Origin of the sequence: Streptomyces sp. MRC013 (genome assembly GCF_023614235.1) — a bacterium.
GTDB lineage: Bacteria > Actinomycetota > Actinomycetes > Streptomycetales > Streptomycetaceae > Streptomyces.
Map to the genome: position 1 here is coordinate 1 of NZ_CP094264.1, position 57,671 is coordinate 57,671.

A 57,671-nucleotide genomic window follows, 5' to 3' on the forward strand; every position below is an offset into this window, starting at 1 on the left:
CCGGTGTTTTTCCTCGCTGTTGTCCGTCAGGTACATGCCTTCGTGCCGCGGGGTGGGTCGCCGTCTCCACGGGTGATGTGAAAGGTCACCGGGAGATTTTGTAGGCTGGGGCCGGGTGGATCGATGGCGGTGACAATCAGCCGGATCCAGCCGCCGTTTTCTCCTGTGATGACGGTGGATTCTCCGGATCGCCACTCCTGTAGCCGTGCAGCTGCGCGCCGGGGTGATGACGAAGTAGCTCACGCCTTTTTCATTCAGGGCGGTGACGTTGATGCCGATGTCTTTCTCCGGCGTCCACTCGGTCGGTGAGGAGGCGATCGGGTGCATTTTGGCGGTCAGCTGTCTATGGGCTGGCAGGGCGGTGCTGGGAGTTTGGACCGCTCCTCGTGGGGGTCGCTTTCGTCGACCGGGTGGTGGGTGCGCTGTCGGAGGGTTCTGGACCAGGGGTGCCCGAGGTGACTGGGGGCGGGCATCGGTGGTGTCGGTGAGGATCGCGTTGCCGGCCCAGCCCAGCAGGGGCAGGGCGACAGTCGCAGTGGTTAGCGTCCAGGGCCAGGTGCGTTTTGGGTTGGTCGGGGCGGGTGGGGCAGGGTTGTGTGATCCGTCTGTTGTTTGAGGCGGGGGCGGTTGGTTGTTTCGCTCCGTGGGCGGGGTGGGTGTGGTGGAGCGGGCGGCGTCGGCGTGTTTCCAGCGTTCCAGGCAGGCGGCCACCGCGGGCTCGCCGCCCAGCGCCCAGGCGATGGGCTCCGCAGTCTCCCAGCGGGGGAGTCGTTTGCCGCTGAGGATGTCGGAGATGGTGCTCTCCCGCACGGTGGCATCCGGGTACCGCGTTCGGCTCCGTCGCACGATGGCGGTGTAGCTGGGTTTTGCCGCTTCCCGGTGGAGTTCGCGCATCCAGGCGGCGAACTCCGCGACTGGTTCTGTGGCCCTTCCGGTTTCTTCGGAGTCGTTCGCTGTCATTCGGTTTCCCCTAAGTCCAGGTCATGGGTGGCTCACTGGTGTCTGTCCGCACTGGTTGCTATCCCATCGAGGTCCATCGTGTACGTGCTCGCCGTTCTCGCCCTGCTCGCTCTTGCCGGTATCGCGATCGGGCGGATCGCCTACCAGAACCCCGCCCTGGGCACCGCCATGGCCACCGCTACCACCGTCCTCGCCCTCATCTACACCGTCTTGCAGAGCTGACGCGGCGATGCCCGCGTCCCCGGTCGGGGGCGCGGGACCGGTTGGCCGGGGCGCGATGAGCACGCCCCGGCCAAGTAGGCCTGGACACCGGGCATGAGCACTGCGAGGGCCGCGCCCATGCCCGAGTCGGTCTGAGCAGCACCTTGGCCGGGTCTCGTATCCCTCAACCCCACCACCGTCGGCAAGGGCACGCCGAGGAGAGGGGTGGGGCCGGCCCGTGGGCCGAGCCGGGGGCCGGGATTTCGAGACACGACCGGGGAGGGCCGGGCAGCTGGCCGCACACCGGCCGACGGTTGGTTGCGGGCAGACGGTGGGGCGTCGGCAGGATGTCGGGAGGGGGTGTCTGTAACTAGTGGCGTATCAGGCAATGTTCGCCTTGTTAACGACTTCGTGTAGCTGTTCGTCGGCGGGGGTGCTTGTTCCGCCAGATGATGTAGCGGCGGATCGTGCTGCCCTGTTCCTTGTGGCTGGCGTGGTCGGTTCCGTCGAGCGCGAAGTAGCGCAGGGCGGTGGGAGGATGGTGTCCGATGGTTTTCTTCCAGGTCGCGGTGGCGTCTTGTTTCCCGGGGGTGGGCTAGCACGAGCGCCCCGTCCAGGTTCACTATCACCTGCCCCCGCGGTATCCGGCGCCGCAGTGCCGGTCAGCTTCCAGACGCGCTTCGGCCTGAGCGGTCCTGATCGCGGACAGGGTTTTCGGCCCGGCTGTGGCGAGGGCGTCGACGGGCCGGGGAGACCGTGGGGTCGCAGGCCACCGGTCCGAACATGCCGGGCTCGGCCCGCGGCGTTCCGACATCCGCGAGGCAGTCCCCGCCCAGCACGACCGCGAGGGCCGCGTCCAGAAAGGGTCGTCCCTGGATCGTGCACCGTCCGCGGCTGCCGCCACGGTGCAAGCGCCGCTGATATCGCCTGATCCAGTTCGACCTTACGGGCTGTCTCGATCAGCAGCGCGGCCCCGCTCGACCAGCAGCATGGTCCCGGTCTGGGGCACCATCCCACGGCCACCTCCCTCGACGTGGAGGCGTGGATAGGATCCGATACGCTTTTTCGCCTGGGAAGTGCCTCTGGCGATGGTAGGAACAAGGACTTCGAGAATCCTCGTTGTTGCTGGTAAGAGGCGCTTTTTGCTTATCTGACCGCTCATCGGGCAGCCCGCTTCGTGAAAGCGCGAGGTTAGTTGGTCGTCAATGCCACGAGTTGTTCGCCGACTGGACGGGTCGTTGCCTGTGGGGCGGTTTATTCCGGTATGTACGGCGCACTGTATGTGGGCGTGAGCACCCGGTGGGCACTTTGTGCGCCCTTTCGGTTTCCGAGGGTGATGGAAATGATGAGCGCAGCGCACAGGAGCCAGGTGATCCGTGGTCCCCTGTCCCTCGGTCGGGCGGACTGGCGGCGAAGGAGGTCAGGGTGTTGCTTCTCATTTCCCCGGACGGTGTCGAGGAGGCTCTGGATTGTGTGAAGGCGGCGGAGCATCTTGACATCGTCGATGTCAAGAAGCCTGATGAGGGTTCTTTGGGCGCGAACTTTCCCTGGGTCATCAGGGAGATCCGCGACGCGGTCCCGGCGGACAAGCCGGTGTCCGCGACTGTGGGGGATGTTCCGTACAAGCCGGGTACGGTGGCGCAGGCTGCGCTCGGCGCGGTCGTTTCGGGGGCTACGTACATCAAGGTCGGTCTTTATGGATGTACGACGCCTGATCAGGGCATCGAGGTCATGCGCGCGGTCGTCCGGGCGGTGAAGGATCACTGTCCGGACGCGCTCGTCGTCGCTTCGGGCTATGCCGACGCCCACCGGATCGGTTGCGTCAATCCGCTCGCCGTACCCGACATCGCCGCCCGCTCCGGCGCCGACGCGGCCATGCTCGACACCGCCGTCAAAGACGGGACGCGGTTGTTCGACCACGTTCCGCCGGATGTGTGTGCCGAGTTCGTCCGGCTGGCTCACGCGTCCGGTCGGCTCGCGGCCCTTGCGGGCAGTGTCACGCAGGCCGACCTCGGTCCGCTGACCCGCATCGGTACGGACATCGTGGGCGTACGGGGAGCGGTCTGTGAGGGTGGTGACCGCAATGCCGGAAGGATCCGGCCGCATCTGGTGGCCGCTTTCCGGGCGGAGATGGACCGGCACGCCCGAGAGCGCGCCGTCGACGTCCCCTCCCTTCACTGACCGTGGTCATGCCGACCTCTGGGGCCGATCGCGTCTCCGGATATCGGGCCGCACGTTTCGCCGTGGTCGACCCGGCCACCGGGGAGGCTTTCGACGAGGTTCCCGATCAGCAGCCGGAGGAGTTAGACGCCGTGGTCGACCGGGCCCACCGGGCCTGGCGCGGTTGGCGGGCCGACCCCGTCGCACGCTCCACTGCGTTGCGCGTGGCGGCCGACGCAGTGGAGGTGGCCGGCGGTGACCTCGCCCGGTTGCTCACCCAGGAACAGGGCAAACCCCTGGCCGAGTCGTACGCGGAGGTCGCCCGTACGGTGGCCCGCCTACGCTACTTCGCGGATCTCGCGCCCAGAACCCGGCGGATCGTCGACGGCCGGCCGGTGCGCAGCGAGATCCGCTGGCGGTCGCTCGGGCCCGTCGCCGCGATCGTGCCGTGGAACTTTCCCCTCCAGCTCGCGGCGGCGAAGTTCGCGCCCGCGCTTGCGGCGGGTAACACCGTGGTCCTCAAACCCTCTCCGTTCACTCCTTTGGCCACCCGGCTGCTCGGTTCGGTTCTTGCCGCCGTCTTGCCCGAGGACGTCCTGACCGTGGTCACCGGCCGCGAGCCCCTCGGTGCCCGTCTCGCGTCCCATCCGGGCATCCGCCACGTCACCTTCACCGGTTCGGTGTCCACCGGGCGGGCCGTCGCCGAAGCGGCGGCCGCCTCGCTCGCCCGAGTCACTTTGGAGTTGGGTGGCAATGACGCTGCCGTCTTGCTGGACGACGTCGACGTGGACCGGATCGCGGAGCGGCTGTTCTGGGCGGCGTTTCGCAACTGCGGGCAGGTCTGCATGGCGGTCAAGCGCCTCTACGCCCCCGCCCGGTTGCATGCCGAGGTCGTCGAGGCCCTGGCCCAGCGCGCGAAGGCCGTCGCCGTGGGTCCCGGCTTGAACCCTGAGACCCGGCTGGGCCCGGTCAACAACGCCCCGCAGCTGGCCCGGATCGAGCGAGTCACACAGCAGGCTCTGGCGGACGGTGCCAGGGCGGCGGCCGGCGGCCGGCGGCGGGAGGGACCGGGTTACTTCTTCGCTCCCACGATTCTCACCGACGTGCCGCCCGGCAGTGCGGTGGTGACCGGGGAACAGTTCGGACCGGTTCTGCCGGTGCTGCCGTACCGGAGCCTCGACGAAGCCGTCGACGCGGCCAACAGCACCGGTTTTGGACTGGGTGGCTCCGTGTGGGGTAGCGATCTCGACCGGGCCGAGGCGGTGGCCGAGCGGCTTGAATGCGGCACGGCCTGGGTCAATCATCATGCTGAACTGTCTCTCGCCCAGCCCTTCGCGGGTGTCAAGGACAGCGGGGTCGGCGTCGCGGGCGGGCCGTGGGGGCTGTACGGCAACCTCCGGCCATTTGTCGTCCACCGCCCGCAGGAGGCGTGACGATGAGGTTCCGGGCAGCAGTATTGCGCTCGTACGAGAAGCCATTCACGGTCGAGGAGGTGGTTTTGCGGACCGGGCCCGCCGTCGGCGAGATCCTGGTCGAGATCGCGGGCACCGGGATGTGCCGGACCGATCTCGCGGTCCGGCGATCCGCCGGCCGGAGCCCTGTGCCGGCCGTCCTCGGCCATGAGGGCGCTGGGGTCGTGGTACAGACGGGGGGTGGTCCGGACGCCGCGATCGGTGTCGGTGACCACGTCGTGCTGAGCTTCGATTCCTGCGGGTACTGCAGGACCTGCCGCGGCGCGGCTCCCGCCTACTGCGACTCCTTCGCTTCCCTTAACCTCTTCGGGGGCGCAAGGAACCGCCGCGGCTCATCGACGCAGCCGGTAAAGCGCTGGCGCCCCGGTGGTTTGGGCAGTCCTCGTTCGCCGAGTACGCCCTCGTGTCGGCTCGCAACGCTGTACGGGTCGACCCGGCACTGCCTCTCGAATTGCTCGGGCCTCTGGGTTGCGGTGCCCTCACGGGTGCCGGAGCCGTGCTGAACACCTTCAGTGCAGGTCCCGGTGACACCCTCGTGGTCTTCGGTGCGGGAGCGGTGGGTTTGACCGCGGTGATGGCGGCCACCGCCGCAGGCGTACTGACCGTGGCCGTCGACCGGCATCCTGAGAGGCTCGTTTCGGCCGAGCGGTTCGGCGCCATCCCCTTGTCTGCCGCCTCGCCCGACCTGTCCGAACGGATCCGGCGACTGACCGACGGCGGCGCCCAGTACGCGCTGGACACCACGGCCTCACCACCGCTCATCAACAAGGCGCTCCAAGCCCTGCGTCCCACCGGCAGTCTCGGCCTGGTGGCCCGCCTCCACACCCCACTGGCGCTCGAACCGGGCACGCTCGACCGCGGCCGCAGCGTTCGCCACCTCTGCGAGGGGGCGCCATACCTGGAGTGCTGATACCCCGGCTGATCGGACTGTGGCGGGCCGGACGTTTCCCTTTCGACCAGTTGATCCGCACCTATCCGTTGGCCGGCATCAACGAGGCCGAACGTGACTGCGACGCGGGCCGTGTGGTCAAACCCGTCCTGCTCCCGGAGAGAGCAAGCCGATGAGCGGGGCAGGCGGCACCGAGGACTCGCCCCATCCGGCAAGTGAGCATCTCGCATTCCCACTTCCGCCAACGGAGGAAGCATGGCAGGTACGGCGCCCCAGTACACGGACGTGGAAGGCGTGGACGGAGGTGTGGGCCTGACCGCCCTCCTGGTCGCCGCGGCACGGGCCGTCGAGACCCACCGCCACGACAGCCTGGCCCAGGACGCCTACGCGGAACACTTCGTGCGCGCGGCCCCTGCCTGCGCGGATTGGCCGGTGCGCATCGAGCAGGTTCCGGACGGGGACGACAACCCGCTGTGGGGGCGGTTCGCCCGCTACTTCGGCTTGCGGACGAGGGTGCTTGACGACTTCCTCCTCCGGTCGGTCGGTGCGGGTGCCCGCCAAGTGGTGCTGGTGGGAGCGGGGTTGGACACCCGCGCCTTCCGGTTGGATTTGCCGTCCGACTGCGTCGTCTTCGAGATCGACAGGGCGGGCGTGCTGGCCTTCAAGCAACGGGTGCTCACGGACCTGTCGGCTGCCGCGAAGGTGAAGCGCGTCCCGGTACCGGTCGACCTGCGCGGGGGCTGGGCCAGCGCGCTGACCACCGTCGGCTTCGACCCGGCCGCACCGAGTGTCTGGCTGGCCGAGGGACTCCTCTTCTATCTGCCGGGTCCCGCCGAGACGTACCTCGTCGACACGGTGGACAGGCTGACCGCCGGAGGTAGCGCTCTGGCCTTCGAGGCCAAGCTGGAAAAAGGACCTGCAGGCGTACCGTGATAGCCCGATCTACACGGCGACGCGAGAACAGATCGGTATCGACCTGCTCCACCTCTTCGACAAGGGGCCACGACCCGACTCCGTGGGCGACCTGACGGCCAAGGGCTGGTCCACCTCAATGCACACGCCTTTCGATTTCACCCGCCGGCACCGGCGTGGCCCCTCCCCGAGCCCAACGATGCGTTGGAGGGAAACCGGTGGGTGTTCGCGCACAAGCCCTCGCCATGACGCCCGCAACGCTCACGGCGATGTCCGCGCGGGGGCTGAGGGTGGGGTCCCGGCCGCAGGCCCCGCTCGGTGGGACGCGTCTTGATGGAAGCGGCACTTCGGTTACGTCGTGGCGGTGCCGTCCACGTTCGGCAAGGCCGCTGGCGGACCGTGTCAGGCGGCCCGGGCAGCCACCGGCTGGTCGCCCGGTATCCCGGCCGTGTCCGGCGCGTAGTGGTCCTTGATGGGGTGCCGGTAAGAACCGGTGTCACCAGCCGCAAACGGCGGTGATCAGTTCTCTGGCCTGGACGGCCGGGGCAGTTCTGCCGCGTTGGTCGTCTCGGCGAGCGCGCGGCGACCGCCCTTCAGTTCGGGCACGTGGTTGTAGATGGTGTCGCGGGAGACGCCGAGGAGCTTCGTGGAGGGGCTTCGCGATCGAGGTGAGGGTGTTCTCCGGACGGGCGAGCAGGTCGCGGGCGGGGCGTACCTGTTCTTCGGTCATGGCTGGCGGGCGGCCGAGTCGGGCGCCGCGGGCGCGGGCGGCGTCCAGGCCCTCGTTGGTGCTCTGGACGACGGGTTCGCAGGTGAGCTCGGCGAGGGCTGGGGAACACGTGGAAGACCAGGCGTCTGTCGGGTGTGGTCGTGTCGAGCGCCTCGTGCGGCGAGGTGAATCCGGTGCCGCGCTTGCGCAGGCCGGAGACGATCGCGATGAGGTCTTGGATGGAGTGGCCGAGTCGGTCCAGCGACGGGACGACGAGTGTGTCGCCCCCCGCGGAGGGGGTCGAGGGTCTTCCATAGCTCCTTGCGCTCGGCGTTCTTGCCGGACTTCTTATCGGCGAAGATCCGGATATGGCCCGCTGCGTCGAGTGCGTGGGTCTGCCGGTCGAGCAGCTGCCCCTTTGGTGGACAGGCGTGCGTATCTAACGGGGCTGCCGATCCGTACGGCCGGGACGGGGGTGAGGAGATCGGCGGCGTCGTCATCCTGGGGTGGCTGCACCTGCCAGATCGCACAGAAAAGGGTGCTCCTCAAATTCTTGAACCGATCAGTTTTCCGACACCGTTTTATGGGCGTGATCCGGGGTCGATCCGGTCGCGCGCCGTCACTTGCCGATCTTGCTCGTCAATCGGTCGATTCGTTAACCTCGAAGTTTCGTGACGGTCCGCCGACGGAGTCGGTGGACCGTCTTCGTTTGGAGGGTGAAGTTGGGCAGGCTGAGGGCCCGAGCCCCGTCTCGGGTAAACGCCGGGTTCCACTGCTCCGGCTGAGGGTTCTCTCGTAGGGACGGGTGCATCTGCTGGTCAGCCGGGGTTCGGCAGGAGCGCGAGTCGTTCGAGGCCGGCGGTGATGTGGCGGGTGAAGGGCCAGTGTGCCGGGCCAGGCGGAGGATCCGCCGGCGGCCGGTGGTCACGAGCTGTCCGGCCGCGGAGAACAGGCGAAGCCGCAGACGGCGGGGCTCGAAGAGCCTGGCGGTGCCGGTCAGGACGAGCATCGGCATCCAGGCCAGCAGGTCAAGAGCGATCTGCACGATCTCCAGCCAGATCCGGTTCTGGGCGGTGCGTTTCAAGGGGAGGTTGCGCAGGCCGGTGGCCCGGGCGGCCCGGATCCGGTCTTCCGCGCGGGCCCGCAGCCGGTGACGGAGCTCGAGTTCGGCGATCGGCGGTGTTCGTGGCGAAGCAGGTGATCCGCATGCCGTCGGCGTCCGTGATTCTCAACTGGGCACCAGGGTGGGGCCGTTCCTTGCGGACGATCAGCCGCATCCCCTTCGGCCAGCCCTCCAGGACATCGCCGGTCAGTTCGGCGACCCAGGCCCCGTCCCGGACCTCGCCGTCCGCCTCGACGGCCGGCGTCCAGGCCGACGCCGGAACCTTCAGGACATGCTGGTGAACCTGCTCAGTGATCACCATGCCGACCGAGTAGGACAGCCACCGCCCGCGCCGGGCCAGCCAGGCGACGAACTCGTGGGTGCCGCCCGCGGAATCCGTGCGGATCAGGGTTCGTCGCCCGCGCCGGTACTTCTTCGGCAGCTGGGCCAGGGCCAGTTGGGCGGCACTGATGTGGTCGGCGGCGGTGTTCGAGCCCGCGTTGCCCGGCCTGAGCAGGGCCGCGACCAGCTCACCGGTACCGCCCTGCCCGTGGTCGACGAACCCCATCAACGGATGATGTCCGTGGGTCCGCTTCCAGGTCGGCGCGGCATCCTCCTTGCCGGAGTGCGCGATCACCAGCACCCCGTCAAGGTCCACGGTCACCGTCCCGTCGGCATCGGGCGCACTTTCGTCGGCCAGCTTCCAGACCCGCTCGCGTGCTTCGGCCCGGGCGGAACGGATCGCCGCCAGTGCCTTCTCACCGGAGCCGGCGAGGGTGTCGATCAGGCGGGAGACCGTCGGGTCGGAGACGACCGGCCCGAACACGGCCGGCTCGGCACGCAGCATGCCGACATCGGCCAGGCAGTCCCCTCCCAGCGCGACCGACAGCGCGATGTCCAGCAGGACCTTGCCCGGATCGTGCACCGCCCGAGCCTTCCGCCACGGCGTCAGCGCCGCTGATATCGCGGTGTCCAAACCGGACTTGCGGGCGGTCTCGACCAGCAGCACGCCCCCGGCCTGCGAGACCACCGCCCGGCCGCCGCCCTCGATGCGGACACGCGGGTAGGACCCGATACGCTTCTTCACCTGGAGAGTGCTTCTTTCCGTGCAGCCAACAGGACCCTAGACAAATCCCATCGTTGCAGGTCAGGAGCACTCTCCGCTTATTTGATCAAGTCTCGGACGCTCCACCACGTGAAAGCGCGAGGCTAGTGACAATACCAGTGACTTAAGGATTCCGGACGCGTCTGGCCTTGGAGGATGAGGTAATAGGGGCGGTGCGCCAGTGGGGGGCGATGGTTACGGCGTCGTCCGGGTCGCGGGTGGGCTGGGGCCACGTGCGGTGCTCGTCGCGTTTGACGCCGAAGTTGGACATCTTGCGTTTGACGACGCGGGGGGTTGGTGCGTCGGCGTCGCGGCGGTAAGAGCCGGGCCGCTATTTCGTCGAGTCCGTGGGCCAGCGCCGCCGCGAGGTGGTCAGGGGAAAAGGCCGCCTGCGCGGTGACCTGGCGGCGCGCGAGGCGGATGGTGCGGGTGAAGGACAGCCTGTCGGGGTCGAGGCCGGCCGCTTCGGCGGCGTCGTGCATGAGCGCGCGAATGGCGTGATGAACAAGCAGGTGACCCCAGACTTCCTGCTCGACCCCGCCGGGTGACCGTGAACGCAGGACCTCGGCGGGCCCGCGCTGGTGCGTCTTCAGCTCGTCCAGCGCGTTTTCGAACTCCCACCGTTCCTGGTAGAGGGCGGCCAGCTCCGTCGCCGGGGCGGCCTTGGAGTCGAGGACCGTGGTGATCAGGCGGTAGGGGGCTTCCGGACCGGGCCTGCCGGGATCCTCCAGCGTGTACTCGATGACCCGCACCACTTCCGGATCAGCTCGCTTGCGATGGTCCTTGGCTGCGACGATCTCGGACAGGTAAGAGCCGTCGGGCAGCTCCTCGCGCACGGGCAGCACCTGGTGGGCGCGGACGCGCCACAGCAGGTCCGCTCCGCCGGCCGCCGCGGCCCGCCACAGCTCCAGGCCGGTGAAACCGCGGTCGGCCAGCAGCAGGTCACCCGCCCCCAGGCTGCCGAGCACCTGCCGGGCCAGTACGGGTTCGGACACCGTGCGAGGTCCCAGCGCGGCGGCGGTGATGGCGTGAGTGCCGCACTCGGCCAGCGCCACCACCCGTACCTGCGGGAACGCACACCGCTCGGTGCGATGTGTTGTGGGGCGCCCGAAGTAAGCGGCGTTCTCCTCGCTGTCCGGCACGTCGAACACCGTGCCGTCGACGGCCATCACCCGCCAACTGCGGTAGAAGGCCCCCGGCGACGACTCCGCCGCCAGAGGCCGGGCCACCTCGGCGAACAGGGCCTTCAAGGGCTCGGGGCCAAGTCTCGCGCGGGCCCGTGAGATCGCCGCCGTGGTCGGCACGTTCCAGGACCCTGACCAGCGCTTCACCCATGCCAGCCCATGCGTCAGCAACCGGGCGACCTCTTCATAGCCCTGGCCGGAGAACAAGCACATCGCCAGCACGAAGTAGACCACCACGCGGGGCGGCAGCAACCGGTTGCGCTGACCGGACCGGCCGCACTCGGCCACAACCCTGTCCACCAACTCCGGCGGAAATGACCTCGTCAGCAGCCCGACCGCAATGCGATCCGACAGCCGCTCATCCGTCTCCGGCTTAACCTGTCCCGGCCGCGGCATCTCAGCACCTCCCGACCAGACATCCTACCGACTTGAAGTCTTAAGTCACTGGTATTGAGGCTAGTGACGTTTTCTCAGCGGTTGTCACTTCCATGAGTTGTTGAGGACGAGTGCGGCTTGGGCGATGCGTCCGATCCGGCTGGGGCTGAGCGTGACGTGCTGCAGCGCGCGCCAGCGCTGCTTGAGTTCAGCGGCGGCCCGTTCGCCCAGGGCCCGGATGCCGCGCAGGAGCCGGTTGTGGGCGCGGTTGTCCGGCGCGAGCGGGGAAGCGATGTCGGGGTGCGGACGGAACGGGGTGTGGATGCCCTTGCCGGCGCCGGTGTAGCCGACGTCGGCCAGCGTCGGCAGACCGGCGCGGGCCGCCGCGTACAAGGCGGGCAGGGCATGGATGCGGGCGGCACGCAGGTCGTGGACGGATCCGGGTTCGACGTCGGAGACCCACAGCGGGGTGCCGTCGGGTGCGGCCACGAACTGGATGTTCCCGGCGAAGTGCCGAGCCTTGCCGGAGTACCACAGGTCGTTGCCCTTCTCGGTAGTCCCGGCGACACGGTCGCAGGAGACCAGGGTGCCGTCCAGCACCACGTGGCTCATCTGCCGCGCGCGGCAGCGGTCCAGCACCTCATGCAGCTCGGGGGCCTGGTCGGCCAGGACGTCGATTGCCTCGTGGAGGTAGCGGTAGCCGGTGGCCTGCGAGATTCCCGCATCGCGGGCCAGGCAGTGCACGCAGCCGGCCTCGCGGAACCAGCGCAGCACGAAGACGGCCTGCCGGAACGGGCTCAACGCCCGGGAGCCCTTCGGGGTGCCGATCCGGCGGCGGTGGCCGGCCAGCAGCCGGGCCACGTATTCCACCACGTGGCGCGGGACGTCGAGCATGGCAACATAGGTGACCAACGTGAAGCCTCTGGTGCAACGGACGATCTTGTGGTGAGAACCGTCCTACCAGAGGCTTCACGTCTGTCCGCACCCGGGCCACCGCTGTCCGACCCAACCCTTAACGCCCTGATCAACCCACTTCCCGAAGATTATTTCGCTGAGAAAACGTCAGTGTCCTGAGCCGCCAGTTCGTGTGCAGTACGCGGCGAGGGTGCCGCGGACGTCGTCGGCGGTCTTGGTCCACACGAACGGTTTGCGGTTCTTGTTCCACTCGTTGATCCATCGGCGGATGTCGTGTCCGAGTTCGGTGACGCTGCGGTGGGCCGAGCGGCGGAGTTTGCGGCAGGTCAGCTCGGCGGACCAGTGCTCGACGAGGTTGAGCCGGGAGGCGGGGGTGGGGGTGAAGTGCAGGTGGAAGCGGGGGTGTCGCAGCAGCCACTTCTTGACCGCTTCGGTCTTGTGGGTGGCGTGGTTGTCCAGGACCAGATGCAGGTGAAGGTCCTTGGGCACGGCGGCGTCGATGGTCTTCAGGAAACGGAGGAACTCCTGGTGGCGGTGGCGTCGGTGGTGCTGGGCTACGACCGAGCCGGAGGCGACATCCAGGGCGGCGGACAGGCTGGCGGTGCCGTGCCGGACGTAGTCGTGCGTCATCCGCGCCGGCGTCGTCGGCGACAGGGGCAGCACCGGCTGGGTGCGGTCCAGAGCCTGGATCTGCGACTTCTCGTCCACCGCCAGGACCAGGGCGTTCTCCGGCGGGGACAGGTGGATGCCGACCACGTCGCGGACCTTGGTCACGAACTGCGGGTCGGTGGACAGCTTCCGTGTCCGCACGATGTGCGGCTTGAGGCCGAACGCCCGCCAGACCCGCGAGACGGCCGACTGCGACATGCCCGCGGCCTGGGCCATCGACCGCGTCGACCACTGCGAATCCCCCCGAAGAGGGTGCCTGGTTCAGGGTCCGGGCGACCAGGGGCTCCACCTGCTCGTCGGTGATCCGGGGCGGGGCACCGGAGCGCGGAGCGTCGACCGGCCCCTCGAGACGGTCGGCGGCGAACCTGGACCGCCACGTGCGCACCGTCTCCCGCGAGATACCGAGCCCCTGCGCGACCTGCGCGTTCGGGCGGCCCTCGGCGCACGCCAGCACGACCCTCGCGCGCAGCACCGGGGCCTGGGACGCAGTCCGCTTGCGCAACCAGCCCCGCAGCACGCGGCGCTCGCGCTCGGACGACTCCGATGACAACGGCCTTGGACCCCGCCTCCCCCGGCCCTACAACCGCCAGCGAACTACCGGCTCAGGCCCAGCCGCGTCCTTGCGCTCTGGGGCGGAGCCGCCGCCACCCCGCTGCTCCGGGCAAGCGTGATCGCCTCGGTCGGCTTCGCGCTGGGCCTGCCGCTGACCTGGGCGCAGGTGACCTTTGCGCTCCTCGTCGCCAGCACCGCGGTCGGAGCCCTACCGGCACCGGGCGGCATCGGCCCCATCGACGCGGCTCTGGTGTTCGCCATGGTCCTCCCGGGCTCCCCGCTGAGCCCGGCCACGACAACGATCATCGGTTACCGGGTCCTGACGGTCTGGGTGCTCTGCCGCCGGGCACGCCCGTTCTCTCACTCCTCGTCCAGCGCAAGATGCTGTGAGCCGGGCCACACCTCAGCCCCCAAGAGGCCCTCTTCAGCTCAACGCCCCTCTCCCGTAACGTCGTTGCCGCTGCTTGAAGTGGCCATGACGTCGGGATGGGATGTATGGGTGGGATGAACTCTATGGGCAGGGGCGGGACGGGCTCAATGGGCAGAGGTCTGCTTTCGCTGGTTCTCGCCGCGGTCACCGGTGCCGCGTTGCTCGTCGCACCGGCCGCCGCGACGCCGCCTCCACCGGGCGATGTCTACCGGCCCGTCCGTGGGCCGTCCGCCCCGGCCGAGTACCGCTATATGCAAAAGACCCTGCCGGGAGAGTCGATCCCACGGCACGCACACGACCTCGCCGCCGCGCAGGCGCGCGAACTGCCCACCGTCGGCGGGCGCTGGAAGAGCGTCGGACCCACCGACATCGGCGGGCGGATCGTGTCCCTCGCACTCGATCCCAAGCGGGCCGACACGCTGTACGCGGCGGCTGCCAGCGGCGGGCTCTGGCGCAGCACCGACGCCGGTCAGACGTTCCACTCGGTGTGGCCCGACAGCTGGACGCAGGCCATGGGGGCGGTCGCCACCGCGCCGGACGGCACGCTGTACGTCGGCACCGGCGAGCCCAATCCGGGCGGCGGCAGCATCACGTACGAGGGAACCGGCATGTACCGCAGCACCGACGGCGGCCGGAACTGGACGCCGATCGGCCTGCGCGACTCCGGGGCGATCAGCGCCATCACCATCGATCCCGCCAACCCGCGCCGTATCTATGTCGCCGCGGCCGGATCGCTCTACAACGGCGGTGGCGACCGGGGCGTGTACCGCTCGCAGGACGGTGGCGCCACCTGGGAGCGGATCCTGGCCGGCGCCAACGAGTTCACCGGCGCCACCGAGATCGTCGTCGAGGGAGACCGGCTCTACGCCGTGATGTGGGACAAGCGCCGCCGCCCCGACCTGCGGACGTACGGCGGTGTCGGCTCGGGTGTCTTCCGCTCCTCCGACGGCGGTGAGACCTGGCAGCGGCTCGGCGGCGGGCTGCCCGCGCAGGGCCCCGGCGTGGGGCGGATCGGCCTCGCTGTCGCGGGCGACCGGCTCTATGCGATCGTCAACAAGGCCGACGGCTCCTTCGAGGGCTTCTACGCCTCCTCCGACGGCGGCGACACCTGGACCCGTCTGCCCGACAACCAGGACCTCACCGACTCGCAGTCCAGCTTCGGCTGGTGGTTCGGCAAGGTGTGGATCGACCCCCGGGACACCGAGCACGTGCATGTGGCCGGGGTCGCGCTGCTGACCACGAAGGACGGCGGCGACACCTGGACGGCCGACGACACGAGCATGCACGTCGACCATCACGCCATGGTGTGGGACCCGCGCCGCCCCGGCCGCGTCTACCTCGGCAACGACGGCGGCGTCTACCGCTCCGACGCGCGCGGCGACGGCGGCTGGGTCAAGTCCCGCCATCAGCCGTACACCCAGCTCTACAGCGCGGCGATCAGCCCGCAGGACGTCACCAGGATCTCGGGCGGCGCTCAGGACAACGGCTCGCTGCGCTCCTGGGGCGGTGACGGCTTCAACGAGTACCTCGGCGGCGACGGCGAGGAGAACCTCATCAACCCCACCGACGTGAACAACGTCTTCGCCTGCTACCAGTACGGCAACTGCTTCTCCTCCACCGACGGCGGCGACACGCTCACGTACTTCGCGGACAGGACGACGTTCCAGCGCCGCAACTGGTTCACACCCATGGAGTTCGACCCGCACGACCCGAAGGTCCTCTACTACGGCTCCGAGGTCGTCAACCGCTCCACGGACGGCGGCGAGACCTGGCAGCCCATCAGCCCCGACCTGTCCGGCGGCCCGGGCACCGACCCCGTCCACCCCAACTACGGCACCATCACCTCGATCGCCCCGGCATCCGACGGACGCACCGTCTACGCAGGCACGGACGACGGCCGCGTCTGGGTCACCAGGAACCTCGGCGCCACCTGGACGAAACTGGCCGAGGGACGACCTTGGGTGACCCGGGTCGTGGTCGACCCGAAGAACCCGAACCGGGTGTGGACCACACACTCCGGCTACCGCTCCGGCTCCCCGCTCCCCCATGTGTACGGCAGCACCGACGGCGGCCGGCACTGGCGGAACCTGTCGGGCAACCTCCCGGACGCGCCCGTCAACGACCTGGTCGCAGCACGGGGCGGCATCCTCTACATCGCCACCGACCAGGGCGTGTTCACCAGCACCGCACACGGCGGCCGCTGGCTCCGCCTCGGCCGAGGAATGCCGCAGGTCCCGGTCGACGACATCGAGTACGACGCGGGACGGCACCGCCTGGTGGCGGCGACGTTCGGCAGGGGCTTCTACGAACTGACGACTCCCTGAGCTGCGGATGCTGGAGACAGTCAGGCAGACACGCCGAGCACGGCGATGCCGGATCCGGCGTGTCTGCCTGACGCGGCGCCCGCGGCGCACACGTCAGACCCGGTCTGGCTTTATCGACGACTCACGACAGCAGTTGTTAACGACTACGGGAGGCGCCCGCCGTACCGGGACGTCGATGTCAATGAGAACGGGAGGCGCCTGCCGGCACTCGGCAACGTCACGACGGCAGCTGCCACCCACGCCCGTAACCAGCGCTTTTACCCAGACTCCGGATGAGCGGCAGACGACTCTCCTCCCGACATCACCGAGCCGCTGCCCGCGGTCGCGAACATCTCGCGCGGGCCGTGCCTCCCGAACTGCTGATGTAACGCTGCTCTGCGACGTAAACAGAGCCAAGCCCCACTTCCCGTCCGGGCGCTGCCCCTTCACCGACAACAGCAGACGGTCATGGAGCAAGGGCTGGCCGGAGCGCCCCTGGTAGTGGCGGAAGCGGCCGGCGACCAGACCGCCGGTCGGTCGCACCCGGTAGATCCCGTCCTTGCCGTAGCGGATCACCGCGACCTCGTCCTCGCTCCACTCCAGCACCCGCTCGATCGCGTACTCGTGCGCGGCCTCGATCACCAGACGGATCTCCTCGTCCCTCAGCGCCCACAACAGGGAGATCGTCGGCCGCGGCCGGAACACGAAGTCCACCCCGGTGACCGTCACGCGACGTCTGAGGGCGCCGGCCTTGAACGCCTCCTTCGCCGACGCCCCCTTCGCGAGCAGGTCGGCCTCGATCCGGTCCGCATACGGGTGGCGGCCCCGCTCGCCGAACAGGTTCCGCAGCTGGCTCTCGGTGACCTCCTGCCCCGGCTCGAGACCGAGCGCGGCAAGGCCGCGGCCCATCCAGCGCCCGACCGGGACACTGGCCCGCTCCTGAGCCTCGCGCAGCGGCATGCGGGCCGGGCGGCGGCCGTCGCCGACGACGGTCTCGCGCAGGTAGTAGCGGTACATCCCACCGGCCCGGACAACCCTGCTATCCACTGTCATGCAGACCACGCCACACCGCTGTGACCTGCAAGAAAAGACCGATCATCGGGACGTCCCGCCAGGCGGGAGCAGCGGCCGAACCTTCTTCACCGCATCCCGCCGGGCGGGACGCGGCCCCGGGCCGGACACGAATGTCATCGCTCTCCGGCAGCCCCCACCCCGACCCGAACAACACCATCCAGCACCACTGAGCATCACCACCCGCCAAGGAACGAGCACCGCACCGCCAAGGAACCCCCTACAGCAGCCCCCGGCATTCGCCGAGGGCTTCGTCGTACTGCCCGAAGGAGACCACCGTGCCCACCTTCGAGACCTGCTCCCGCTTCACCGCCGACCTCCAGCACCTCACCCCCGCCCAGCGCCGGCGCCTCCGCCGCGTCGTCCTGGACGCCCTCGTCCCCGACCTGCGCACCGGCCGCGGACGCTTCCGCGCCAGCCTCCGCGTCAAGCGTGCGTACGCCGCGCCCCCGGCATCTACGAGCTCTCCTTGGACGGCAACGGACGCGCGGCATGGTCCTACGGACCGGCCCGGTCAGCCGGTGAGCGGCACATCGTCTGGCGCCGCATCGGCGGCCACGACATCCTCAACGTGCCGTGACGGGTGCTACGCCGGGCGGCGACTCAAAGACTCCACAGACCGCTCAGGCTGTAGTCGTGATCCTCATGTCCCGGCTTGGTGCCGCATCGTATGGCAAGCAGCACCGCCGTGTCGCCCTTCCCGGTGACGCCAGTGGCGCCCCGTTGGAGTTCCGGGGCGCCATGTGTCTCGTCGGCCGCTGTCAGTCGCGTCGGTAGTTGTCAAGTCAAATGAGACGTTCGCAGTGCTGTGAACCTTGTGGTTCGGGTTGCCGGCGGTTCGCTGGGTCGTTGATCCAGACCTGGCCGGGTACCTCGGGTGGATTCGGTCGGCGGGCGAAGCGTTCGGGGTGGCGTTCGTATGCCTCGGCGAGAGCGGCGGCCCGCTGGTCGCGGACCTCCTCTGCGGTGCCGAAGTGGACGGAGGCGGGGGTGTGCAGGCCGATCCCGGAGTGTCTGTGGTCGTGGTTGTAGTAGGTGATGAAGGCGCCCATCCCCTCCCGGGCAGGGGCCAGCGAATCGAACCGTTCCGGGTGGTCGGCGGTGTCCTTCGTGGTCCTGAACTGGCTTTTCGAGTACGGGGTGTCGTTGCTGACCCTGGGGCGGGAGCGACTCCTGGTGATGCCGAGGTCGATCAGCATCTGGGACACCTTCTTGCTGGTCATCGAGGTGCCGCGGTCCGCGTGCACCGTCTGGGGCACGATGCCGTTGCGCTCGATCGTCTCGCGGATCAACTCCTCGGCCCGCTCAGCCGTTTCGGCCCGCTCGACGGTGTGGCCGACGATGTAGCGGCTGAAGACGTCGATGATGACGTAGGCGTGGTACCAGATGCCCTTGTCCGAGCCGGGCAGCTTGGTGATGTCCCAGGTGAAGACCTGCGAGGGGCTGATCGCCGTCAGCTCAGGGATCGCCCTAGCCGGATGAGTGGCCTGGCGGCGGCGTTCACCGTTCTGCCCGGCGGCGGACAGAATCCGGTACACGTCCGCTCTGAGCACCAGTAGTTCCCCGCGTCCAGCTCACGCGCCCAGACCTGCGCGGGCGGCAGGTCGACGTACTCCGGCCGGTTCAGCAGCGCCAGGATCTGGGCCCGCTCGGCCGGCGAGAGGGCCGAAGCGGGCGCGGGTCTCGGGGACGGTGCAGGCTTCGGCTTCGGGCTGAGGCGGCGGTAGTGGGTGGCGCGTGAGCGCCCGGTCAGCCGGCAGGCTGCCGTAGTACCCAACTGCCCCTGGACACCCGCGAACGCCTCATCGATCACGGGTGCGGCGGCGTGCTTCAGTCCGCGCTCTCGGAGAGCAGTTCCAAGAGCGCGTTGGCTTTTCCCGTGACTTCCAGGGCCGCGTCCCGGCGAGCCGGGTCCCTCTCCAGTCGTGCGACCTTCTTGCGCAGCCGCTCCGGCTCGGCCTGCTCGGCCGCCTTCTTCGGCCGCACCGCCGAGGTCCGCCGGTCGACCAGGGCATCCAGGGAGCCGGCCTCGCGTGCCTGGCGCCACTCGATGACGTGCGAGTGGTACAGCCGCTCACGCCGCAGGATCGCGCCCTTCTCCCCGGCCGGGGCGGCATCGTACTCGGCAACGATCCGCAGCTTGTACTCCGCGGAGAACGTCCGCCGCTTCGGCTTCGGCGCCGGATCGTCACCGGCTGGTATCGGGGTGGTGCTGGCCGTGCTGAAGGGATCTCCTGTCTCGCCCATCCGGACTGACCCGATACACCGGGTGTCTCAGCCGAGGCCGTCAGAAAGGGGTCGGCCTGCTCCCCCCGCCTGGAAAGCCACGAGCCCGCCACGGAAGATCACTCGCCGACCAGGGCTTTGCCGAGGCGGCGGCGCGGCTGCCGGAACCCGGCCGTCCCTCAGCGCGAGCTCGCCGGCCGTCCGGCCGTGCGGGCCGGGGTGCTGCGCCACGGGGCCGGTCTGGAGGACGGAGAGGGGCTGGGTGTGGCGGAGGCGGTCGCGCCGGCCGCGGTGCAGCCCGGCGCAAGGCGCCTCAAGGCGCCTCAAGGCGCCTCAAGGCGACATGGTCGGCTCCCGCGCCCTCCTCCGTCGCGGCAACGGTCCTCGCCGCCCTGCCCTCCCCGCCCTGGGCCGGGCGGAGCGGAACCGCGGGGCGGTCGTCAGCCTTCGGTGAGGGCGTCGCGGACGGCGCGTTCCACGAGGGGAGCGGCGTTGGCGTGTTCCCTGGCGTTGGGATGGAGCAGCGTGGCGCGTTTTCCGATGGCGGCGCAGTCGAACGGCAGGCCGGCGGGCGGCACGGTCGGCCAGAAGGGCGCGGCGTCGCCGCAGATCCCTTCGATCCACTGGGTGTCCTCGGGCTGGCATACGTCATGGCCCACGCTGGAGGTGTAAAGGTCGACGTGACGGTCACCGCGCTTCGCCGCCTCCTCGCGAATGATCTTGTTCAGGGCCTTCAGGGCGTCGTCGCGCAGCCAGTCGATGTCGGCGGGGGTGATCGGGCCGAGCTGCGTCGGGCCGCCGCTGCAGGCGCTGCCCCGCTCCGGCAGGATGGCCGGGTAACCGATCGTGACGACCTCGGCGTGCGGCGCGGCGCGGTGAATCGCGCCGAGCATCCGACCGTATGCGTCACGGATCCCGGCGAGCTTGGCGGCGAGGCCCTCCACGCCCTCGGGCGGGTTCGTGTAGTACTCCTTGCACGACCTGTGGGCGAGGCTGAGTTCCAGGCACCCGCCGAAGGGCAGGCCGATCGCGCCGACGCCGACGGTGACGACATCGGTCCGGTCGCCGAGCCCGGCCCGCCGGATCTGCGGATCCACCAGGGGCCACCTGCCGGGATCGCCTGCGGGGGGCCGCACTGGGCTGGTGGGCTGCTGCCTGTCGCTCGTGACGTTCTCGATGGCGGCGTTGTCGCAGCTGACGTTGGTCAGACGCACGGGCCTGTCCAGCGGGCGGGCGGCGAGCTTCCGCTCGACGAGGTCGGGGTAGGCGCCGGTGGTCCGGTCGCACCCGTCCCTCGACGGGTCGCCCAGCAGGGGGAGTGGGGCTCCGACGAAGAGGCCGGCGGTGTACGAGTCGCCCAACGCGGCCCATTCGTAGCGGTCGGTCGAGGCGCCTGCGGCCGGGGGCGGGAGCGCGGCCATCGCCAGCGCGGCCAGCCCCACCGCCGACACTCGCGTACGCAGCCGGGACACGGGGTGTCGCATGGTTCCTCCGGGGGTTCGGATGCCATCGGGCCAGGGCACGCTCCTGACGCCGTACGCCGTGTTCCAGGACGTTTCGGGCGCTATGCCGAACATCTCCGCTGAAGCGAGTCCTTCACGCTGATCAGACCGATCGGTCAGATCCATCGTGATGGTTCTCATCGTGGTTCTGGCCGGTTCGCGCTGTCATCGCACCTTCATCGTGTCCGATTTACAGCATTATGGGTATCGATTTGCCCTCGCTGCCCTTCGACCACCACCGCGACCGCCGAGTGGCGGCGCCCGGAGGGTGCAGAGTCGGCCGACCGCCTGGCCGCAGAAGTCCGCAAGCGGTGGCAATCGCAGGTGTGGGCCGAAGCCCGCAGAGCCGCCGCCACGTCCGCCGGCCTCGTGGCCGACGCCCGCGGCCGGTTCGGGTTCACCGCCGTACCCGGCAGCAGCGACGACGCACGCCTGCGCCACCTCGCCCTCGCCCCGTCCCCGCGCCGCCCGTCTCTTCGACGCCCTGCCCGAGGCCGGCACCCCATGCTGGGCCGACAAGGGACACCGGGGCGCCGGCGACACGGCCCGCGCCCCGTACCGGGGACGGTGGAAGGCCCCTGCGCAGGGCCGGCGGGCGGTCAACCGGACCCACGCGAAGATCCGGGTGCTGGAAGGCCGCCCTGAACGCCTTCGGCGTCACCTTCGACGGTCGGCTCTCCGCAGCCCGCCAGTAACCCCAACCACCCTCGACACGCTGTTCGATTGACAGATCTCAACCACCCCCTCCGAGCGTCAGGTGGTCGGTACAGTGGCGGGCGCGGCACGGATGTGCTGTGCGGATTCCACGGGGGGAACATGTCCGGAAGCGATGTGCGGTGGTGGGCTCGCTCCTCGGTGCGCACAGGTCTGGTCGTCGTGCTGATGGGGCTGCTGGTCGGGCTGGCGCTGGAGTTCCACGTGCTGGGCTGGGGCTCCGTTCCCGGCAACCGCTGCGGGGGGCGGTACACCCCCTGTCCCGATGGCACCACGCCGACCCTTCTGCTGGCCTTCCTGTTCACGGTCGTGGGCGGCTACGGTCTGGTCTTCGCCCTGCAGAAGTTCACCGCCGTCCGTCCCGGCAAGGCGCTGCCCGCCCTGCTGGCCGCCGCGGGAGTGCTGGCGGCGCTGTGGCCGGGCTGGCAGGCATACCTCTGGATGCGAGGCCCGGTGCTCCGGTCCGTCTGGCAGGCCGAGGCGGACCGGCCCTCCTCGGTGCACGGCGTCGGCGCGTGGACGGTCCAGGACGGGAAGACGGTCATCCGGGCGCGTACCGACGCGCTGATCGCCTACGACTCCGGCAGCGGGAAACGCGAGTGGCTTCTCGACGCACCGGTGCGCATGTCGGTGTGCGCGATGAGCGACCGGGTCTCGGACGGCGTCGGTCTGGTGGCCTTTGCCCGGCACGAGGTCGCCTGCGGTTCCGTCCGGGCCGTCGACGCGAGGAGCGGTCGGGTGCGGTGGGAGCGGGAACTCCCCGGTGCCCGACAGGAGGGCGGCGGTTCGCTGCTGACCGCGGACGGAGATGTCGGCGTGGCCCTGTCCGAAGGCGCCGTCCACGGGTTCGGACTCGCCGACGGCAAGGAGCGTTGGACCATCGAACCCCGTCCGTCCGGTAAGCGGTCCGATGGCATCGGCTACGTCCCGACGGCGATCTCCGCAGCCGACGGCACCACCCGGGTGGTGGTGATCTGCGAGGGCTCCACCGGCTTCGACTCGGCCTGGCTGCTCACCCTGGACAACGCGACGGGCCGGGAACTGGGCCGCAGCCCACTGCCGGTGGAAAGTTCCCTGACCACGGCCGCAGTGGTGTCGGCCGCTCCGTTCGTCCTGATGGTCGAGGAGAGCGACGAGCGAGGGCTGGCCGCCCTACTGGCCTACCGCGATCCGAAAGACCCGAAAGCGAAGCCGGTGGTGATCCCCCTCGGGGCCGAGGACCAAGACCTGTCCTTGGGCTACACCGAGGAGCCATCGTTCGCCGCACGTCCGGTGTGGCGCGCGGTGGTCAGCGGCTCCGTGCTCGTCGTCGCCACGCAGGACCCCGGTGACTCCTCCCCGAAGCGGGTGGCCGGTTACTCGCTGGACGACGGCCGGCGCCGGTGGCAGGCCGACGTCGGCGTGGAGCTGGACGCCCTGGCACCGGCCGGCGGGGACCGGGTGGCGGTGCTGGGCGGCAACCGGCTGTGGACGTTCACCGCCGGTGACGGGGCCCGGGTAGGCGAGGAGGACGGGACGACCCTGCTGGAGGTCACCCAAAAAAATCGGGCCCGGCGCCCAGCTGGTGCGGACGGACACCGGCTGGACCGTCGTCAACGCCGAGGCCGAGGGTTACCCGGCCCTCCTCGCCATCCGGCCGTAGTGGCTGCCACCGGGCTGCCTCGGGCGTGGACGCGGGGCAGCCCGGACACGGTGGCGCAGCCCGCATAGGCCAAGGGCGCCCAGGCCGACACAAGCGGCACAGGACGCACCCCAAGACGCCTCTACCCGCCCTCGACCCCAGCCCGGGCACCGACCCGACACCCCCCACCGGCCCGGCGAACGCGGCCCCGGGCAGCGCGAAGGCCACCGCGCAGTACGAACCCCGCGGCCGGCAGCACCCCTACGACGACACCACGTTCACCCTCACCACACCGCAACCGGCCGCACCCCGCCCGGCACCGCACCCCGCAGGCCGGTTCGAACCGGCCCCGGCGGAGAGCGACGCATCGCCCACCCCGGACGCGGAGCCGTTCGCCGGACACCGCCGGACGAAGGCGCGTTTGACCATCCCACGCACCCCACCCGGACCGGAACCGCGGGCGACACCGCACCCGGTCACCACGGGGCCGACACGCGCTTTTGCGGCAGACGACGGTACCCGCGCCCCAGAAACGCACGGACCGCCCCGGGCACCCGCCGCCCCCGGTGGGCGAAGGGCACGGGCTTCCACCCCCGGCCCGCCCAGCCGACCGGCACGTTCCGCGCAGGCGGCGGGTGCGGCCCCGGGGGTGGAACGGGAACCGTCAGACGTGCGCCCGCAAAGCGGCGATCGTCCACTCCATGGCCGGAACCTGCGAGGGCACCGGCGGGTGACCGTTGAGGACACCCAGCAACTGCCAGTACCGCTCGACCCGGCGATCGGTGAACGTCTCCAGCGTGTCGGCCAGCCGCAACCGGTCGGCGGACGGCATGTCCCGATCGACGATGCGCCCCAGGATCACCGCGCCCTCCGGGGAGCGCGGGGACACCCCGTCCCGGACGGCCGGCGCGGCATGCTCACCGACCCGCTGCGGATCCAACACCGGCGGCCCGCCCGCCGCCCGCGCACCGGCCACCGCCATCTCGCGAGTACGCCGCCGGAAATCCTCGTCACCGAGCAGTTCGACCAGTTCCACCCACGCCTCCTCCTGCTCGGGCGTCGGATCGTTCGGCAGGTTCGCGGGCAACGTCCGCATGGCCCGGGCGATGGGCGCACCGGGCCCCTCGGCGCCGGCACCCTCGAAGGTCTCCCGCACGTAATCGTCGAGGATGCGCTGCCGCTCCTCGGCGGTCATCCGAGCCAGTTCCTGCATCAGTCTCATCTCCTTGGTCGTGCTCCCCTGACGAACGACGCGACGCAGCACCGCACGCCGCACCTGCAGCGTGCGGATCTCCGCCTCCACCGCACGTAGATGCGTTTCGGCCACGTCCCGCACGGTGGCCCGGCCGCGCAGCACCTGGCCCACGGTGTCCAGGCCGAGACCCAGCTCGCGCAAGGTCCGCACCAGGTCGAGGCGGGCGACCGCCGCCTGGTCGTACAACCGGTAGCCGCCCGCCGACCGCCCGGCCGGCACGAGGACACCGCGATCGGACCAGAAGCGGATCGTGCGCACCGGCAGGCCGGTGCGGCGGGCGAGCTCACCGATGGTGAACAGTTCCGTTTCGTCGCTCACGGGCACCACCCTCAACCCTCCAGCCGGTGGAGACTCAACCCCACCACCGAACTCGAACTCCGGGAGCGGCGGTGGGAAGCACGGCTTCCACGGCAATCCAGTGCGCCGTGATCGCGGCGCACACCGCGATCCCCGCGGTGGCCAGGGGAATCGGCCCCGGCCCTTGGACCGCGATCAGCCAACCCGTGGCCGCCGGGAACACGATGCTTCCCACCATCGACGAGGACGCGGCCACCCCCGTCGTCCGCCGGTCACCACCCGCCTTCGCGATCCAGGCCAGGCCCGTCGGGAACACCGGTCCGAGAAACAGGCCCGCCAGCGAGTAGCCAGCCAGGGTCATGCCGGGGACGGTGGCCAGCAGCAGCCCGCCGGCGGTTCCCAGCAGCCCGACCGTGACGACCCGGGGCGCGGCGGCACGGGACGCAAGCGGGACCATCAGGAACTTCGACAGCACGGTGTCGGCCCAGAACACGGCGAGGACGCGCGCCGACGAGGAATCCGTGAACCCCTCGTGCACGATGTGCTTCGCCGCCCAACTGCCGATTCCGGTCTCGATTCCGCCGTAGAGTGCGTACAGAAGGAAGAATCCGGCGAACGACGCTTTGCGGGCTTCCTCCGGCTGACTCTCCTCAGTCCTCTCCGCGCGAGCGGAAGTAAGCCGGTCGATTCTCCGCCCTGCCAGGCCTGGTCCCGGTCTTCCCCGCGCGAGCGGAGGTGAACCGCGATGACCCGGCGCGACGTCGTGGTGTGGGCCATCCTTTCCTCGCGAGCGGCAGCTACACCGGACCGAAGCAGCACTGACTTTCGGCCCCGTCAATATCTTGACGGGCGCCAACACTCCCAATCCTGTGCGACGGGCTGTCCCCATACGCTCTGGCCTCGGCAACACCCAGGAACTGATGATGCACTGACGAAACACTAAGCGGCACACTGGCGAGTGCATACGCCAGGTTTGTGGTCTACCAGATGCCGTCTTTCAACTCGGTCAGTGAGAGGTTCCACTGCGAGTCTTCGTCGGCAAACGGAGTTGAGTCGAACGCGCTGACTACTTTTCGGAAGCGTTCGGAAAGCTCCTCGGGATCGACGTCGTTGTCGTGGTCGACCTCGAGCTTGCGGAACTCGATGAGCGCGTAGACCAGCGACTCCACATCCCGGTGCAGCTCGACGTAGTCAGTCGCCCCTTCTGGGAAGGAAAATATCTTGCCCGACTTGGGGTCGATGGTGATCAGCGAAGTGAAGAGGTAACCAAGCTTCCACCATGACCTGCTTTCCGCAGGACACGACATGTTGTACAGGTCGAAGCGGCTTCCCAGAGTGATGGCGTCCGTGTCTGAGTCGTAAGGGTCTTCCACATCCATGCGTGAACTGAAGGCCTTGGAGTGGGGGAGACCTACCCAACTGATAAAAATAGCCGTGCGGTCGTCGAAGTCGGCAACTTCGTTTCGGGGAAAATAGACCACATTGCCCAGTCCGTAGGCTTTGACCAGTTGCGCGGGACTGACAGAGAAGCTCATGGTCGCACCCTATCCTGCTGCACCTTCTACTTCTACTTCCCGTGGGTCTTCCGAAGTCGTTCACATAACTCCGGTGCTCCTTAGTACTGCAACGACACTCCGTGATGTCCTCTACGTTTGTAGTGGCTGATGCGGGATCGGGCTTGACTTCTTCTCCGCCACAGAGACCAGGCGAGCGCGTGCTGGATGCTGTGGCGGACAGGATCAGACATGCGGTTGAAGATCCGCCGGACCTCGTTCATGGTCACGGGTATGAGGGATGGGTCGTTTCCGGTGTGCGGACCCCCTTTTTTTGCCTCTGCCCGCAGGATGGCGAGAAAGGCAAGGGCAGCCATGGAGAGGGTTATGTGCCGGTACCACGCGATGTAGCCGCGTACCTGGTAATGATCGAGTCCCGTTTCGCTCTTCGCGGTCTGGAAGCATTCCTCGATCATCCATCTCGATCCTGCAACCCGGGTGAGTTCTTCCAGAGAAGTCCCGGCCGGGCAGAAGCAGATGCAGTAAGCGATGTCCATGGGATCCGTGAGACTGCGCCGTGCCAGCAGCCAGTGAGGTTTTCTCAGCGGAATGATCTCCGCGAAGCGGGCTGATCGATGCATGTCCGGGTGGATCGGGCCAGGCGGCCCCGGCTCTGGACAGACGTAAAGCCCCTGGTAGGAACAGGTCTGCCAAGATCATGTCCGCTGAACCAGAGGCTTTACGTTGGTCACCTATGTTGCCACGCTCGACGTCCCGCGCCCTGTCGTGGAGTATCTGTCCCGCTTGCTGGCCGCGCACCGGCGGCGCATCGGCACGCCGAAGGGCTCGCGGGCGCTGGGCCCGTTCCGCCAGGCCGTGCTGGTGCTGCGCTGGTTTCGCGAGCGGGGGTGTGTGCACTGTCTGGCCCGTGACGCCGCAATCTCCCAGGCCACCGGCTACCGCTACCTGCACGAAGGCATCGACGTCCTCGCCGAGAAGGCCCCGGACCTGCACGAGGTCCTCTCCCGCTGCCGACGCGCCGGCATGACACACGTGATCCTCGACGGGACGCTCATCCCCTGCGACCGCGTGGCCGGCGTCCGTGAGAACGGCAACGACCTGTGGTTCAGCCAGAAGCACAAGGCATTCGGTGGGAACGTCCAGTTCCTGTCCGCTCCGGACGGCACCCCGCTGTGGGTCTCCGACGTCGAACCCGGCTCGACCCCTGACATCACCGCCGCCCGCACCCACGCCCTGCCCGCCTTGTACAAAGCAGCGGCCAGCGGCCTGCCGACCCTGGCGGACAAGGGTTACACCGGCGCGGGTATCGGCATCCGCGTCCCCGTCCGTCGCCCGAAGGGCAAGTCGGAACAGGCACTCCACGCCGACACCCGCATGTTCAACGCCCTGGTACGGCACGTGAGGGCGCTGGGTGAGCGCACCGCCGCCGAACTCAAGCAGCGATGGCGCACCCTGCAGCACGTCACGCTCAGCCCCAACCGGATCGGCGACATCGCCCGAGCCGCCCTCGTCCTCAACGAAATCTGGAAGTGAACACCGCTGAGAAAACCTCAGTGACGTTTTCTCAGCGAAATAATCTTCGGGAAGTGGGTTGATCAGGGCGTTAAGGGTTGGGTCGGACAGCGGTGGCCCGGGTGCGGACAGACGTGAAGCCTCTGGTAGGACAGTTCTCACCACAAGATCGTCCGTTGCACCAGAGGCTTCACGTTGGTCACCTATGTTGCCATGCTCGACGTCCCGCGCCACGTGGTGGAATACGTGGCCCGGCTGCTGGCCGGCCACCGCCGCCGGATCGGCACCCCGAAGGGCTCCCGGGCGTTGAGCCCGTTCCGGCAGGCCGTCTTCGTGCTGCGCTGGTTCCGCGAGGCCGGCTGCGTGCACTGCCTGGCCCGCGATGCGGGAATCTCGCAGGCCACCGGCTACCGCTACCTCCACGAGGCAATCGACGTCCTGGCCGACCAGGCCCCCGAGCTGCATGAGGTGCTGGACCGCTGCCGCGCGCGGCAGATGAGCCACGTGGTGCTGGACGGCACCCTGATCTCCTGCGACCGTGTCGCCGGGACTACCGAGAAGGGCAACGACCTGTGGTACTCCGGCAAGGCTCGGCACTTCGCCGGGAACATCCAGTTCGTGGCCGCACCCGACGGCACCCCGCTGTGGGTCTCCGACGTCGAACCCGGATCCGTCCACGACCTGCGTGCCGCCCGCATCCATGCCCTGCCCGCCTTGTACGCGGCGGCCCGCGCCGGTCTGCCGACGCTGGCCGACGTCGGCTACACCGGCGCCGGCAAGGGCATCCACACCCCGTTCCGTCCGCACCCCGACATCGCTTCCCCGCTCGCGCCGGACAACCGCGCCCACAACCGGCTCCTGCGCGGCATCCGGGCCCTGGGCGAACGGGCCGCCGCTGAACTCAAGCAGCGCTGGCGCGCGCTGCAGCACGTCACGCTCAGCCCCAGCCGGATCGGACGCATCGCCCAAGCCGCACTCGTCCTCAACAACTCATGGAAGTGACAACCGCTGAGAAAACGTCAGTGGTCCCAGCCTTCTCGCCGCCAGGGCCTGATGGGGGTTGCTGTCCAGTCGTACTCGCGCGGGCCGTGGGCACCGTCACCGCAGCTCAGGCGTGTCCATGCACCGTCGGAAAGCTCGCTGACCAGTTGATGCGGGCGGGCCTGGCCGAAAAATTCCATGGTCATTACCATCTGTGATTTCAGGACCGCGCGGACATGAGGGATGTCATGTTCCTCCAGCCACACCCTGATGCGGCTTGTCTGCCCATAAACCTCGTCCGCGGTCACCCATCCGAAGAGGATGCCGGAATCTACGGCACGCTGCAGCATCCGTAATCCCATGTCCGGCTTGGTGACGAACTCGACATCGTCACCGATACCCGCAGCCCGGCACCGCTCACGATCCGATGTCCAGTCCTTCGGCAGATACAGCTCCCGATCGATCAATGCCCACCCCCGGTCGGATCCGTAAGCCAGGAAGACCCCGATCTGGGAATTCTCGATCCGTCCAGCAGTACCCGAGTACTGCCGGCCCACCCCCGCCGACCGGACCCCCTTCTTCAGAAATCCCGTCTCGTCAAGAATCAGCACTCCTCGCACGGGATCCCCGATATGTTCCACCACCGCGTCACGCACGTCGTCGCGCAGGGCATCCGCGTCCCACAGGTAGTGGTTCAACAGTCGCTGCATCCCCTGGGGCCCCGTGTCCCCGGCGGCCTCAGCCAAAGTCCAGCCGTTCTTACGCTCCGCCTCACCCAGCAGTCCCCGCAGGTAGGACACCATCCGCCGCCTCGACTCCACCCGCCCGAAGCGCCCTGCGAACCGCGCCACGAAGTCACCGAACGCACCTGGCCAACCATCAGCTATCTCTTCCATCACGGAGAGGTCAACGACGCCGCACGCACCACGTCACGGAGTGTCGTTGCAGCACTAACTCCATCAACCAAACACCACAGCATAAAAACACAACCCAACCCAAACCCCTCAGACAGCGAAACCAATGTTAGAGACGTACTCATACTGACCCCACTGACTACCCAGGTCCGGAAGGACATCCCTGGTCCATACGTCGTCGAGTGCCTGGAAATCACCATCGGCCCAGGCCGCGACGATGCGGTCCCAGCCGCGCACGTTGATCCTCCGGAATTCCACGACACGCTGGTGCGACCTGGCGACCTGGGACTGGCCCAGAGGGTGGATCTCCACCCGGGTGCCACCGCCGGAGTTGAGACGCCCCAGCAGGTGACGGGCGACGTTGCGGCGGCGCACCGTGCGGTAGACGGCGTCGATGCGCTCCACGTTGGGCTTCGTGGGGTTCTGTTTGCCGGCCAGCCAGGCCTTCAACGTGCGGTCGGTGACGGTCAGCCCCAGCTCACGGGCGGTTTCACGGGCCCGTTTGGATCTCGTCAGATAATGCAGGCGTGCGAGCAGGCCGCGCTTGGTGGTGATGGGAGTGGCGATGAAGCCTGCGAGGCGGTCCAGTTGGCGGGCCACCGCGTCGGAGCCCTTGATGCCACACGCTCCGAACTTTCCGAATTCGATGCTCTTCCCCGGCATTACTCCTGCTCCCGACCCGCGCTGATGTCCGTGTCGGTACCCGCGGTGTAGACGTCCTTGACCTTGACCTCGGCCACCCCGCGTCCCTCGGCGAAGACACGGCGCCAGTCACCGACGACGTGCAGTTCGTCGGTGCCCATCACCCGGACCACCGTGAGGCCTTCGTCATGGGCCTTGTACGCCTTCATCCACAGGTTCGCGAAGGCCTGGGAACGAATGATGTGCATCCAGTCCGGACGGTAGAGCTCCCGGTTGTAGTTCGACTCCCCCATCGTCGAGACGAACTTCGAGTACATCGCCTTCACATACTCCAACGTCACCTCGTCCCCACCGGCGATCGCCGCCTCGCGGGCGTCCTTGAGCACGATCCGGAACTTCTCCAACAAGTTCTCAGTCGCCCCCGAGGTATAGGACTCGTGGATCTGGGGCGCCTCACACAGACCGTACTTCGGACCCGACAGACGCAGCAGGAGACGCAAAGTCGGCTCAGTCACCCACAACGGGCCCGGCTCATCCCGACTACCGACCGGACTAGGCAAAACACCTTCGTGGTCCCAGTGCGGCGGGGTGATCAGGTGGACCCCGGCCCGGCGCCGGTCATGCCCACCGCCGGTGGAGTGCTCAAGCTGGCCGAGCGGCAGGTGCGTCTTGAGCGCGGAGAGGTAAGCGCCGTTGATGTCGAGTACAGTCACCTCGTGTGTGCCGGACGGCAGTTCGGCTCGCGTCCACTTCGGGCGTGCCTCCCAGATCTGGTCCGCGCCCCTGGCGGTCTGCTTCTTCAGGATGTCCGGGATCCAGGGGTGGGCGATCACGTCGTAGCGCCCGCCTCTGCGGGAGGTGTCCAGCAGCCGCATCGCGTCGCCGATCGCCCGCTTCAGCAGAGCAGCTGTGGCAGCCTCCACATCGCCCTGATGCTCCGCCAGCGCGGCCTGAACGGCTGCTTGGATCAGGTCGGCCGGACCGGTGGCCTGCTGGAACGCCCGTCCACGCGGGGCCGGCCGTTTGGACCGCTCATGCCCGCCCACCACACGAGTGGGGCTCACCGTACGCGACGGTGTCCGGGCTTCCGACGCAGGTGACGCGGCCGACGCAGCCACAGCAGCCGCCGTAGGCCCGGCAGCCGCGGCAGGCTCACATTCGGCGATGTCCAGATGCTGGACGAACCCCGCGACCCGGTGGAGGGCCGGAGCCCCGCACAGCACGCACTGCTGCGCAGCGGTGAGGACTTCCACCTCATCAGCGCTCTGACCGAACCCGGTTGAAAAAGCGTCCGGTTCTGCGACGGTGCCCGACACGGCCGGACCGCCCTCGACCTCGACCTCGGCCTCGGTGGCGCCCTCGGCCTCGGTGGCGAGCTTGGCACTCAGCCCGTCCAGCAGATACGCGTACTTGGCGCGGATCTCCCCACCCGGGTCCCGGCCGGTCTCCCAGGCCCTGACCGTGGACGGGCTGACCCCCAACGCGCGGGCCACTTGTGTCTTGGACAGCCGGGCCCGCTCCCGCAGCGCGCGGCGCGCGGCGGCGTCCGGGAGCTCGGCTTCCGGGCCGACGGCGGCGAGCAGCGAATCGATCGCCTCGAAGTTGCTCACCGGGCTGCTCCCTTCAAATGTAGGTGACGGGGTTGCGGGACAGGTGCGGGCTCGGGGTCGGCCTGCCGACACGCGGGTCACCGTGCAGGAGTTCGCCTTCGAGGGCGTAGCGGTCGCCGTGCTTGGAGATCCCTGTGATCTTCGCGACCGCGAGGACAGTGCCTTCGGTGTTGATGATCTGCACCTCGTCCTGGGCCAGAGCACGGTCGGCTTTGAACTTCCAGACGCCGCGTCCGGCCACCCAGGCCTCGTCCTCACTCATGCCGGGCCGCCAGCCGAGTGTGGTGCGACCCAGGCGGTCGTCCGGATCCGCGGCGCGCTCGGCACCGATCTGGATCTGCAGCACCCTTCCACCCCGCCAGCGAAAAACTCTTTAACTTGTCGCCAAGTTACCACCCCAAGCTCAACTCACCAACAAGCAAGACAGCACCAACCACCCACACCCGGGCAAATCCACATGCCGCATCGACCCACACAAACACAAGCAAGGGCACACAGCCAAAAAGTATGGCAAGCCACTCCGTACGACACACCCGACAACACCCGCCCCATACAAAACTCACATACACTCAACCCCACACCAATGCCCCCGAACACAACATCCCCCGTTATGCAACCCGCCAGGACTCGGACAAGAGCGCCAAGCTCCTCAAGCCCGCCTACACCGCGGCGACCGAGGAAGCGGCGCTTGAGCGGTTCGCCGAGTTCACCGACGCCTGGGGAGGAAGTGTCCGGCGATCAGTGAAGCTGTGGGAGAATGCGTGGGTGGGGGCGCCCCCGGGCGAAGCCTGGGTGAGAGTTCACGCCGTTCCTCCGCTTCGCCACCGAGATCCGCCGCATCGTCTGCACCGCGAACGCGATCGAGTCCGTCAACGCCAGGATCCGGCCGGCGGTCAAGGCCCGCGGCCGCTTCCCCAACGAGGCCGCCGCATTGAAGTGCGCCTACACGGCCATCATGGCCCTGGACCCCACCGGCAAGGGCCAATCCCGCCGGACCATGCGCTGGAAGACCGCCCTGAACGCCTTCGGCATCACCTTCGACGGCCGCCTCTCCGCCGCCCGTCAGTAACCCCCGCCACTCTGGTTACACCGTTCGTTTGACAGACCCGCTTCGCTCGGGTCGATGCCGGATGGGAGATCGCGCCCGGCGAGGGCGTGGGTGAGAAGTCGGTAGAGATCGGTCCACGTGCCGTGGATTCGAGCGTGGGCGTAGTGGAGGGTGCTGATGAGGGTGGTCCCGGTGTCGGGGTGGATGAGGACCAAGGCGACGGGGTCGGGGTCCGGCTGCTGCCCTCCGGCGGGTCGCCCGCGCTCCAGGGCACGGGTGTCGGGGCGATCCGGACGGCGGTGTCGCCGTGGCCGGTTCGCTGGGTCAACCTCTGTCGGGCGGTGAGCATGACGGCGAACTCTGCGACGGCCTTGTGGTCCTCGGGCGTGAGGGTGCCGGGGCGTGGCCGCAGCGACGGATCCCGGCGTTCACGGACCCGATCGTGTTCGTGGTGAAGGCGGTTCGTCGACCGGGGGTTGCCGACCGGCCCGCGCCCGAACCCCCGAGGCGGCACTGCACCGCTCCGGCCGGGTCGACGAGGTCCGCGTCCGTGAGGACCTGCCGGCCTCCCCACCGCCGATACCCCCTCGAACCCGGACGGGGCGTCCCGGCGGGAGCGGGGGGACCGCGAACGGACGGGGCCGGGCGGATGGCACGCCACGGTCGTGTTTCGCGGACCGTCGCGATCACCCCAGGGGGAGGTCGAGGCGTGCCTCCTCACCGGCGAGGGAACCACGGCCGCGAACCCCTTACCCGTGCTGCGCGCGTCCGGTGCGGGCGAGGCGGGGTGTGAAGTGTGCGCTTCGCCTTGCGGGTGTTCATCTGCGCCCTGCGTCCTCGTGGTCTGGACCCGGTGCCGGCTCTGCGGCCAGCCCGGGTGGTCGACGCCGCAGGGCGGCCGACTGGGACAGGACGATGCCCAGGAGCATCAGCAGGGATCCGGCCAGCTGTGGGAGTGTCAGCACCTCGCCGAGTACGAGGTAGGCGGTGACTGCTCCGGCCACCACCTCCAGGGTGAGCATCAGGCTGGCCGAGGTGGGGGGCAGTCGGCGCTGCGCGGCGACCCCCAGGGCCAGTCCGCCGGCCATGCCGATCACACCCACCCAGATCACCAGCGCCCACACCGGCAGGGAGCGGTCGCCGAGTGCGGCGTCCCGCCAGAGCATGTGGAAGGGGAAGGGATCGAACATGCCCACGAGGGTGAGGACCGCGGCGTTCACGGCCGTGCCCCATGCCGACATCACCAGTGGTTCATAGTCGCGCAGTCCTCGTTCGGCGAGCAGGAAGCGGCTCGCCATGGTCAGTGCGGCCAGCAGGGCGAGTGCCAGGCCGGTCCGGTCCAGATCGCCGCCGGAGGACCACACCCGTCCGGTCAGCGCGAGGCCGCCGAGGGCGAATGCGATTCCCAGCCACACCGGTTTGGAGGGCTTCCTTCCCTGTACGAGCCACACCCACAGGGCGACCAGCACGGGTGAGAGGTACTCCACCAGCAGTGCGACGCCCACGGGGAGCCGGGTGAGGGACATGGTGAAGGCGACCTGGTTCACGGCTAGGCTGACCGTGCCGTACACCAGGACCAGCCACCAGTCGCGGACCTTGACACGCAGGCGGTCGCGGTGCACTGCTGCGGCGATGAGCATCAGCAGCGCGGCCCCCACGACCGCCCGGGCCTGGATGATGTCGACCGCCGACAGGCCGGCGGCTCCCATGGCCTTCAGTGCGGGGGCCGCGCCGCCCATCGCGGCGGCGGCCGCGACCGCCAGGGCGATCCCGGCAGGTGTCCCGCCGTTCCCCTGCCCGCCCGGGGCGGGCAGGGGGGCGGGGATGTACCGCTGTGTGCCTTGGGGGTCGCCATGGTGCTGTTGTTTCCGTCGCTTCCTCGTCCGTGTGCGCTTCGTTGTCTTCGTGGGCCCGGTCAGCCGGCGGCCACGGGCGTGAGGCGGCGTGCCGTCGTCACGAATGTGTCGTCCAGATCGTCCACCGTGGTGATGCCCAGTTGCAGCAGGGCGTCGTCGAACTCGGCGCGCAGGACGTCCAGGATGCGTTCCACTCCCTGTTGGCCGCCGAGTCCCAGGCCCCACAGGTAGGGCCTGCCGATGCACACGGCCCGCGCGCCGAGCGCGATCGCTTTGGCGATGTCGATTCCGGAGCGGATCCCGCCGTCGAGCAGTATCGGGTGGTCGCGCGGTACGGCTTCGACGACCGGGCGGAGGGCGAGCAGGGCGGGGACGACGCCGTCCAGTTGGCGGCCGCCGTGGTTGGAGACGATGGTCGCGTCCGTGCCCAGTTCGACGCAGCGTCGGACGTCGGCCGGCCGCAGCAGACCCTTGGCCAGCAACGGCAGTCGGGTCCGGCTGCGGATCCACTCCAGATCGGCCCAGGTGACGGGGAGTTTGTCGTGCCGTCCGCCGGCCGGCGGGGCGCCTCGCAGGATGCCGAGTGCGCGCAGGGTGCCGTAGTCGACTTCCGGGGGCAGGCGGTATCCCGCCCGCAGTGTGGTCAGCCGGCGGGCCGCGAACGACGCGTCGACGGTGACCACGATGGCCGAGGCCCCGCACTCCTCGGCGTAGGCCAGGGTGGCTTCGACGTCCGCGCGGGAGCGGTAGGGGAACAGTTGGAACCAGGTGTGTCCGGGCGCCTCCCGCGCGATGTCGGCGTAGGGGAAGTGCGAGTCGGTGCTGACGATCGAGAGCAGGCCGCGGCGGTCCGCCGCGCGTGTGGTGGCCAGTTCGGCGTCCGGGTGCACCAGCCGCTGCGGGCTGGTGGGGGCGAGTAGGAGCGGCATGGCGAGGGTGTGGCCCAGCACGGTGACGGAGGTGTCGAGTTCGTGCGGGCCGTCGTGGAGTCCTCGCGGCTGCAGCCACACCTCGTCGAACGCGGCGGTGTTGGCCGCCACCACGCTGTCCGAACCGGCTCCGCCCGCCACGTACTGGGCGATGGGCCGGTCCGCCCGGGCCATCCACCGCTGTTCGAAATCGGCGAGCGACAGCAGTGCGTCGAGGTCGGTCACCGGTGTCTCCCGCCGGTTCACCAGATGCCTTGGATGGCCGGGATCGGCGGGATGACGCGTGATGCGTTCATCATCTGCAGCACCGGGCGGGGGATGGACCGGATGGAGTAGAAGCGGCGCAGCCACCGGTCCCGGCCGTCGTAGCGGGGGGTGAAGGCCGACCGTCCGTGTGCCGCGACGTGGTTGTCCAGCAGGGCGCAGTCGCCCGGTTGCATGATCACCTCGTGGCAGACCTCCTCCAGCGCCTCGGCCAGCGCACGCAGGGCGGCGCGGCCCGCCTTGCTCAGGGAGACGGTGTTGTGCGAGTTGAAGCGCATGAGCGGTTTGGCGGCGTCGCCGAAAAGGACCGGATGGGGGCCGGCCGGTGCAGGTTCCACGATGCTGTCCCGGGTGAAGGAACCGGGGTAGTTGCTGTAGAACTGACACTGTCGCAGCGCGTCCAGGGTCGGTGGTTCGAGTAGTTCGACGGCTTCGCGGACGGAGGAGATGCGGGTTGCGGCGACTTCGTCGTGGTCCTGACGCAGGCAAATCAAGCCAATAAAGTCCGGGCGCAGTGCGTGGTGGGCGTTTTCGATGTGGAAGTCGAAGGCCACCGAGCCGGAGCCTTCGATCCGTGTTTCCTCGCCGGGCAGCGGCTGCACGTTGTGGACGAGGTCGCCGTTCTTCTCGTCGGCGTAACCGATCATGGTGCCGAGCGTCTCGGCGATGATCATTGCCAGGCCGGCCGTACCGTGGCCGGGAAGGGTGGCGGGTTCGCCGTCGGAGTGGGTGGGGGGAGCCGGCCGACTTCCAGGCCGCGTAACAGCAGGAAACCGGTCGTGCCGGAGTCCTCGCCGAAGCGCTGTACCGCCCGCCGTATCCGCTGGGGCAGGTCGTCGGGGCGGACGGCCTGGGGGCCTTGGTGCATGATCTGCTCGGCCCGCTCCCACAGGGCGGAGCGTTCCTGGTCGGTGAGTTCCGCTAACGCCGCAGCCATCGGGTTCCTCGCAATTCTCCTGCGCTGACCGGCAGGTGGTCGACCGCTGGTGCCTTGGTGGCGTGCCGCCGATGCCTGGAGACGGCATCCCGGCCGACATTTCAAAACCGACTGCCTGGTTTTGTCAACCTAGTCGGAAACCGACCGTTCGGTTGCTTCTGCAGATGGACCTGGCTACCGTCGCTGGCGGCGGAGCCGCACAGGGGTGCATCGAAGCGGAGGGACGACCATGGCACGCTTATCACCTGTTCTTAAACAAGCGATTCCGATAACCGTCAGCCATGCCAGGGGGCTCGAGGTATTCGGGGAGGATGGACAGCGGTACCTGGACTTCACCGCGGGCATCGGGGTCACCAGTACGGGGCACTGCCACCCCGCCGTGGTGAACGCGATCGCGCAGCAGGCCGGCAGGCTGGTCCACGGTCAGTACGTGACGGTCCGGCACCGTCCGCTGCTCGACCTGTGTGAGCGGCTGGGACAGGTGCTTCCGGCATCCCTTCAGTCTCTGTTCTTCGCCAACTCCGGCAGCGAGGCCGTGGAGGCGGCGCTGCGCCTGGCCCGGCAGGCCACGGGCCGCCCCAACGTCGTCGTCTTCCACGGCGGCTTCCACGGCCGCACGGTGGGCGCCGCCTCGCTGACCACGTCGAGCCCCCGGTTCCGCACGGGTTACGCGCCGCTGATGAGCGGGGTGCACATCGCGCCGTTCCCGGCCGCCTACCGGTACGGCTGGAGCCAGGAGGCGGCCACCCGCTTCGCCCTGCAGGAGCTCGACTTCCTCCTGGCGACGGTGACCGACCCGCAGGACACCGCGGCCCTCATCGTGGAACCGGTCCTGGGGGAGGGCGGGTTCGTTCCCGCCGACACCGCCTTCCTGCAGGGACTTCGCGAGCGCGCCGACCGCCACGGCTTCCTGCTGGTGATGGACGAGGTGCAGACCGGGTTCGGCCGCACCGGACGGTTCTGGGGGCACCAGCACTTCGGTGTCGAGCCGGACATCCTCGTCGCCGCCAAGGGCATGACCAGCGGGCTCCCGCTGTCGGTGATGGCCGCCTCGGAGGAGCTGATGGCCGCGGCGCCCGCGGGCTCCCAGGGCGGGACCTACGGCGGCAACGCGGTGGCGTGTGCCGCCGCGCTCGCCACCCTGGACGTCATCGACCGCGAGGAACTGGTGGCCAACGCCGCCCGTCAGGGCCGTGCCCTGGCCGAAGGCCTGAAGCGGGTCGCGGCCGACAACGGCGTCACCGGCGACGTGCGCGGGCTCGGCCTCATGCTCGGCTGGGAGTTCTCCGACACCCGGGGGCGGCCGGACCCCGCCACCGCGCTGCGTGTCCAGCAGGAGGCCGTCTCCCAGGGGCTGCTGCTGCAGATCGGCGGGCCGCTGCGCAACGTGCTGCGGCTGCTGCCCGCTCTGACGGTGAGCGACGAGCAGGTCGACGAGGCGTTGTGCGCGCTGTCCCGCGCCGTCGCGGCGGCCACCGGGCAGGTGCATGCGGACCGGACGAAGGAGCGGGTATGAGCGCTGTGGCGGGCAGGGAGCGCGCGATACGGATGCGGGCCGTTCCCGGGGCGCGGCTGGCCGCGTTGCCGCAGGTGCAGCGGCTGGACGCGACCGTCCGCAGGGACATCGAGGTGGTCAGCTCGGTCCTGCCGTTCAAGGTCAACAACTACGTCCTCGACGAGCTGATCGACTGGGACCGGGCCCCGGACGACCCCCTCTACCGTCTCACCTTCCCCGACCGCGGCATGCTGCCGGAGCCGGTCTACGACGAGATCGCCGCGCTGATCGACCGCGGCGCCGGCCGGGAGGAGCTGCGTGCCGCGGTCAACCGGGCACGGCTGGAGCTCAACCCGCACCCCGGGGACCAGCTACAGGCCAATGTGCCGCAGGGGGAGGACGGTGCGCTCAACGGGCTGCAGCACAAGTACCGGGAGACCGTGCTCGTCTTCCCCGGGCAGGGCCAGACCTGCCACGCCTACTGCGGGTACTGCTTCCGCTGGGCGCAGTTCATCGGCGTGGCGGAGCTGAAGCAGGCCGTCTCCGGGCCGGAGCAGGCGCTGGGCTACCTCGCCGGACACCCCGAGGTGTCGGACGTGCTGTTCACCGGCGGGGACCCGATGATCATGTCCACCGACCGGCTCCGGACCTACCTCACCCCGCTGCTGGAACCCCGCTTCGAGCACATCCGCAACATCCGCTTCGGCAGCAAGGCGCTGTCGTACTGGCCCTACCGGTTCACCACCGACGACGACGCGGACGAGCTGCTGCGGCTTCTGGAGCGGGCCACCTCGCTCGGCAGGCACGTCGCCGTGATGGCGCACTTCTCCCACCCCAACGAGCTGCGGACCGAAGCCTGCCGGGAGGCCGTCCGGCGCATCCGGGACACCGGCGCGGTCATCCGGGCGCAGGCACCCCTGGTGCGTCACGTCAACGACGACCCGGCGGTGTGGGCCCGGATGTGGCGGACGATGACCACCTTGGGGGTGGTGCCCTACTACATGTTCGTGGAGCGGGACACCGGGGCCAGTCAGTACTTCGAACTGCCGCTGCAGCGGGCGGTCTCCGTCTACCGCGACGCGATATCCGCCGTCTCCGGGCTGGAGCGCACGGCACGTGGGCCGGTGATGTCCGCCTCACCGGGCAAGGTGATGATCGACGGCATCGCCCGGATCGCCGGTCAGGACGTGTTCTGCTGCCGGTTTCTGCAGGCGCGCGACCCCCGCTGGGTGGGACGCCCGTTCTTCGCCAAGCTCGACGAGCACGCGGTGTGGTTCGACGACCTCAAACCCGCCTTCGACGAACCGTGGTTCTGGCAGGCGGGAGGCTGACCCACCGCCGGGGACGTGGAGGGTCCGGGCCCTCCACGTCCCCGGCGCCGCCTGCCGCCGGCGGGGGCCGTCGCCCGGTCCTCAGACCGGCCGGACCGCCCGACGGCCCCCGCCGGTCGGACCGCGAACGACAGGTCACGCCGTCCGCCGGGACCGTGCGGGACGCCGAGCCGAAGGAGCAGATCAACGAGGTCTTCGAGGTCACCTACCGTGTCCCTGGCGCGAGGAGGATCCGGCGGGAGCTGAACCGGCAGGGCCACGCGGCAGCCCGCTGCACCGTCGAACGCCTGACGCGCGGGCTCGGCGTCACCGGCGCCGTCCGCGGCCGGCGAGTGATCACCACGCTGCCCGGCGGCCGGACCGACCGGGCTCCGGACCTCGTCGACCGTGACTTCGCCGCCGGCGACCCGGACCGGTGCCGGGTCGCGTACTTCACCCATGGGAAGACCTGGGCAGGTGTCGTCTACGTCGCCTTCGCCGTGGACACCTTCTCCCGCCGGATCGTCGGCTGGTCCGCCGTCACCGTGAAGGAGACGGTGTTCGTGCTGGACGCCCCGGAGAGGGCACTGCGGCAACGCGACCGCGACCAGCACTCCGTTCACCCGGGCGAGTCGACGCGTCACTCGGATGCCGGGTCGCAGTGCACGGGTTTCCGGCTCGCCGGCCACCTGGGGGCGGCCGGTATCGCCGCCTCCATCGGATCGGTGGGCGACGCCTACGACGACGCCCTGGTGGAGAGCACGATCGGCCTGTTCGGGACCGAACTGATCGAGCCCGGGCGGCCGTGGAAGACGCCGTCCGACGTCGGACTCGCCACCGCCGGGTCCGTCGGCTGGTGCAACCACCGGCGACTCCACGGTGGGACAGCCCACGTCCCACCGGTCGAACACGAGAACAACCACTACCTCGCGATCACGAAACCCCAGGTCACACCCAGCGCCTGAGATCTCTACCGAACCCGGAACGGTTCACCCCGGCCGAGGCCCGGCCATGCCGCCGACACGCCCTCGCGACATGACGAACGAGTGTCCGAGATCGCGGGGGGAACTTCGCCCCGGGCTTCAGCCGTCCTCGCCCCGGCTGTCGTCCGGCCAGACCTGGATGTGGTCCTCCTCCAGCTCCAGCAGCACCCGGTCCCGCATGTCCAGGGCCGCCGTGTACTCGGAGGGCAACTGCAGCCGGCCGGCCCGGTCGAGCATCGCGTACTCACGGGCCACCAGAGACTCCCGGCCCGCCGCGTCGACCTCGGTGCGGCGCAGCACCTCCGTGGACGTGCGGCCGTCGCGGATCGCCACCGTGCGGCGGACCTCGCCGGCGACCGCCTGGTCGTGCGTGACGACCACGACCGTCGTTCCCAGTTCTTCGTTGGCACGGCGGAACGCCGCGAAGACCTGCTGCCCGGTCGCGGAGTCCAGTTCGCCCGTCGGCTCGTCGGCGAGCAGGACGGCCGGGTCGTTGGCGAGGGCGACGGCGATCGCCACCCGCTGCTGCTGGCCGCCCGACATCTGCTGCGGCCGCCGGTCCCGGCATTCGGCGACCCCGAGCAGCGACAGCAGCTCCCGCACGCGTCCCGCCCGTTGTCGGCGCGGATGCCCGGCCAGCCGCATCGGCAGGGCGACGTTCTGCGCCGCCGTCATGTAGGGCAGCAGGTTGCGGGCCGTCTGCTGCCACACGAAACCGACCACCTCGCGGCGGTAGCGCAGGCGTGCCTTCGCGTCCATCGCCAGCAGGTCGCGGCCCGCGACCCGCGCCGTCCCGGCGGTCGGTACGTCCTGGCCCGCCAGGATGTTCATCAGCGTCGACTTGCCGCTGCCGGACGCCCCGACCAGGGCCATCAACTCGCCCTCGCGCACCAGCAGATCGAGTCCCTGCAGGGCCTGCACCTCCACGGCGTCCCCACCGCCGCGCTGGCTGAAGATCCGCACCAGCCGGTCGCAGGCGATCAGGGCGTCGTGGCCGTAGGCGGGCCGGTCGCGGTGGTGTGCCGCCCGCCGCTCCAGCTCCGCGAGCGACCGTGTCGTAGCGCTCATCGCAGGTCTCCTGCCCTGAGGTGGGTGATCGGTGTGCGGCGCCCCGCCCACCAGGCCTGTGCCACGGCCACCGCTCCCGCCAGCAGCAGCGCACCCGCCGCGGGCAGGGCCAACGACCACGCGTCGGCCCGTAGCACGGCACCGTCCGGCACCGTGACCCCGTACGCGTCGGCAAGGGCGAGGCGGCCCAGGTCGATGCCGGGCGCGAGCAGCCGGACCGCCGCCCAGCCCACCGCCGCGCCCCCGCCGGCCGCGAGCAGCGCCGGGGGCAGCGCCTCCAGGCCCAGTAGCCGCCGCCCCTGGCGGGACGTCAGGCCCAGGGTGCGCAGCCGGGCCAGCAGGGCCGCCCGTTCCGGTGCGGTCCGCGCCGTGCCGAGCACCAGGGACAGCAGGGCGTAGCCGGTGCTCGCGGCGACGGCCCACAGGTAGATCCGTTCGGCGCCGGACTGCATCGGCGAGTCGGACAGCGCCGCGCGTTCCTCGCTGCGCAGGGTGACCGACAACTGGGCCCCCGTGCCGCGCACCGCCGCCCGCAGCGCGGCCCCGTCGAGGTCCGCGCCGACCGCCAGCAGGGACGTGGCACCGCCGGAACGGGGCAGGCCGGCCGCGTCGACCAGCAGGAAGTCGCCCTCCGGGACCGCCGGTGTGCGCGGCCGCACGGCGGTGATCCGCACCGTGACGGGCCCGCCGTCCGCCCCGATCCGGTGCGGTGCGCGTCCGAGCCGTTCGGCGACCCCGGGGGAGGCGACGGCGCCGAGCACTCCGCCCCCGGCCGCCAGCCGGTCGGCGGTGAAGCCCCCGAGGCCCGCGCGCCGGGCCAGTGCCGCGTAGGCGTCCGGCTCGACGGCGACCACCGTCAGCGACCGCTTGTCCTCCGACGCGCGCTCCGAGGCGTACGAGACACCCACGGCCGCCACGTCCCGTACCCCCGGCACGCCTCGTACCGCCTGTTCCAGTCCCGCCGGGAGCGGTGCGCCGTCGGCCGTGTCCACCCGTGCGTCCGCGCCCGTCCGCAGCAGCGCGGCCCGGTCCCGGGCGTCGGCCACCCCGCTGAGCACCGACCCGCCGAACACGGCCGTCGTCAGGGCCGTCAGCAGGGCGAGCAACGGCAGCGCGGTGACCGCCGCCGGCGAGCGGCCCGCCCGGGCCAGCGCCAGGAACCCGACCGCCCCACGCAGCCGACCGGCCGGACCGGCGGCCCACCGCAGGGGCAGCGGATACAACCGGGCGAGGACCAGCGCGGCGACCAGCCCGAGGAGCACCGGGGCGGCGCTCGCCAGCAGGTCGGCCGTCCCCTCCGTGCCCCGGCGGCGCAGAACCGCCACCGAGCCCGCGGCCAGCACCAGCAGGGTCAGTTCGGCGACCGTCCGGCGACCGCCGGGCCTGGCGTGCATGAGATCGCCGCGCTCCGGGTGCGTGCGCGGCCTGCGGTGTGCCACCACCGCGCGCACCGGCAGCGCAGCGCAGGCGAACAGGGCCACGGTGCCCGCCCCGAGCACGGACGGCGGCAGCCGGGCCTCGTCCACCGCGAGCACCGCCAGCAGCAGACCGCAGACGGCGGCCGGGAGCGCCGGGAGCGCGCTCTCGGCCAGCAGCCGCCCGCCGATCCCGGCCAGGGAACCGCCCCGGGCCCGCAGCAGGGCCAGTTCGGTGTCCCGGCGGGCGGCGGCCAGACCGCCGCTCAGCACCAGGACGATCCCGGCGACCGCGGCGATCCCGACGGCCCCCACGGCGACCACGGGCGTGATCGCGTCCCGGGTCCGCGCATACCCGCCCACGACCTCCTCCAGGCCGGTGGACAACTGCGCCGTCGGACCGGCGGCCCCCCGCATGCGGACCAGTCCCGGCCCGTCCTCCAGGGAAGCCACCCGGTCGACCAGCGCCTCGGCGTCCGCCGCCGTCAGGTCCTGCGTCGCGGGCGCGAACCGCCAGTACCGTTCCGGCTCGGCCTGCCCGCCGAGCAGTGCCGGGGCCGCCTGCGGCGCCAGCAGGACGCCCGCCTCCCAGTAGAACTGCGGCGGACGGCCGCCGTCGCTCGCCAGGGCCGGTGCACGCAGGATCGGCTCCGCCGACCAGTAGGCGCGTTCCGGTTGCCGGGGTTCGAGCACGCCGGTGACCCGGACGGTCAGCGGCCGGTCCGGGAATCCGGCCAGGGTGAGCGTGGAGCCGGTCCGCAGCCGCAGCGTCCGGGCCGTCTCGGCCGTCACGGCGCCCTCCACCGTCCTGGTGTTCGCGCTCACCGGGCCGTCGGCGGCGGGCAGCCGCCCCTCGCGCACCGTGGCGTGCCCGGCCGCCCCGGACTGCGCGAGCAGGGTGAACCGGGGCGGCAGCCCGTCCGGCCGGGGCAGCCACGGGTCCAGGGCCTGCAGGCTCCTTCCGGTCCGCACCCCGTGCGCCGACTGGGACCGGTCCACCCGCAGCGGCTCAGGCAGCAGCGTCCGCGCCCGGGCGTCCACCGCCGCGAGCGCCGCCGGCCGGACCGCCTCCTCCCGCGCCTGCTCGGGCTGTTCCAGACCGGGCTGTGCCGTCTTCAGCTCCAGCACGGTCGACTCGGGGGCGGCGGAGGCCACGGCCTCACGCAGCCCGTGCGTCTCGTATGCCTCCACGGCCCGGGGCAGCGCGGCCGCGAGGAAGGCCGTGACCAGCACCAGCACTCCGAAGGCGACGGTGGCCCAGGGCGCGGTCCGCAGCCGGATCCGCATCCAGGAGGCACCCGCGTCGCGCGTGTCCGACCGCACGTCAGTCCTCCCCCTGGTGGCGCAGCGCGACCGCCGGCTCGGCGCGCGGCAGCGCCGACGCGGCCGTGATCAGCGCCAGCGGAGCGGCCACTCCGGCGACGAGCAGGGCCACCTGTCCCACCGGCAGTTCCACGAGGACGGGCGGAACGGGCCGTGCGGCCCCGGAGGTCAGCACGATCAGCGGCACCACGGCCCGGGTCAGAAGCGTGCCCAGCGCGAGCCCGGCCAGTAGGCCGACCCCGACGAGCAGGCTCTGCTCCGTCACGACGAGCCGGGCGAGGTCCCTGCGGGGCGTGCCCAGGGCGCGCAGCACCGCGAACTCCGCCGACCGCTCCCGCCGCGCCCCGGCGGCGCTCACCGCGAAGCCCCCGGCGGCCAGGGCCACGGCGGCCACCGTCACCGCCGTCAGCGCCGAACGCGGCCCGGCGCCCAGCGGATCCCGCAGCAGATCCGCCGCGGTCTCGTCGCGCACCAGCACCTGCCGGGCCTCCAGGTCGGGGCGCGCCCGCAGCGCCGCGGCCACCTCGGCGGCCTTGCCCGGCTCGGCGCTCACCCACCACTCGGTGGGCGTGAGCGGCGCGGTGCCCCGCTGGGCCAGTACGGCGTCGACGGCCCGCAGATCGAGCAGCAGCGCCCCGCCGGCCGCGCTCCGCCCGGCCGTGTCGGCGGCGGCGGTGGTGGGCAGTTCGCGTACCGCCCGGACGATCCGCACCTGCACCTGCTCGCCGGACAGCGGGACGTCGACGGTGTCGCCCGGCGCGGCACCCGAGGCCCGCAGGAAGTCCCGCGTGGCCACGGCAGCGAGGGTGCGCGGCGCCCGGGCCCCGGCGGTGTCGGCCCGCACGGTCCACACCGGGGCCACGCCGTACCCGTCGTCGCCGTCGGCGCCGGTCGCGTACGACAGGGACAGCGGCGCGGTGTCCGACGCGGCCGGTTCGACGGGGGTGCGGGAGAGGACCTCGCCGCTGCGGGTCACGGCCCGGCCGCCCTGCCAGCGGGTCCCCGGGGCCGCCCGCACGGTGCGCGCGGAGCCGTCAGGGCCCGTGGCGAGCAGCCGTTCGACGGTGAAGCGGTGCCGTTCGGAGCGGTCGGTGGGGACGGTGTCGGCGAGCTGCAGTCCGGTCAGCCTCAGCGGTCCGGCCGGCGCGGCGCGGCGGCCCGTCGCCGTCCGGTCCAGTTCCAGCGTGACGCGGTGGGCCCGGCCGTCCACCGGAACGTTCCCGGCGCCCAGCCGGTAGGCGATGCCGTATCCGTCCTCGACGACCACCGTCAGCAGGGGCGTACGGCCCGAGGGGGAACGTCCCGTGCGGGCCCGCTCGTCGGTGATCCGCACGTCCAGGGCGAGGCGCCGGGTGCCGTCGGGAAGCCGCACGGCCCGGTTCTCGTCGGTCGGGGGCGGGGCCAGGGCCCGAAGCAGCTCGCCCGGGGGTTCGTCGGCGAGGTCGCCGCGCATCAGCATCCCGTCCCCGGCGCGGGAGGTGTCCAGTGCGAGAACCGTCGCCTCGCGATCCCCGGACAGGCTCAGTGCGGCGCGGTGCGCGGGGGCGGCCTCGCGGGCCCCGGGCAGCGCCGCGTAGAGCCCGGTCTGCCCGGGGCTGCCCGGCCGGTGGTCCAGGACCCGGACGGCGGCACCCGTGCGGAAGTCTGCCTGGTCGTCCTGCGACCGGTCCCAGGACGCGCCGTGCCCGACGGCCAGCATCCCGGTCGCCACGGCGACGATCAGCAGCAGCACCGGACCCGCGCCGCGCAGCGGACGCCGGCTGAACCGCCAGCCCGCCAGCGCCGCCGGGAGCCCGCGTCCGCTGGCCGACCGCTGCTCCGCGAGCCGCGCCGCGAACGGCAGCACCCGCAGGGTCAGCACCGTGCCCGCCAGCAGTGCCAGCGCGGGCGCCGCGACCAGCAGCGGGTCCGTGCCCAGCCGCCCCGCCCGGTCCCGGCCGATCACCCCGCCGTCCGCCACGCCTGTCCGCCGCTGCAGCTGCCAGTACGCCACACCCGCGATCAGCAGCAGCGCGAGGTCCGCGCCCGCGCGCACCGGGGCGGCCGACGTCACCGCCCGGACCCGCCGCAGCCGCGCGGGCGCGTCCACCGCCCCCGTCAGCGCGGGCGCCACCACCCCCACCGCGCACACCAGCGCGGCCCCGCCCGCGACCAGCCAGACCCCGCCCGACGGGACGGTGCCGAGCCGCAGTCCGATCCGGTCGAGCGAGGACCACCCGGCGAGCAGCCGGGCCAGCGGCCCCGACAGCAGCGCGGCACCCACCGCGGCGGGCACCGCCAGCAGCAGCGCCTCCAGCCCGGCCAGCGACGCGATCCGGCCCCGCGAGGCGCCCCGGGCCCGCAACAGCCGCGTCTCGCCCTCCCGTGCACCGTTCAGCAGCCGGGCCACCAGCAGCAGCGCGTACCCGGCGAGCAGCACCAGCTGCAGGGAGGCGATCAGCAGGGTGGAGCGGGACACCAGCAGGGCCCGCTCGGTGTGGTCGAGGACCTCGGGCAGTCCGGTGCGCACGTCCGCCGAGCCGCCCAGGGCGGGCTCCCCGCGCAGCCGGGCGGCCGCCTGCACGGTCGCCGCGCGCAGGGCGCCGAGGGAGCCGGTGGTCAGTCCGCGGTGGTCGGCCGTCGCCACCCAGCCGGTGCCGCCCGTCGTGACGCGGCCCGAGGCGAGCACCGCCGCGTCGGCCAGCAGCGGCCCGTACGTGGTGAAGACGACCGTGCGCACCCCCTGGCCGCCGAGCGTGTCGGCCTGCCAGTACGGGTCGGAGCCGTCGGCCGCCCGGTACACGCCGGTCACCTCCACGCGCACCGGCTCGCCGCCCAGCCGGTCGGTGAGGGTCAGGCGCGCCCCGGGCCGCAGCCTCAGCCGGTGGGCGGCCGGCTCCGGCACGGCGACGGGCACGGCCTCGTGCCGGGACGCCGGCGCCGGGCCGGGCAGCGTGCCCGCGACCAGCTCGACCCGGGACCGGTCCAGGGCGGCGAGCAGCGTCAGGTCGGGCTGCCCGGCACGGGCGTCCGCGCCCTGCGGAGAACGCGGCAGCGCGTACGGCCCGGACCGCTCCAGCCGCCGCACGGTCACCGCGAGCCCGTCGAACGCCTCGCGCGCCCTGCGCTCCACGGCGCGCTGCGCCGCGTCCCGCCCGTGCCGGGGCACGTCCGCCTCGACCACGAGGGAGGCGGAGGACTTGGCGCGGCCCTCCAGCGTGGAGCGCAGCGCGGCGTCCCCGACGGAGCCGGAGAAGGCCGCGAGGGCGGCAAGCGCCGAGGTGGTCAGCAGCGCGGTGAGCAGGGCGGCGGCGATCAGCAGCCGGTGCGCGCGCAGACGCAGCAGCACCAAGCCCGTCACTGTTCCCCCTCGTCGGCCGAGCCGCTCCCTCCCCGAACCTGCCATGCATATCATGGAGTCGGCGGGTCGGCACACGCGTTCGAGAGAGGGAGTTCTCGCGCTCTTGACCACCTGGGCGGTTCCGTATGGGATGCGGTGATGACCGAGAACACCAGCCCGGGAACCGGCTCCGCCCTCGTCGACGACCCGTCCGGCGAGCCGATACTCCGGGTCGAGGACGTGCATCACTCGTACGGCACGGGCGCCACCGCCGTACACGCCCTGCGCGGGGCCTCGTTCGCCGTCCGGCGCGGTGAACTCGTCGCCCTGAGAGGCCGTTCGGGCTCGGGCAAGACCACGTTGCTGCATCTGATCGGCGGCCTGGACTCCCCGCGGAGCGGCCGCGTGGTCGTGGACGGCACCGACCTGTCGACGCTGGACGAGAGCGGACTGCTCGCGCTGCGCCGCGGCCGGATCGGGTTCGTCTTCCAGTCGTTCGGGCTCATCCCGATCCTCACCGCCGCCGAGAACGTGGGCGTACCGCTGCGGCTGCGCCGGGCCGAGGTGCGCGAACGAGAGGAACGGGTGGCGTTGCTGCTGGCCCTGGTGGGCCTGGCCGGACACGAGGCACAGCGGCCCGCCGAACTGTCCGGCGGCCAGCAGCAGCGGGTCGCCGTCGCCCGGGCCCTCGCCAACCGCCCGGCCCTGCTCCTCGCCGACGAGCCGACCGGGCAGCTCGACGCCGCCACCGGCCTGGCGGTGATGGAACTGCTGCGGGCCGTGGTGCGCAGCGAGGGCGTCACGGTCCTCCTCTCCACCCACGACCCCCAACTCCTGGGCCTGGCCGACCGGGTGCTGGAACTGAGCGACGGAGTGGTCGTCGAGCAGTGAGAGAGCAGGACCACGGCCGCGATCGGTCCGAACAGCTCCCGCGCTGGCGAACCTCCACGAGAGCGCCGGGGTGTTCCTCGTGGGACACGGGTTGGACGGGCTGCGGGCCGCGGTCCGCCTCGGGGTCGCCCACTCCGGCTCCACGAAGCCGTGCTGCAGGGACGGCAGCGTGCAGGCGCTCGCCGACCGGGTGCTCGGGCCGTCGGCGCACCTCGGCGGCGGGACCGTGCCGGTGGTGTTCTCCACGGACGTCGCCGCCGGGACCGAGATCGCCCCGGCCGGACACGAGGGGCGCGTCGAGTGCGTCGTGGCCGGGCCCGGGCACCTGGGCAGGACCCGCCGCCGCCTGGCGATGGACGCCGTCACCGACCGCCCCGCTACCGGCCGCAGACGAACGGAAGGATCGAGCGCTTCGACCGCGCCCTGCCGGGCGAACGGGCCTGCCTGCGGCCCTACGCCGACGACACCGAACGCGCCGGAGCCGCCGAACAGGTCGAGGGGCTCCGGCTCCGGCTCGCGCGTGCCGAGGACTTCGAGGGGACCCTCCGCAGGCGCCTGTCGGCGTCCGCTCCCCGGCCGTCCCTTGACGGGCGGCCCGGGGCGCTCCCGGGTGGTGGCCGACGCCCCCGGCCCGGGGCCCGCGGGGCGACGGGGTCAGGTGGTCCCCTCCGGCCGCGGTACGGCCAGGCAGCAGCGCACGAAGTCCTGGACCACGGGGTCGCCGTCGTCGGCGGGGTCCCAGGCGACGCCGACCCTGCTGGGGCCGACACCGGTGACGGGGCGGTAGGCGACGCCCGGTCGCGCGTAGAAGCGGGCGGCGGAGGCCGGGGCGAGGGCGACTCCGTAGCCGTTGGCGATGGCGCCGAGCCAGTCGTCCGGCCGGTCGGCGACGGCGCCGACGCGCACCGGGTGGCCGCCGCGTTCCCCGGCGGCCAGCCGGTGGTCCCGCCACCGGCCCGATTCGGGCGGAGCGGCCGCGAACGGCTCGTCCCACAGGTCCCGGAACGGGATCACGCGGCGCGCGGCGAGGGGGCGTCCCCCGGGGAGCGCGACCCAGCGGGGTTCGGTGAACAGCACCGCCGTCCGCAGGTCCTCCTGGCCGGGGAAGGGCAGTCGCAGCAGGGCGGCCTCGACGTCCCCGCCGGTGAGCCCGGCGCCCGGATCCGACCATGCGGCCTGCCGCATGTCCACCCGCCAGCCCGGACGGCGCCGGGTGAACTCCGCGACGATGCGCGGGGTCGCCTCGTCGGCGGCACTGGCCATGAAGCCGACGCGCAGCAGGCGGGCCGCCCGGCTGTCGGCGCTCCGGGCCTCCCGCAGCGCCCGGTCCCAGTCGGCGAGCAGGGCGGGCGCCCGTTCCGCCAGGGCCCGGCCCGGTTGCGTGAGGGCCATGCCCGTGCGGGACCTGGTGAACAGCCGCGCTCCGATCCGGCTCTCCAGTTGCCTGATCTGCTTGGTGAGCTCCGGCTGGGAGACGAACAGTCGTTCCGCGGCGCGGGTGAGGGTCACCTCCTCCGCCACGGCGACGAAGCAGCGGAGCAGCCGGGTGTCGACGTCCATGCCCACAGGTTGTGGAGGCGGGTATTGGACGCCGGACGGGATCCCGGGAAAGGCTTGGCGGGGTGAGCGCGCCGGGCTCGCCCAACCCCCGCGCGCTCGATCGGAGGCCGAGGCACGTGTCCACCGCCTATGTCGTCGTCACCGCCGTCACGGCCCTGGCCAACGCCGGGATCGCCGTCGCGGACCTCTCGAAGGCCCCGTTCGTCCTCGCCAACTCGGCCGAGGTGGGGCTCGCGCGGGCCTGGCTCCCGGGGCTCGCCGCGCTCAAGGCCGCCGGAGCCGCCGGTCTCCTGCTCGGGCTCGTGGGGGTCCCGGTCCTCGGCCTCGCCGCCGCGGCGGGGCTCGTCCTGTTCTTCGTCGGTGCCGTCGCCGTACACGTCCGTGCCCGCGTCTACCGCACCATCGCCTTTCCCTGCGGCTACCTGGTTCTGGCCGTCGCGTCCCTGGTCCTGGCCGTCGCGCGGTGAGCGTCCGCGCGCCGCGCGGAAGGCCCCGGTCCACGCGACCGTCCCGCGGCGGCGGAGGCCCTCGGGCCTCCTCCCGTGGCGGGCGGAGCGCTCCGGGTCCCGGCCGCGGGCCGGTCGGATCGCCCGGGCCGCGCCGTCCGGCTCCCGCGGCCCGACCGGCTCCGGCGACGGGCGCCGCGCCCCGTACGGTGCCGGCGCGGGCGGGGGACGACGCGTGCGGGCCGGGCGGCGGGGCCGGCGTCAGCCGGCCCCGTCCGCCGGGGCCGGCGCGAGGCCGGCGATCTCGTCGTACTCCTTCTGCAGGTGCTCCGGGCGCCCGGCCTGGACCGTCAGGAAGCCGCCGATGCCGAACAGGCCGCTCTTCCTGCGGGCCCGGAGCTTCTCCAGGAAGACGTCGCGCGGCATGCCCTTGGTGTAGAGGGACTTGCCCGTGAGCGGCAGCTGGATGTTCACGTTGGCCGCGGCGTCGCGCACCGTGCCCGGCGGGTCCTCGCCCCTGGCCACCTGCTCCATCGCCTCGAAGTACCGGCGCCGCAGCAGGGTGATCCCCTTGTCGCTGCGCCCCAGGTTCTCCGTGGTGCGGTCCGTGACGACGCCCTGGCCGATCCATGCGGCGAAGTCCTGGTTCCCCGTGTGCGAGGTGATGATCTCGCCGGTCTCCGGGTCGTGGAGCGGGCCGTACCAGTACGGGATCCGGTCCTGGTCCTGCCTCCCCGCGGGTACGTCGTCCGGCAGCACCGAGTACTGCCAGGTGATGTTCAGGGTGCGCCCCTCGTCCACCGGGACCCGGAACTCCACCGTGTTCCCGGACGCGAGCGTGTACGGCCAGAGACAGAGGATGCCCCCGTCGTTGACGTCGTTGCTACCGGCGTAGCTCCCCTTCGGGGGGACGGCCGGAACCTCCACGACCCTGCCGTTGACGAAGCCGTACTCGAACTCCAGGAAGTCGATGGACAGGTGCGTCGGCACGTACTCGGGGTCGGCCGGGTCGGTCCGCACGGCGTTGCCGTTCAGGTGCAGCCACTCGAAGTGGACGGGGTCCATGCCGTTCTCGTGGCACTGGAACCAGTTGCACGGGAGCTCGGTCATGATGATCTCGACGAAGCCGTGCTCCCAGCCGAAGGGCTCGAAGTCGGGCAGCAGCGGCGCGGGGGCCGGCCCCAGGTAGGCCCAGACCAGTCCGCCGAGCGTGGCGGTGGGGTAGGCGCTGACGGCGACCTTGTCGCGGAACCCCCCGGAGGGGCCGGCCTCCTCGAACGGCTGGCTGGCGCACCTCCCCCGGGAGTCGAACGCCCAGCCGTGGTAAGGGCACCGCATGACGTCGCCGTCCACCCAGCCGGTGCTCAGATCGGTGCCCCGATGGGGGCAGTGCCGGGAGATCAGGCCGTGGCCGCCGTCGGGCTTGCGGAAGAGCACGAGGTCCTCGCCGAGCAGCCTGATCGGTTTGACGGACCGCCGGCTCAGCTCCAGCACCGGGGCGATCGGATGCCAGTAACGGCGCAGCAGCTCCCCCATCGGCGTCCCGGATCCCACCTCCGACAACATCCGGTTCTTCTCGGCTGAGAGCATGTCGGTCCCTTTCACGTAGCGGAGTGCGGTCGTGCCAGAGGCCCCCGGGCGGTGCGCCCGCCCCTGGGTCGAACGGGAAGTGCCGTGCCGCCGGCCGCGCCTCCGGGTCCCGGGCCCGGAGGCGCGGCCGGCGGGTGGCGGGTGGCACGGCCGGGGAGCGGGTCGGCGGGCGACGTGTCCCCGGCGGGAAGGCGGCTCCAGGCCCCCGGCGGCGCGCGGTCGCGTCCGGGGCCGGGCGCAGCCATCATGCGGCGGCTCGCACCGCGTTATCCACCGGTGGTTTCCACGCCCGGGAAACGCGCGGGCAATTGGCGCCGCACCGGTGACAGCCGCGCGGGCCGGGGTCCGGGTCCGGAGCCCCGGCCCGCCGCCGTCCCGGTGACCTTCGTCACCCGGTGTCGATGAACCTTTTCCGTCCGGACGCGTCCCCCCGCCGCGCGGGGCGCGCCACGGCCGCCGGCATCCCGGAGGAACCAGGTCAATGCGGGCGCGTGCGCGGAGGTCCGCGGCGGTTCGAGGCGCGGGTGCGGGCACCGGTGATCGTCCGACGGGCACCGAGCCGCCTCGTTTCGCATCTCCCAGTGCGGGGGCGGGCGCCCCTCCCGGTGCCGCACGCACCGGGCTTGCACGGTCGGCACGACATGTGGGGAACGCAGCATGAATGTGGCAGCACTGCGGGTGTTGTTGAGTGGGAAGCGGGCCGCGGTGGCGCCCGAGGCCCACGGACTCAGCCGTCCCAGCGGCAAGGGCCGGCGTGCCGCCGGACTCGCCCAGCACCAGGTCGACTTCCTGCTTAACCGCGCCCCCGGCACCTACCAGCGTCTCGAGTCGGGCAAGTACCGGAATCCTCCCGTCGACTTCCTGCGCGACCTGGCCCGGTTGCTGCACCTCTCCGAACTGGAATGGACCGCCCTGTGCCGCTACGCCGGCATCGGTGACCCACCGGTCCCCCTCACCCTGCAGTCCGGGGAGAGCGTGGACCACCTGTGGAACGACGCCGTCAGGGGCATCTCCCACGCGGCGTGCGTGACGAACGCCTCGTGGAACGTCCTCGCGCACAACCAGCCCTTCCAGGACGTATTCGCCCCCGGTGCCCGACCCGCCAACCTGCTCCGGTGGGGACTCCTCGACGGCAGGCACCTCCTGCCCGGCTGGGACGTCACATGGGCCCCGCACCTCCTGCCCCTGCTCCGCGCCGACCTGGCCGCCCGCCCCGGGGACCCGGTACTGCGGCAGCTGGAGGCCGCCGTCCTCGCCGATCCGGTCGCGCAGCGGCTCTACCGGGCCGCCGGCGCGGCCGTCCACCCCCACGAGACGGAACGCCCCCTGAACCACGCCCGGCTCGGCCCCGGCTGGACCAGCATGTGCGTGGCGCACCTTCCCTCGTCGCCCGGCGCGCGGCTGTGCATCTTCATCTTCCGCCCGATGGCGGTGGTCCCGTCCCGCCCGGCGGTGAACCGGGAAGTGGAGCGGCGGCAGGTGCGGGTACCGAGCGCCTGACGGGCCCGTCGGGCGCCCGGGAGCGACGTCCCCGCGCGAGCGGCGCGGCGGTTTCCCCGAATCGCGTGGAGCCGTCGCGCCGCTCCTCGCCGTTCCCCGGGACTCCTCATAAAAGCCGGTGTTTCTTCGGTGCAGAAGGCGGGGGTGGATAACCCGGCGCCGACCACGCAATACTGAGTGGGCGGAAAGCACCACCACGGCGCCGCAGGGCCCCTGCCCCGGTGCCGCCTTTTCCGCCGGTTTCCGTCGCGGGTCCTCCTCCGTGGAGCGCCCCTCGCAAATTTTCTCCTTCGTCGTGCCGTCCACGGCACCGACGCCTCCGAGCAGCCGACTCTCCTTCTGAGGGGTTCATCCATGCGCACTTCCGTTGTCACGAGCGTATTGTTCGTCGGAGGGAGGCGGACCGATGCGCTGGAGGCCGCTCGTGCCGCAGGACTGCAGGTCATCTACATGGCACCCGCATCCGACATGACCCGGCGACATCAGGAGCTGGCGGATTCGGTTCTCCTTTTCCCCGAATTGCCACCCGAGTTCGCGTTGCGCGCCGCAGTCGCCCTCCACGGGGTCTTCCCGTTCGACCTCGCCTACACCGCCGGCGATCCGTACCTCCAGACCGTGGCACAGATCAACGACCGCCTCGGGCTGAAGTCGAATCCCCTACGCACGGTTTCCGCCGTCAACGACAAGGCCCTGATGCGGGAAATCCTGAAGGGTACGGGAGTGGGACAGGTCGCGTCCGCGGAAGTGCGCACCCGGGCCGACCTGGAGCGGTTCGCCGCGGAAAACGGATTCCCGCTCGTCCTCAAGCCGAGCCGGGGCAGCGCGAGCAGGGACGTCCACGTCGTCCCGGACGGTTCGGCCCTTTCCGCTGCGGCGTCCCGGCTGGCGCCCGCCGCCGGCGGCGGGCCCGGGGGCACCGCTTCCTGGGTGGCCGAGGAGTTCCTGGAGGGCAGGGAGTTCAGCGTCGAGACGCACAGCGCCGCCGGCCGGCACCAGGTCCTCGCCGTCACGGAGAAGTTCACGAACGAGCACCGCGTCGAGATCGGCCACCTGGTGCCGGCGCGGATCACCGAGGCGGAGCGCGCCCTGCTCACCGCCGAGACGAGGTCCGTGCTGACCGCCCTGGGCGTCGAGGAGGGACCGGGGCACACCGAGCTGATCCTCACCCCCCGCGGCGCCCGCGTCGTCGAGACGCACACCCGTCCCGGCGGCGACGCGATCGTGGCGCTCATCAGGATCGCGGAAGGCTACGACATCCACGAGCTGACCTTCTCCTGGCTCGCCGGGAAGTCCGGGCCCTCCCCCCTCAGGCACGAGCCGCAGGCCGGAGGGGCGGCCATCTGGTTCCTCACCGCCGGCCCGGGACGCGTCACCGCCGCCGGCGGCGAGGAGGCCACCCGGGCGTCCGAGGGAGTGCGGTTCGCCTCGCTCTCCGCGGCCGTGGGCGACGAGGTCCGCATCGCCCGCAACTCGCGGGAACGGCTCGGCGAAGCGCTCGCCGTCGGCGACGACGCGGACAGCGCGCTGCGCCGCGCACGGGAGGCCGTCGGGCGCCTCGTCGTCGAGGTGGAGCCGGCCGGCCGCGGCTGACGCCGCACAGCACGACCCCCGCCACCGTCCCGCCGCCGAACGGCGGCCCGGACGCCCCGCACCCGGCGTCCGACGACCCATCCGGAGAACGAGCACCCATGACGAGCGAGACGACCGCCCCGAGCGGGCCGCGGGCCGGCAGGCCGCTCCTGCTGCTGGTGGGCAGCGGAAGCCGGCCCTGGCGCGAGTACCTGCTGCGGTCCATCACGACCGGGTACCGGCTGCACCTGTTCTGCCCCGCGGCGCCCACCTGGGAGCAGCGGTACCTCGACGGCCACACCGTGGTCGACACGGCGGACGCCGCGGCGATGACCGCCGCCGCCCGGGCGGGCGGCGGGTCCTTCGCCGGGGTGCTGACGTACGAGGAGACGCGGGTGGTACCCACCGCCGAGCTGGCCACCGCGCTGGGGCTGCGGACCAGTCCGCCTGCGGCGGTGAACGCCTGCCGCGACAAGTACCTCGGCCGCCTGGCGCTGGGGAGGGCGGGGGTTCCGCAGGCCGAGGCGATCGCCGTCGCCGACCTGGCGCAGGCCGGAAAGGCCGCCCGGCGCATCGGCTACCCCGTGGTCGTCAAGCCCCGGGCGCTCTCGGCGAGCTGCGGGGTGACCCTGGCGACCGGGCCGCACGAGATCGAGGAGGCGTACCGGCAGGCCGCCGGGATCTGGTTCGACGACGTGCCGCGCCTCGAAGCGCCCGTCCTCGTCGAGGAGTTCCTCGACGGCCCCGAGGTCAGCGTGGACGCGTTCTGCCGCGACGGCCGGGTCACCGCCCTGTTCGTGGCCCACAAGGACCTCGGGTTCGCTCCGGGTTTCGAGGAGATCGGCCACACCGTCCGGGCCGACGACCCGCTGCTGCACGACGAGCGGCTGCTCGGGGTCCTGCAGGACGCCCACGCCGCGGTCGGGCTCACCGACGCGGTGACCCACACCGAGCTGCGGCTGACCGCGGACGGGCCGAAGGTCGTGGAGATCAACGCCCGCATCGGCGGCGGCCGGATCCCCTACCTCGGCCGGCTCGTCACCGGCACGGAGATCGGCCTGGTGGCGGCCGACCTGGCCGTCGGCGCGGTGCCGGAGATCCCGCGGCCCGCCGGCTCGACGACGGCCGCCGTCCGCTTCCTGTACCCCGAGCGGGACATGAGGCTCGCCTCCGTCGAGATCGACGAGGCGGCCCTGCCCGCCCCGGTCCGCGAGGTGCTGCCCCTGGCCGAACCGGGCCGGGAGCTCCGGCTGCCGCCCGTGGACAACGCCCGCTCGCGCTTCGCCCTGGTCATCGCCGTGGCCGAGGACGAGCGGGACTGCGCGGCCGCACTCGACGAGGCGGCCGCGGCGGTGACCGCCAAGGGCACCCCGCTGCCCTGACCGCACCTGACAGAACACCCGCCCACGAGATTCGGGGAATGCACCGTGTCGAAAATCATCGCCGTCGTCTCCGGTGGCATGGACTCCGTGGCCATGGCCCACCACCTCAAGGACCAGGGGAACGAGCTGCACCTCCTGTCGGTCGACTACGGGCAGCGCCACCGCAAGGAGCACGACTTCGCCGCGGCGGCGGCCGACCGGCTCGGGGCCCCGCACCAGGTCGCGGACCTGAGCGCCGTCGGCGCCATGTTCCGGGGCTCCTCCATCACCGACCCTACGGTCGACGTGCCGGAGCAGACCTGGGAGGGGTACGGGGAGAGCCCGAACATCGTCCCGAACCGCAACGCCCTGCTGCTCGCCGTGGCCTTCGCGATCGCCGTCGTGGAGAAGGCCGAGGGCGTGGCCGTCGGGGTCATCGCGGGCGACGCCGTCTCGGTCCCCGACAGCACCCCGGCCTTCCTCGAGTCCTTCATCGCCATGGAGCGCCTGGCGACGAAGGGGTACGCCCATCCCGACCTCGACCTGCTCTCCCCGTTCGCGGGACTGCAGAAGAGCGACGTCGTCCTGCTCGGTGAGGAACTCCGCGTCCCCTGGACGCAGACCTGGACCTGCCTGCGCGGCCAGGAGTCCCACTGCGGCCGCTGCGCGCCCTGCTGGGAGCGCCAGGAGGCCTTCACCCAGGCCGGCGTGAACGACCCGACCACCTACCAGAGGAGCGCCCGATGACCCTGCGCATCACCAAGCAGTTCGCCTTCTCCGCCAGCCACCGGCTGGACGGCCTGCCCGAGGGGCACCAGTGCGGCCGTCTGCACGGCCACAACTACCTCGTCGAGGTCGAGCTCAGCGCCGGGCGCGACCAGCTCACCGGGCCCGGTTTCGTACGCGACTACGGGGACCTGGCCGGCATCAAGGGCTGGATCGACGAGTGGCTCGACCACCGGCACCTCAACGACGTGATGAAGGACAACCCGTCGGCCGAACACCTCGCC

The 57,671-nt window shown here is 71.2% G+C and carries 39 protein-coding genes and 13 pseudogenes (1 of these 52 running past the window's edge); 23 read left to right on the forward strand and 29 right to left on the reverse strand.

Annotated elements, in window-relative coordinates:
* On the reverse strand, positions 1-327 hold a 327-nt coding region (locus LUW75_RS00005), incomplete at its 3' end, for a hypothetical protein (protein WP_250333770.1).
* A 660-nt stretch (positions 328-987) separates the two neighbouring features.
* On the opposite strand from LUW75_RS00005, the gene LUW75_RS00010 reads away from it, so the two are divergent.
* A complete protein-coding gene (locus LUW75_RS00010; RefSeq protein WP_250333771.1) occupies positions 988-1,182 on the forward strand; it encodes a hypothetical protein in 195 nt (64 codons plus the stop codon).
* 360 nt (positions 1,183-1,542) lie between these two features.
* On the opposite strand, the pseudogene LUW75_RS24435 reads toward LUW75_RS00010, so the two are convergent.
* A pseudogene (locus LUW75_RS24435) lies at positions 1,543-1,693 on the reverse strand (transposase); the annotation flags it as partial.
* A pseudogene (locus tag LUW75_RS00015) lies at positions 1,688-2,173 on the reverse strand (transposase); the annotation flags it as partial. The pseudogenes LUW75_RS24435 and LUW75_RS00015, both read right to left, overlap by 6 nt.
* A gap of 413 nt (positions 2,174-2,586) precedes the next feature.
* On the opposite strand from LUW75_RS00015, the gene LUW75_RS00020 reads away from it, so the two are divergent.
* From LUW75_RS00020 to LUW75_RS00035, 4 genes and pseudogenes are all read left to right on the forward strand, one after another.
* On the forward strand, positions 2,587-3,342 hold the full coding sequence (locus tag LUW75_RS00020; RefSeq protein ID WP_250333772.1) for a (5-formylfuran-3-yl)methyl phosphate synthase: 756 nt from the start codon (positions 2,587-2,589) through the stop codon (positions 3,340-3,342).
* 8 nt (positions 3,343-3,350) lie between these two features.
* Positions 3,351-4,754, forward strand: a complete 1,404-nt coding sequence (locus LUW75_RS00025; RefSeq protein ID WP_250337495.1) for an aldehyde dehydrogenase family protein — start codon at positions 3,351-3,353, stop codon at positions 4,752-4,754.
* 2 nt (positions 4,755-4,756) lie between these two features.
* A pseudogene (locus LUW75_RS00030) lies at positions 4,757-5,858 on the forward strand (NAD(P)-dependent alcohol dehydrogenase).
* Positions 5,859-5,937: 79 nt separating this feature from the next.
* Positions 5,938-6,843, forward strand: a pseudogene (locus LUW75_RS00035) (SAM-dependent methyltransferase).
* A 344-nt stretch (positions 6,844-7,187) separates the two neighbouring features.
* Here the strand turns inward: LUW75_RS00035 and LUW75_RS24440 are convergent.
* From LUW75_RS24440 to LUW75_RS00060, 5 genes and pseudogenes are all read right to left on the reverse strand, one after another.
* A complete protein-coding gene (locus LUW75_RS24440; protein ID WP_349816455.1) occupies positions 7,188-7,742 on the reverse strand; it encodes a recombinase family protein in 555 nt (184 codons plus the stop codon).
* 379 nt (positions 7,743-8,121) lie between these two features.
* Positions 8,122-9,492 (reverse strand): annotated as a pseudogene (locus LUW75_RS00045) (IS1380 family transposase).
* 392 nt (positions 9,493-9,884) lie between these two features.
* A pseudogene (locus LUW75_RS00050) lies at positions 9,885-11,090 on the reverse strand (IS4 family transposase); the annotation flags it as partial.
* Between the two features lie 84 nt (positions 11,091-11,174).
* The gene (locus tag LUW75_RS00055) at positions 11,175-11,981 is read right to left on the reverse strand and encodes a transposase family protein (protein WP_250333773.1); all 807 of its coding nucleotides are present in this window, start codon (positions 11,979-11,981) and stop codon (positions 11,175-11,177) included.
* A 150-nt stretch (positions 11,982-12,131) separates the two neighbouring features.
* Positions 12,132-13,203: pseudogene (locus tag LUW75_RS00060) on the reverse strand (IS630 family transposase).
* Between the two features lie 54 nt (positions 13,204-13,257).
* Here LUW75_RS00060 and LUW75_RS00065 point away from each other — a divergent pair.
* Together LUW75_RS00065 and LUW75_RS00070 are read left to right on the forward strand one after the other, a co-directional pair.
* Positions 13,258-13,595, forward strand: a pseudogene (locus tag LUW75_RS00065) (lysylphosphatidylglycerol synthase domain-containing protein); the annotation flags it as partial.
* A gap of 147 nt (positions 13,596-13,742) precedes the next feature.
* A complete protein-coding gene (locus LUW75_RS00070) occupies positions 13,743-15,959 on the forward strand; it encodes a WD40/YVTN/BNR-like repeat-containing protein (RefSeq protein ID WP_250333774.1) in 2,217 nt (738 codons plus the stop codon).
* 93 nt (positions 15,960-16,052) lie between these two features.
* Here the strand turns inward: LUW75_RS00070 and mobF are convergent, their stop codons facing one another.
* The 4 genes from mobF to LUW75_RS00090 form a co-directional block, all read right to left on the reverse strand.
* On the reverse strand, positions 16,053-16,991 hold the full coding sequence (gene mobF, locus LUW75_RS00075; RefSeq protein WP_250333775.1) for a MobF family relaxase: 939 nt from the start codon (positions 16,989-16,991) through the stop codon (positions 16,053-16,055).
* An 803-nt stretch (positions 16,992-17,794) separates the two neighbouring features.
* On the reverse strand, positions 17,795-18,562 hold the full coding sequence (locus tag LUW75_RS00080; protein WP_250333776.1) for a DDE-type integrase/transposase/recombinase: 768 nt from the start codon (positions 18,560-18,562) through the stop codon (positions 17,795-17,797).
* Between the two features lie 277 nt (positions 18,563-18,839).
* Positions 18,840-19,256 carry a transposase gene (locus tag LUW75_RS00085; RefSeq protein WP_250333777.1) on the reverse strand — a complete coding sequence of 139 codons (417 nt, stop codon included), beginning with the start codon at positions 19,254-19,256 and terminating at the stop codon, positions 18,840-18,842.
* 419 nt (positions 19,257-19,675) lie between these two features.
* Complete coding sequence (locus LUW75_RS00090) at positions 19,676-20,719, reverse strand: SGNH/GDSL hydrolase family protein (protein ID WP_250333778.1); 1,044 nt, start codon at positions 20,717-20,719, stop codon at positions 19,676-19,678.
* Between the two features lie 873 nt (positions 20,720-21,592).
* Between LUW75_RS00090 and LUW75_RS00100 the strand changes: the two genes are divergently transcribed.
* Positions 21,593-23,161 (forward strand): outer membrane protein assembly factor BamB family protein, encoded by a 1,569-nt coding sequence (locus LUW75_RS00100; RefSeq protein ID WP_250333779.1) that lies wholly within the window; start codon positions 21,593-21,595, stop codon positions 23,159-23,161.
* Positions 23,162-23,736: 575 nt separating this feature from the next.
* On the opposite strand, the gene LUW75_RS00105 is transcribed toward LUW75_RS00100, so the two are convergent.
* The 4 genes and pseudogenes from LUW75_RS00105 to LUW75_RS24825 all read right to left on the reverse strand — a co-directional run.
* Positions 23,737-24,645: a MerR family transcriptional regulator gene (locus tag LUW75_RS00105; RefSeq protein ID WP_250333780.1), complete on the reverse strand. Its 909-nt coding sequence runs from the start codon at positions 24,643-24,645 to the stop codon at positions 23,737-23,739.
* 34 nt (positions 24,646-24,679) lie between these two features.
* On the reverse strand, positions 24,680-25,162 hold the full coding sequence (locus tag LUW75_RS00110; RefSeq protein WP_250333781.1) for a hypothetical protein: 483 nt from the start codon (positions 25,160-25,162) through the stop codon (positions 24,680-24,682).
* Between the two features lie 442 nt (positions 25,163-25,604).
* Positions 25,605-26,159 carry an SUKH-4 family immunity protein gene (locus LUW75_RS00115; protein WP_250333782.1) on the reverse strand — a complete coding sequence of 185 codons (555 nt, stop codon included), beginning with the start codon at positions 26,157-26,159 and terminating at the stop codon, positions 25,605-25,607.
* An 80-nt stretch (positions 26,160-26,239) separates the two neighbouring features.
* A pseudogene (locus LUW75_RS24825) lies at positions 26,240-26,728 on the reverse strand (IS701 family transposase); the annotation flags it as partial.
* Between the two features lie 133 nt (positions 26,729-26,861).
* On the opposite strand from LUW75_RS24825, the gene LUW75_RS00125 reads away from it, so the two are divergent.
* Both LUW75_RS00125 and LUW75_RS00130 read left to right on the forward strand, forming a co-directional pair.
* Positions 26,862-27,671: a transposase family protein gene (locus tag LUW75_RS00125; protein WP_250333783.1), complete on the forward strand. Its 810-nt coding sequence runs from the start codon at positions 26,862-26,864 to the stop codon at positions 27,669-27,671.
* Positions 27,672-27,845: 174 nt separating this feature from the next.
* Positions 27,846-28,652, forward strand: a complete 807-nt coding sequence (locus tag LUW75_RS00130; protein WP_250333784.1) for a transposase family protein — start codon at positions 27,846-27,848, stop codon at positions 28,650-28,652.
* 47 nt (positions 28,653-28,699) lie between these two features.
* Here LUW75_RS00130 and LUW75_RS00135 read toward each other — a convergent pair.
* The 4 genes and pseudogenes from LUW75_RS00135 to LUW75_RS00150 form a co-directional block, all read right to left on the reverse strand.
* Positions 28,700-29,527, reverse strand: a pseudogene (locus LUW75_RS00135) (IS701 family transposase); the annotation flags it as partial.
* 108 nt (positions 29,528-29,635) lie between these two features.
* Entirely contained in the window at positions 29,636-30,208 is a 573-nt protein-coding gene (locus LUW75_RS00140; protein ID WP_250333785.1) for a transcriptional regulator, read from the reverse strand.
* Entirely contained in the window at positions 30,208-31,797 is a 1,590-nt protein-coding gene (locus LUW75_RS00145) for a helix-turn-helix domain-containing protein (protein ID WP_250333786.1), read from the reverse strand. Before LUW75_RS00145 ends, LUW75_RS00140 begins: the two co-directional genes overlap by 1 nt.
* 13 nt (positions 31,798-31,810) lie before the next feature.
* Positions 31,811-32,143, reverse strand: coding sequence for a hypothetical protein (locus LUW75_RS00150; RefSeq protein WP_250333787.1), 333 nt, complete (start codon positions 32,141-32,143; stop codon positions 31,811-31,813).
* 260 nt (positions 32,144-32,403) lie between these two features.
* Between LUW75_RS00150 and LUW75_RS24830 the strand changes: the two are divergent.
* Positions 32,404-32,866, forward strand: a pseudogene (locus tag LUW75_RS24830) (transposase); the annotation flags it as partial.
* Between the two features lie 797 nt (positions 32,867-33,663).
* Here LUW75_RS24830 and LUW75_RS00160 read toward each other — a convergent pair.
* The 4 genes from LUW75_RS00160 to LUW75_RS00175 are packed head-to-tail and all read right to left on the reverse strand — an operon-like array spanning position 33,664 to position 36,831.
* The gene (locus LUW75_RS00160) at positions 33,664-34,806 is read right to left on the reverse strand and encodes a DMT family transporter (protein WP_284453865.1); all 1,143 of its coding nucleotides are present in this window, start codon (positions 34,804-34,806) and stop codon (positions 33,664-33,666) included.
* A complete protein-coding gene (locus tag LUW75_RS00165; protein ID WP_250333789.1) occupies positions 34,761-35,855 on the reverse strand; it encodes an alpha-hydroxy acid oxidase in 1,095 nt (364 codons plus the stop codon). The genes LUW75_RS00160 and LUW75_RS00165 overlap by 46 nt, the downstream gene beginning before the upstream one ends.
* 17 nt (positions 35,856-35,872) lie before the next feature.
* A complete protein-coding gene (locus LUW75_RS00170) occupies positions 35,873-36,568 on the reverse strand; it encodes a TauD/TfdA family dioxygenase (protein WP_250333790.1) in 696 nt (231 codons plus the stop codon).
* Positions 36,565-36,831, reverse strand: coding sequence for a hypothetical protein (locus LUW75_RS00175; protein ID WP_250333791.1), 267 nt, complete (start codon positions 36,829-36,831; stop codon positions 36,565-36,567). The genes LUW75_RS00170 and LUW75_RS00175 overlap by 4 nt, the downstream gene beginning before the upstream one ends.
* Positions 36,832-37,060: 229 nt before the next feature.
* On the opposite strand from LUW75_RS00175, the gene LUW75_RS00180 reads away from it, so the two are divergent.
* The 3 genes from LUW75_RS00180 to LUW75_RS00190 all read left to right on the forward strand — a co-directional run bounded on the left by LUW75_RS00180 (position 37,061) and on the right by LUW75_RS00190 (position 40,601).
* Positions 37,061-38,347: an aspartate aminotransferase family protein gene (locus tag LUW75_RS00180; protein ID WP_250333792.1), complete on the forward strand. Its 1,287-nt coding sequence runs from the start codon at positions 37,061-37,063 to the stop codon at positions 38,345-38,347.
* Entirely contained in the window at positions 38,344-39,657 is a 1,314-nt protein-coding gene (locus LUW75_RS00185) for a KamA family radical SAM protein (RefSeq protein ID WP_250333793.1), read from the forward strand. The genes LUW75_RS00180 and LUW75_RS00185 overlap by 4 nt, the downstream gene beginning before the upstream one ends.
* A 155-nt stretch (positions 39,658-39,812) precedes the next feature.
* Entirely contained in the window at positions 39,813-40,601 is a 789-nt protein-coding gene (locus LUW75_RS00190) for an IS3 family transposase (RefSeq protein WP_250333794.1), read from the forward strand.
* A 117-nt stretch (positions 40,602-40,718) separates the two neighbouring features.
* Here the strand turns inward: LUW75_RS00190 and LUW75_RS00195 are convergent, their stop codons facing one another.
* Genes LUW75_RS00195 through LUW75_RS00205 form a run of 3 tightly spaced genes read right to left on the reverse strand, consistent with a single transcriptional unit; the run spans position 40,719 to position 47,765 of the window.
* Positions 40,719-41,687 carry an ABC transporter ATP-binding protein gene (locus LUW75_RS00195; RefSeq protein ID WP_250333795.1) on the reverse strand — a complete coding sequence of 323 codons (969 nt, stop codon included), beginning with the start codon at positions 41,685-41,687 and terminating at the stop codon, positions 40,719-40,721.
* Positions 41,684-44,425: an ABC transporter permease gene (locus LUW75_RS00200; protein ID WP_250333796.1), complete on the reverse strand. Its 2,742-nt coding sequence runs from the start codon at positions 44,423-44,425 to the stop codon at positions 41,684-41,686. Before LUW75_RS00200 ends, LUW75_RS00195 begins: the two co-directional genes overlap by 4 nt.
* A gap of 1 nt (position 44,426) precedes the next feature.
* The gene (locus LUW75_RS00205) at positions 44,427-47,765 is read right to left on the reverse strand and encodes an FtsX-like permease family protein (protein WP_250333797.1); all 3,339 of its coding nucleotides are present in this window, start codon (positions 47,763-47,765) and stop codon (positions 44,427-44,429) included.
* Between the two features lie 138 nt (positions 47,766-47,903).
* On the opposite strand from LUW75_RS00205, the gene LUW75_RS00210 reads away from it, so the two are divergent.
* The 3 genes and pseudogenes from LUW75_RS00210 to LUW75_RS00220 all read left to right on the forward strand — a co-directional run.
* Positions 47,904-48,635 carry an ABC transporter ATP-binding protein gene (locus LUW75_RS00210; RefSeq protein WP_250333798.1) on the forward strand — a complete coding sequence of 244 codons (732 nt, stop codon included), beginning with the start codon at positions 47,904-47,906 and terminating at the stop codon, positions 48,633-48,635.
* A gap of 43 nt (positions 48,636-48,678) precedes the next feature.
* A pseudogene (locus LUW75_RS00215) lies at positions 48,679-49,005 on the forward strand (vWA domain-containing protein); the annotation flags it as partial.
* A pseudogene (locus LUW75_RS00220) lies at positions 48,993-49,112 on the forward strand (IS481 family transposase); the annotation flags it as partial. The pseudogenes LUW75_RS00215 and LUW75_RS00220, both read left to right, overlap by 13 nt.
* A 177-nt stretch (positions 49,113-49,289) precedes the next feature.
* Here the strand turns inward: LUW75_RS00220 and LUW75_RS00225 are convergent.
* Positions 49,290-50,195, reverse strand: a complete 906-nt coding sequence (locus tag LUW75_RS00225) for a LysR family transcriptional regulator (RefSeq protein ID WP_250333799.1) — start codon at positions 50,193-50,195, stop codon at positions 49,290-49,292.
* A 116-nt stretch (positions 50,196-50,311) separates the two neighbouring features.
* On the opposite strand from LUW75_RS00225, the gene LUW75_RS00230 reads away from it, so the two are divergent.
* Positions 50,312-50,662, forward strand: a complete 351-nt coding sequence (locus LUW75_RS00230; protein ID WP_250333800.1) for a DoxX family protein — start codon at positions 50,312-50,314, stop codon at positions 50,660-50,662.
* Positions 50,663-50,902: 240 nt separating this feature from the next.
* Here the strand turns inward: LUW75_RS00230 and LUW75_RS00235 are convergent, their stop codons facing one another.
* Positions 50,903-52,231, reverse strand: coding sequence for a Rieske 2Fe-2S domain-containing protein (locus LUW75_RS00235; RefSeq protein WP_250333801.1), 1,329 nt, complete (start codon positions 52,229-52,231; stop codon positions 50,903-50,905).
* Between the two features lie 657 nt (positions 52,232-52,888).
* On the opposite strand from LUW75_RS00235, the gene LUW75_RS00240 reads away from it, so the two are divergent.
* The 5 genes from LUW75_RS00240 to LUW75_RS00260 all read left to right on the forward strand — a co-directional run.
* The gene (locus LUW75_RS00240; RefSeq protein ID WP_250333802.1) at positions 52,889-53,731 is read left to right on the forward strand and encodes an MmyB family transcriptional regulator; all 843 of its coding nucleotides are present in this window, start codon (positions 52,889-52,891) and stop codon (positions 53,729-53,731) included.
* A gap of 450 nt (positions 53,732-54,181) precedes the next feature.
* Positions 54,182-55,321 carry an ATP-grasp domain-containing protein gene (locus tag LUW75_RS00245; protein WP_250333803.1) on the forward strand — a complete coding sequence of 380 codons (1,140 nt, stop codon included), beginning with the start codon at positions 54,182-54,184 and terminating at the stop codon, positions 55,319-55,321.
* Positions 55,322-55,419: 98 nt separating this feature from the next.
* Complete coding sequence (locus LUW75_RS00250) at positions 55,420-56,682, forward strand: ATP-grasp domain-containing protein (protein ID WP_250333804.1); 1,263 nt, start codon at positions 55,420-55,422, stop codon at positions 56,680-56,682.
* A 45-nt stretch (positions 56,683-56,727) separates the two neighbouring features.
* Positions 56,728-57,408: a 7-cyano-7-deazaguanine synthase gene (locus LUW75_RS00255; RefSeq protein WP_250333805.1), complete on the forward strand. Its 681-nt coding sequence runs from the start codon at positions 56,728-56,730 to the stop codon at positions 57,406-57,408.
* Positions 57,405-57,671, forward strand: the 5' portion of a protein-coding gene (locus tag LUW75_RS00260; protein WP_250333806.1) for a 6-pyruvoyl trahydropterin synthase family protein. Its footprint extends 96 nt past the window's final position; 267 of the gene's 363 nt are visible here — the first part of the coding sequence; its start codon is at positions 57,405-57,407; its stop codon lies beyond the right edge, outside the window. The genes LUW75_RS00255 and LUW75_RS00260 overlap by 4 nt, the downstream gene beginning before the upstream one ends.

Excerpts from the sequence above, each read along its gene's own strand:
- LUW75_RS00115 (WP_250333782.1), bottom strand. The coding sequence starts at position 26,159 with ATGAGCTTCTCTGTCAGTCCCGCGCAACTGGTCAAAGCCTACGGACTG.
- LUW75_RS00240 (WP_250333802.1), top strand. The coding sequence starts at position 52,889 with ATGAATGTGGCAGCACTGCGGGTGTTGTTGAGTGGGAAGCGGGCCGCG.
- LUW75_RS00185 (WP_250333793.1), top strand. The coding sequence starts at position 38,344 with ATGAGCGCTGTGGCGGGCAGGGAGCGCGCGATACGGATGCGGGCCGTT.
- LUW75_RS00170 (WP_250333790.1), bottom strand. The coding sequence starts at position 36,568 with ATGATCATCGCCGAGACGCTCGGCACCATGATCGGTTACGCCGACGAG.
- LUW75_RS00250 (WP_250333804.1), top strand. The coding sequence starts at position 55,420 with ATGACGAGCGAGACGACCGCCCCGAGCGGGCCGCGGGCCGGCAGGCCG.
- LUW75_RS00175 (WP_250333791.1), bottom strand. The coding sequence starts at position 36,831 with ATGGCTGCGGCGTTAGCGGAACTCACCGACCAGGAACGCTCCGCCCTG.
- LUW75_RS00180 (WP_250333792.1), top strand. The coding sequence starts at position 37,061 with ATGGCACGCTTATCACCTGTTCTTAAACAAGCGATTCCGATAACCGTC.
- LUW75_RS00025 (WP_250337495.1), top strand. The coding sequence starts at position 3,351 with ATGCCGACCTCTGGGGCCGATCGCGTCTCCGGATATCGGGCCGCACGT.
- LUW75_RS00085 (WP_250333777.1), bottom strand. The coding sequence starts at position 19,256 with ATGGGCGAGACAGGAGATCCCTTCAGCACGGCCAGCACCACCCCGATA.
- LUW75_RS00210 (WP_250333798.1), top strand. The coding sequence starts at position 47,904 with ATGACCGAGAACACCAGCCCGGGAACCGGCTCCGCCCTCGTCGACGAC.
- LUW75_RS00245 (WP_250333803.1), top strand. The coding sequence starts at position 54,182 with ATGGCACCCGCATCCGACATGACCCGGCGACATCAGGAGCTGGCGGAT.
- LUW75_RS00225 (WP_250333799.1), bottom strand. The coding sequence starts at position 50,195 with ATGGACGTCGACACCCGGCTGCTCCGCTGCTTCGTCGCCGTGGCGGAG.
- LUW75_RS00195 (WP_250333795.1), bottom strand. The coding sequence starts at position 41,687 with ATGAGCGCTACGACACGGTCGCTCGCGGAGCTGGAGCGGCGGGCGGCA.
- LUW75_RS00140 (WP_250333785.1), bottom strand. The coding sequence starts at position 30,208 with ATGCCGGGGAAGAGCATCGAATTCGGAAAGTTCGGAGCGTGTGGCATC.
- LUW75_RS00070 (WP_250333774.1), top strand. The coding sequence starts at position 13,743 with ATGGGCAGAGGTCTGCTTTCGCTGGTTCTCGCCGCGGTCACCGGTGCC.
- mobF (WP_250333775.1), bottom strand. The coding sequence starts at position 16,991 with ATGACAGTGGATAGCAGGGTTGTCCGGGCCGGTGGGATGTACCGCTAC.
- LUW75_RS00235 (WP_250333801.1), bottom strand. The coding sequence starts at position 52,231 with ATGCTCTCAGCCGAGAAGAACCGGATGTTGTCGGAGGTGGGATCCGGG.
- LUW75_RS00090 (WP_250333778.1), bottom strand. The coding sequence starts at position 20,719 with ATGCGACACCCCGTGTCCCGGCTGCGTACGCGAGTGTCGGCGGTGGGG.